The organism is Bradyrhizobium shewense (assembly GCF_900094605.1).
Taxonomy (GTDB): domain Bacteria; phylum Pseudomonadota; class Alphaproteobacteria; order Rhizobiales; family Xanthobacteraceae; genus Bradyrhizobium; species Bradyrhizobium shewense.
Genome location: NZ_FMAI01000023.1, coordinates 1 through 52,799 on the forward strand (window position 1 = coordinate 1; position 52,799 = coordinate 52,799).

Consider the following 52,799-nt stretch of genomic DNA (forward strand, 5'->3'; position numbering starts at 1 on the left):
CAAACTGCGAAGAACTCACGTTGAGCACAACGCGTCCGCTCGTACCCCTATTGCCGACAAGTGAGCGGACGTAGATTTCCGTCGCTACGGGCCACTAGCGGAACGCCACGGAAGGCGCGCAAGGTTTATTGGCAACCGCAATCTTTTGGTTTGCGGTGCGCTAGTAACCTAAGGCGGATGAAGGCGCGCCCAACGTCTCATATCGCGCCCGTATACTCGCCTCTGGCTGGATAGTCGTTCTTGATGACGAAATTTAACGCCTGGACCATTTCAGCGAAGTTGGGACGAACGAACGGCATGGACTGGACGGAGAGATAGTAAACAGTTTGATCCGGTCTGATCAGAAACACGCCGGGTTCAGAGAACAAGGAAGGTTCTTCGATTCCGATCGAGGTCCTTCCGCGAGAGGTCGAGATATAGAGACCCCAATTGCGGGCATCGCTCAATCCCAGCCCATGTCCCACACGCAAATTTTTGGCTTGGATCTTGTCCGCCATCTGGCGCGCTCGCTCCTCCCCATCTGAACTGATGGCAACGGTCGTAACGCCGCGGATGGCAAATTCCGGGGTCAGGCGGTCCAATTCCTTGAGGTAGTTGGCACAGATCGGGCAATGCAAGCCGCGATAGAAGCAGATGAGCGCCATGCGCTCGGGGCTTTCCGTTGCCAGATCGAAGCGACCATGGTCGAGCGTTCTTACGACAAGGGCCGGTGCCTTCTGACGGGGTGTAAGCATCAAGATTCCTTTCACGAATTTGGGCAGCAGTTGCTCCTGCATTCATCTCATGTCACACTCATGAGCATGAATAGTTCCAAAAACATGATTGAGAGTCCTGTCGTCGGCAAGCGCGACCGGCTTTCCGCCTTCTTTGATGCCTTTGAACTGTCAGTGACGGTCGTGGCGAAAGACGAGCGAGACGCGGTCGCAAACCTCGTCATTTTGGGAGAGGGCGGCTCCGCAAGGAGCGTCACCTTCTGCCCCCATCGTGATGCGATGCCTGATCACGGCGGCGGGATCCTGGCTGCGGCCGCGATCAGATTCGGGGGTGTCACAAACCCGCTCATGAATGCGATGCCCGAGCGGATCGTGATCCCCCTCAGCGAGGCTCCTACTTTGCAAGCTCTTACTGCAGCTTTTGTGACCGAGGCCTCGGACATGCGATGCGGCAGGCAAGTCGCTCTCAACTGCCTGTGCGAGGTGATCATTTTGCTTATCCTTCGGACGGCAATCGATATCGGCTCAACGCGACCGGGACTTCTTGCCGGCCTATCCCATCCAGCGATCCATAAGGCTCTGGTCGCTATGCACGATCAACCCTCTCGCCCGTGGCACATCGAGGAACTTGCCAGTATCAGCGGACTCTCGCGGAGCCGCTTTATGACGCTGTTTCCAAAAGTGACTGGCACTACACCCGCTGCCTATCTTAAATCGTGGCGGCTGACGCTTGGTCAGCGAGAGCTTCAGCGCGGCGAGCGCATCAAGTCGGTCGCCCGACGCGTGGGTTTTGGCAGCGCTGCAGCGTTCTCGCGCGCATACGCATTGGCATTCGGCCATTCACCGATCTCTTTGCGTAAACCAGGTTCTTCGTCTCAGGATGTTGCGGCTGCCACCTAGGGGCCACGGCCAGCAGAGCATTAAGATCGGGCTGCTCGATGGGCTGCACAAGCTAAGCAGCTCGAAGGATTCACCGCGGTGTCCATCTGCGCCTCCGACAGAACTTCTATTAGATAGGCCCATTTGTCCGCTTAGGGCACAGGCGGCAGTCAACGGGCGTCGCCAAAGGTCCGCTACGGGCCAAATCCGGAGAGCGCCCCGATCACAACAGCGAAACAGTTGGCAATCAGTGTTACAAGGCCGATCAATCGTCTACGCCAAAGTCCGTCAATTTCCAGCCGGATTCATCCTTAGCGAAAGAGTAGATGATCGAGTCGCAAAAGGCAGAGTAAGTAACTACCCCCTTGGGGGATGTGTCCTTGACAGGCTTCTGCTTGGCAAGACACGCCCGATGCGCAGGTCTGAAAGCACCCGTCCAGATCACAGGAAACTCCGCCGCTCGCCGCAGATCCTGGTAGAGGACAGGATATTTAATCATGTCCGATACGGCCTTCTGGTCGCTCTTGCCGACTGCAGCTTTGAACTGCGTCCAGAACGTTGTGAAACCGTCATCGCTCCCTGCCGCCAGCCCCGGTCCCGCTGATGTTAGCAAACCAGCTACAAACAGCGCCCCGCCGATGACCGGTCCGATCCAATTCATTATAATCTCTCCAGCGTCCACTATCGGACTTGAGACCAGCCGGGCACCAACCTCGCGACATCTGTCGCAGGAGAGAACTTGTAGGTTCACAAGGAAAGGTCGCCTGATCTACAACTATTAACTCGGATATTGCTGCTCGAGTGGCCTCGGAAGCTGAAAGCATCAGGTCCCGCTTCGGGTCAAACTGCGAAGAACTCACGTTGAGCACAACGCGTCCGCTCGTACCCCTATTGCCGACAAGTGAGCGGACGTAGATTTCCGTCGCTACGGGCCACAAGCTAACCTCTTTTTTGCCGCCCCACGTGCCCAAAGGGGAAACATTGCGAGGTGTGCCGTTGCGGACTAGACTTGCCGCAGTCCAACAGTCCCGCGGAGACCAATCTCACCTCTCCCATGCCACAGCTGCAGTACCCCTTGAGCGGCGGCTTCCATTACCGTTAGGGTGCCCTGCTCCTACATTGACTGCGGGATCCCGATGAAAGGAAAATCTTTCATTGACAAATGGCTCACGGCTATGGGCTTGACCGAGTACTGTGCGGCCTTTGCCGCAAATCATATTGATCTCGACATCCTTCGTGAACTCACAGCAGAGGACCTCGAAAGCATCGGGGTGAGTTCGGTCGGACACAGACGCAAATTGATGTCGGCAATTTCCGCGCTCGCAATCAGCTCCGAGCAGAGCTGGACTGGGCCCGCGATCGCGCAACCGTTCGATCCCATCGCATTGATCGATCGCCTCGTGCGAGACGCCGTCGCGCAAAGGCTTCCGGGGTTTCCCGTACTGCATGTGGGCTCGATCTGGCCCATCGTCGAGCCTGAGGTATCTGCTCTCACCGAGAAGGTCGCCGAGCGCAATTGCTGCCGGATGTCCGATGTGCTGGCCGAGTTTCTCAAGCCGCTCGATCGCAAACGCAAGCACACCGCAAAAGGCCGTGGCGAAGCGGCGCCGGTTGTCCAGTTTGCGGTCGAACTGCTGGGCAATCCTCGAATGGACGAGATTACTGAAGCCAGGTGGAATCTGCTCGACGAGGCGCTCCCGGACATTCCCAACCGAGACAACATTCCGCGCAACTTCTCGCAGACGCTGTTCCAGCGCTACAAATATGCCGAAACAGCCAACTGGTCGAAGCTTAAGCGCGTGACGACCACGACCATTAAGAGCAGGTATTGGGCCGGGCTCTATAAGTTTATAGACTTTGCCATCGCCGGAAAGCATTACCGCGGGCCGCGTCCCAAGTTCGTGTGCATCGATCCAGAAACCTGGCGCCGCTGCCGCGCGATGCTTTCGACGACAATGAGCTGTTAAAGCTGATGGGCCTGCCGCTTTTCACCGGGTGCAAAAACCGGGTGCACGTCTGGCAGACTGGTGGATATTTCCTGCAATCGCACATCTATTGGGGATTCCTGATCTGCATTCTCACTGGAATGCGCCCCGGCGAGGTCGGACAGCTCAAATGTGCCGACATACGCACAGACGGTGAGTTCTATTATTTCGACCTGCGTCCGTTCGATGCCCGCAACGGACGCATTGCAGTCAAAGACCTTCGCAATCTTAAAACAAACGCAGCGGGCCGCGTCATCCCGATCAATCCGCTCCTCATCGAACTGGGGCTGCTTGACCGCATGCAAGACCTAATGGACCAGCAAGAGGAGCGGCTCTTCCCCGAATGGAACGCGTACACCCGCAAAGACGGCAGAATCTGCTGGTCGCAGCCGCTCAGCAAATCGTGGCAGTATGTCAAGGCGAAGCTCAAGCTCAATCGCGCAGACCTTACGCTCTACTCTACGCGACACCTTATGGCGGACTGGCTGGACAATGGAGCGATTGCACAACGCACTCGCGATCGCATTCTCGGACACGTCAGCGACGTGCGCGGACGCTATGGCCGCAAGGGCATCCTCGATCCGCAGATCGCTGCAAAAATCGAGACGCTCGAACCGCGAGTAATTAAGCAGATGAAGGAAATTTTGCTCGCCGGAAAGAGCCGCGCAGATGCAGGCGAGCTCACAATGTTGAAGACATACCGACCTTCGCGCTGAATTGCGGCAGTTTACCCCGGACGTAAGGATCATCGCTGCGCCTCTATCGCACAGGGCCTTGCATGGCCGGCCGCGCTTCCGCTACTTCAGCCAGCTTAGCAGCGTGGTCCGCACAACGGTTTCCCGACTCGGGGGATGACGCAGGGGCTCGCCCCAGGGTCTGCTTGAAAGGCCCAGAAGCCGCGTTCCGATCAGATTGTTGGAGCTGGAACAACAAGGCAGGTCAAGACTAACCCCGCATGGTCTGCTTTGGGTCAGAAGCAGTAATGCTCTGGCCGACTAGAAGATTTCCGCTTGGCCCTCATCAACAGACATTCTTTTATGAATACACGGCCTAACGGCGCGGACGTCTCATCAAAAAGAAAGCCCGCGGCACCCCGCGGGCTGTCAAGGCTCAGCCGTTCGACACGCGACTTAATACCCGAATGTTGCGTCGCTCGTCGCTTTCCGGTGAGACCAATTTGGCCGGCGAGTCTACCACCTTCGTAAGGTTCTCCGGCTTATACGCAAGCGCGTCCGCGATCCACTTCGGCCATTTGGCTTCAGAACTCGGCTCAGCACGCGCTTGAAGCAGCTTCAGAAGTATTTCGCTCATGGCTGCTCCTGCAAATGCAGCCAACGCTCTTCATAAATCGCCTCGGAATCACATATCGCCCCGAGGCTTCCGAGAACGCTGATCGGTACTCGCTGCACGCTCTCCTCGATCTGCGCTTCCATCGTCACGTTATCGCCGGGATGAACGATGACCCGCTCGATGCGATGGACAAACTCCAACGGCTTGCCGTCTTCACTCGTGATTGTTTGCAGCGGCCTGCCCCAGCCCCGATCCAGAATTGCGGTGGCGGCTGCGACGCGAGCATGAGCGGGAGCATCCTTGTTACCCGCGATCTGCACGAGAGCCTTCATAGCGACGCTGGTATGTGTCCGTGCCAAGGATTTGATTTCGGTCAACGTCCGTTGCTTCACCGCTCGGCGAGCGGCCGCCCTCGCGAGGGCGTTTTGGGAAAGCAGGTTGGCATTCACTACGTCAGTCATTTGGAAAATTCCTTCAAATTACTCATGTCAATTCAGGATCGAGACGCAAAAAACCCGCGGCGGCAATATCCGTCGCGGGCGCAAAACAAATTCATCTCGATGATGCTATTCTGCCAGTGTTTTGCCCGACGTGTCAAAGCATCGTGGTTACGCCGCTCGTTCCAGCACTACTTCGAATTATTTTCTGATGGATACTGTCCTCAGGGCTGGCGCGTTGCCCCCGGTGCACCGGGTATTTGACCGCCGAACTTCGATGAGCCGGTGCCACTCACGCTGGTCGGACCGGCGGCTGTCCCGTTCGGGTCGCTCCGGGCTGCTGAACGTCCGGGTCCGTGCATCATATTCATCGACTTGGACCAGCCATGATGATGATGATGATGATGATGATGATGATGATGACGCTTCGTCGTATGGGCCGAGGCGTATCCCGTCGAACCGGCTAATAGAATTGCCAAACCAAATGCGAATGCTTTCATGAACGTGTCCTCCTGCGAGAAGAACTCTACCTTCCCGTCCCTGTTCCTTTTCGCCCCAGCTTGCGCTCGACCTTCTTCCGGCTGCTGCCCACTTTCTTGACGGCCTTCTTCACCGCGGAAGCCGAGCGGCCCGTCTTCTTTGCCTCGTAGCTGACTTCGTATTTCTGTCCGCCCGCTACGCGCGCGCGGTCCTGCTTGCGACCGCGAGCGGTCCGCTTCTTCGCCTTAGCCATGTTGCACCTCCATGCGCATGCTGAAACGCATGGAGATTCAGTTAGTTCCTGATCGCCTCTCGACGGCCGGGCAGGACAGGAACGAATCCGCACGCAAAGATTCGAATCAAAGTGTGTTGCGTGGAGTGTTTCTGTGGCGTGGCAGCGGAAGTCGGTGGCGATCGGCGTGAAGGCGCCCTTTCCCGGCTTTATCGAACCGGCCCTGGCATCCTCCGTCGAGAGAGTGCCATCCGGGGAGCGGTGGATTCACGAGATCAAATTCGACGGCTATCGTGTTCAGGTGCACCTGGCCAATGAAGCCGTGACCATCTACACCCGCCGCGGCCACGACTGGACCAAGCGCTTCAAGAAAGTCGCGGATGGCGATACTTGATGGCGAGATTGTCGTTCTTGCTTCCGATGGCACCACCGATTTCTCGGTGCTTCAGAACGAATTGAAAGGGACGTCCTCCAAGATCGTGCTCGTCGCCTTTGACCTGCTCTATCTGAATGGACGAGACCTCCGGAGACTCCCGCTCGTACAGCGCAAGGCTGAGCTGAAGAAGATCATTTCCGGCACCGACGTGCAGTTCAGCGAGAGCTTCGAGATGGAAGGGCGCGAGATGTTCGCGCATGCCTGCAAGGTTGGGCTTGAGGGTGTAGTCTCCAAGATTCGCGACAGCGTTTACAACAGTGGCCGGGGCCACAACTGGGTCAAGACGACCTGCGCGCAACGAGAGACGCTAACCATCGCCGGCTTCGCCCTCGATGAAGGTAAATGGGACGGCGTGTATCTTGGCCGTCGCAAGGGCGATGATCTCATCTATGCCGGCAAGGTCGACCACGGCTTCGACAACACATCAGCCGCCGAACTTCGGAAGCGCCTGGAGCCGCTGCGCCGCAAGACACAGCCTCATGCCAAGCGGATCGCGCACAAGGGCATCTGGGTTGAACCAAAGCTGCTTGCGGAGATCGAGTACCGCGCCAAGTCGGCTGAGGGAGGGGCTAAGGGAGGATCTTTAAGCTCAATACTGAGGACGCTTCAGCAATTCCGGCAATCGAGAGATTGCCCTTGCGATCCGCCTTGCCTCGTCACGAGACAAAGACTCATGCGCATATTGGTAGCCCCATGAGTGCAAGTCTTCTCGATGGAGAACGCGGCAGATCAAGAAGCCGTTCGCGTCGTTGACGCGGAAGCAGGACTCTTCCTCTTCCATGATCCACGGCGCCGGAAATCGCCTGAGATTGTCCATGACACTTCACGGACGTGCATGGCCTCGTTGCTGTTCAATGCCGTGCGGCACCAAGCGGCGCTTAGTGATACGAGGGGGCGCCATCTGCGGCCGGCGAGGAATGAACAGGCTGTGCACCGTAATGGGGTCATTGTCGCCGAGCCGGACGCGCTCCCGAGCAAGCCCACTCATGACCACACGCATTTTGATGAGTTGTTCTGCAGTAGAGGTGCAGTCCTCGTCGCGCTTGATCTGCTCACGCACGACAGTCTCGGCTTCACGCATTCTGCCACGTAAGCCACTGATAAGACTTCTAATTTCACCTACGCGATTGTCCATACCCATTTCCCTCCGAAGACGGCAGAATAAGAACAGACAAAGAACATTGAGTCACGAAGCGAAAGCATAAGATCGGGTCGGACTTAGCCCGGCAGATCGCCAGCAGGAGCCAGCGTGTTCATGTGCAATCTCTATTCGATCACCACCAATCAGGCCGCCATCGCTGAACTCTTTCGGGTCGTTCGCCGCTACGAAGGCAACCTACCGCCGATGCCCGGCGTGTTCCCGGATTACCCTGCACCGGTCATTCGCGACGCGGGCGAAGGGCAACGTGAGATGGTGTTGATGCGCTGGGGTATGCCGCCGCCTCCGCGGACCGGCGGCCCGCCCGTGACGAATATCCGCAATACCTCCTCGCCACACTGGCGCGCATGGCTCAAGACGGAGCATCGCTGCCTCGTGCCGGTCAACAGCTTCGCGGAATACGCGCCGGAGCCGAACCCAGAGACGAAGAAAAAAGACATCGTGTGGTTCGCGCTCGCGGAGTCGCGGCCGCTTTTCGCGTTCGCTGGCATCTGGACGACGTTCAATGGCGATCGCGGCACGAAGTCGAAGCCTATTCCGGGGCCGCATCAGGTTTATGGGTTTCTCACGACGACGCCAAATGCGGTCGTCGAGCCGATTCATCCTAAAGCCATGCCAGTGATCCTGACATCGGCCGAAGAGCGGGACGTATGGTTGCAGGCGCCTTGGGACGAAGCTAAGGCGCTTCAGCGACCGCTACCAGATGAGCAGCTCAGGATTGCTGCTCGAGGGATTGAGAAAGAAGATGTCGCCTCGATACCAGCGTGACTTGCACTAGCCCCGCCGCCGACTCTCTCGCTATCTTGAACCTCATAAGTGCAGGCACCGAAAAGAATCCCCCATGTTCTCAATCCACCCCGACGATCTCACCTCTGAACCGACCCGCCGCCTGCTCGCGCTTCATCTCGCCGGCATGCATGCGAGCTCGCCGCCGGGCCACGTGTTCGCGCTCGACCTGTCGGGGCTGCAGGTGCCCGGGGTCACCGTGTGGTCGGTGCGCGAGGGTGACGACGTGGTCGGCATCGGCGCGCTGAAGGAGCTGGAGGGCGGCGGCGCCGAGGTGAAGTCGATGCGGACCCACCCCGATCATCTGCGCCGCGGCGTTGCGGCGCTGCTGCTGGACCACATCGTGCGCGAGGCGAAGGCGCGCGGGCTGACCCGGCTGAGCCTGGAGACCGGAAGCGGCCCGGCGTTCGAGCCGGCGCTGGCGCTGTACCGCAAGCGCGGCTTCGTCAACGGCGAGGCGTTCGGCGATTACCAGGCGAGCGCCTTCAACCAATTCCTGCACCTTGCGCTTCGCGCCTGAGCCGGCGCGCGGACGCCACGCCGGGGAGCGGCCGGCGAAGTTTGCTTGGGAAGTTTCCTTGGGAAGTTTTCTTGGGAAGTTTCCTTGGGAAGTTTCCTTGGCCCGAAGACGTTCAGGGTTGCATCCGCGAGAGGAGACGTTGTCGATCCTGATCGCGACGTCGCTGATCTTGGCGCATCCGTTCAAGTTCGGCTTCGGCTTTGGCTGTGTCCTGGCCCTGGCGCTTCAAATCAACAATCAGAGCCTCTTGCTCGGCAAGCCGCCGTTCACCCTCGACCACGTCGCTCTCGATCCGCCTCAGCTCGTCAAATAATGCAGTCTGGTCCATCACGACTTCGGCGCGAGTGTGTTGCGATTGCATGTCTGCAGGAGCAGAAGCACGCGGCAAAGACTTTTAACTCAGCCAACTTCTCGGATGTTCCGACCGATGCCACATTTTCCCGAACGTCTGACAACCCGCATGGTCAGCTCCCTTCGCGGCAACAACGACCTGCCCCTGATGTGCTGAAAACTGAAGGGAGTGACGGCAGCCCCTAGAGAGGCGACCCGGTATTGGCGGGTCGGCTCCGCCCTCATTAGCGGACCTGTGGCGACTACCGCGGCATGGGCGCCTTGTAACCCGTAGCGGACTTGAGGATGCTATGTTTTCCAAGGGAGGATCATCCCTCCGGTCCGGGAATGAAGCAGCGCCACAAAGGAGTCATTCTTCCATCGGCGTAGGATGGCCACCACCAAACCATCGCCCTGCCGCTGAGGTTCTGCCCGTTGAGCACGACAGAGTTTGGCACGTCAAACCATTGCCCGCGTTCGCTTGGCCGCTGCGGATTTTTCAGAAGGACTCTATAGCCATTCTTTGCCGTATCCCACTCGGCCTCCGCATATTGGCCGTCCCCTCCATCACAGCACGGCTCACCTGCCTTGTTCTTGAGACTTTTGAACCAAGCGTTCAGTTCTGGTCGCATCAGGTCATGTGAATGGGCTGTGTTGATGCCGAAAGATGTGACCGCAAACAATCCCACCGTGCGCGCTACCATCAACCGATAAAGATGCACCTGGCGTCCATTGGAACTGGTCATGGAAACCTCCGTTTCCCTGCCCACGTGCGTGGGTCATCGGAACCGCGCAAAGGTTCAAGGTGCCATCACTTCATCGCCAGGGCTTTGCTTTTTCGCGTGACCCGAGGTCAATTTCGCCTCTTGGCTCTTGGCTGACTTTACGAGTGCACCCGCGTCAGGTCCTCGCGACGGAAATCCGACCTTCCGTACAAGTCCTGAAAGCGACGCCGCGGTGCCCCTGCAGGGGGTAAACCACCTGCCTGGCCGACGACTGGCAAGATCGGGGAAAACATGCAATCTCCGGGCAGAAAAACAAAAAACAGGGCCCATCATGAAGGACTTTAAAGCGCGGGCGGAAAAGCTACGGACCGACGCCGCCGAATGCGCGCTCATTCGGGATCTTGCCACCGAGCCGCACAAGCGAGAGCTGTTCAATCGATTGGCAGAGCACCTCGACACTCTCGCGGCGGAGGTCGAAAAGGCCATGGAGGACCAAGCCAAGAGGCTCGCCCGCCGTGCTTGAGATGATCCTATTGTTGCTTGCCTCCGGCGGCGCGCTGCTGGTGGCGATTGTCGTCCTCTTCGAGCTCAAAGCCGCGCGCGAACGAAGGCGGATGGCACTGAAGCGCCGTTACCGCGGGAACGTCCAAGCTGACCGCGGGGGTCCGGGATAGGAACGAGGCGACGCTCGACAGGTTAGTCCAGCCCGTGGAGGGCGCGATGAAGCTTCTGGTCGAATATCTGGAGCGAGCTGTTCAGCTTGAACGTTTGGCAGAGACCGAACGCGATGCGGGCTTCAAAGATCAACTGCTTGCACAGGCGCTGGCGTATCGGAAGCTGGCCGCCAAACGGGCAGAGGACTATGGGCTGCCGGCCCCGAGCCCGTCCGAACTGGCGCGCTAACCGACATCGCGCTTGGACGAGGCGCGGCGCGTCGTCAGGGAGTACGCCGCAGACCTCCGCGACATCATCATGAAGCTGCGGCAGAAGTTGTGACGCTCCTGAGGGAGCGGACAGAGAGGTTCTTTCTGTGTCCGCTGCGAGTCACGCCAGGCCAGCGACAGGAACAGTCGACCGTCCAGCGGTGTTGGCCTAAAGGGCGCCTGCGCTTTTGGAGCCGCTACAGTGCGATCTTCCCTCGAATCGCTCGTGTCCATTTACGTGCGCTTGAAGAATCGTCGAGCGCTCGAGGAGATGAGAGAATTCCGGCGCAAGCTGCTTGATGACCTCCATAACTCGCCGAACCACGACGCCCGCCATGCTCTTCACGACGATCTGCGAACGATTGAAGATGGACTTAAGCAACTCCTCGCCTGACTGGAGTGGGAGGTCAGCGCCCTGAATAGAGCCAGCGAAGTTCTTAACGCTGCCGATTGCCGCAAGCTTGCTGAAGAGTACCGCTCACAAGACGCGATGCCGCCCAGGCGCCGCGACGTGGATCAGCAATTCGCACCTTTATCGTTTCGCTGGTATGGCTAGCGATACTGGTTGCCGCACTTCTGCTATTCCGAGGGCAATCCTGAACGCACCCATAAGCTGGTTTGGCCATCGTCGGGGTGCTCGCCGTCCTGTGGCTAAATCAGGCGCCCGCGCCGGCGCGTTTCGAACCCCAGGGGCTGGTTCGAACCCAGTGGTCAGGTTTGGGTCGAGGCGCGAAAAAAGGCCCCAGCTCCTTTGGCAACGGGGCGGTGGAACTGGGGCCAAGCGGGGTAAGCCCTTGGGGAAGGGCATCGGGAAAACCTGGCAATTGGCAAAGCGTTCCACGCTGGCGCTGTACCGCGAGCAGCTTCGTCGACGGCAAGGCGTTCGCCGATGACCAGGCGCGCCTTCAACCAATGCCTGCACGTCGCGCTTCGCGCCTGATCCGGCGCGCGGACGCCACGCTTCGGCGACCATTGAGGTAAATCAAAACTACTTCGGCGGCTGCAAGCCGGGCGACCGTAGCCATTCGCTCATGTGCGAGCCGGTCTCGGCCTGTCGGGCCTTTCGTAGCAGCTCCTCGCGAGTCGCCCCAGGTGGAAGCAATGCGGCTTTAGCACGTAGGCGAGTCGCTTCTTCGGCAAGACGGACCTCCAGGGTGGTTGTCTGTTTGAACCGACGCCGTTCACTCATCGCTCAACCTCCGAATACGGGTTCCTAATCCGTCAACGGGACTGCCCATCTAATACGCTAATATGCAGATACACTGCCGTCGGTTCCAAAGTTGGATTCAGATAAGCCACGGCGGCCAACTAGGGCGGACTTACGCCAAGCTCTTTAATGGCCAGAGCCGACAACTGCTTCGCCTCGCGAACGCCGCGCTGCTCCAGTTCTATGATCTTTTTGGCGATCAGGTCCGTGATTGGGTCGTTGCGGTCAACCAGACAAAGCGCGCGCAAAGTGCGCTCGTAGGCGTCCGTCAATATCGCGATTTCCTCCGGCCCCAACGGAGAGTTCTGTAACAGGCGGTAGATGGCCATTTTGGATTTTAGCTCCGGACCCATTATGGCGCCCGAAAATCCAATTAGGACACACCTAAATTCAGCTTAGAATCCGCGGGGGAGATCCCGCAGTGCAAACAGGACGTTTAGACCTCGCAGCAAATGGGGCGGTCATCGCGCGGGACCAACGCAATGTCCGCCATGGGTCATTCGCGACGGGACCAGACCGGCAGCAAGTCCACGATGTCCATTGTGCGGCCGAAGCGGAAGTAAATTCAGAGCGGGCATCAGTGGCCGGATTCGGCCAGCACCCACGCATCAGCCGGTATCCGCGTCCGACTCCTGCTGTTTCGGAGGCGCCCCTGTTGTCTTGCGTCCCAGAAACGTATCGGGCGGCGGCTGGTTCAGCAGCTCGCGGGCCTCGCGCATAAGCTGTCGCATGTGTTCTGCCTGCTCATGATCGGCAGGCAACGGCCGATACACCGACATCGGTGTGCTCCCTTCGCATTGCAGGCGGGAGCACGCTGGGTCTCTCAGCCACCGACGCCCGTGGACAAAGCCTTGGCCAGTGATGTTTGGCCGGTGATGTCCTGCAAACGACCAGAGGTGGCTTTGGTTCAAAAGTGAACTTTGCTCTCGTGTCGCACTCAAGATGAGTAAGTGGCTCAAAGGGCTGAATTTGCACCCGAAAATTTAATTTGCGGACATACCAAATGATACAGACTCGGCGCCGCCGGCGGCGTACGGTTAACTCATCACCGCAGGGCTCTTGGCATTTATCGGTGATGAGAACGCCAGTTTGCGCTCCCGCCCCCTCGAACAGGGAGATGCGCCATGCGGACGCGGCGTCGTTTCAAACAGATCAAGACTCTCACCGAAAGACTCGCCGACGAAGCTACGCGCTGTCGCGAGGAAGCACGCGCGCTCTCGCCGGGACGCCGCCGCGAGATGCTGCTGCGCCGGGCGCGGCAGGACGAAACGGCCATGCAGATCGAGGCCTGGCTGCGCTCCCCCGGCCTGAGGGCACCGACATGATGCAGCAATATCGCGCTTACCTTGTCGGCGAGAACGGCGTCTTCCGCTCCGCCGAAGCGTTCGAGGCCCCGTCGGATTCCTCCGCTCTCAGCTTCGCACGACAGTACACCCGCCATGGCAAGGTCGAGGTGTGGCAGCTCGGCCGGAAGATCGCCGTGCTGGATCCGGAGCAGTCGCCGCCGAGACCGTTGACGCGTCAATGATCGTGTGATTGCGGTCGCGACGCCGGAGTCTCGATCTCGAACCAGAATGTCAGCTGCATGACGGGACCGCTGGCGTCGCGAACGTCGATCGCCATCGTCTGCCTGCCGCCCGTGGGCGGCGCGGAGAGGACGGCATCGCGTGCCATGTCGGCAAGCGACTTGGCGGCCTCGGCCCGAACGGCGCGCGGGCTGGCCAATTCCAGCCCTTCCTCGTCGAGCGCAATTCCCTGGTGGTCACGAAGGTCGAAGTAGTAACGCGGCATTGTCACATCCCTTTGTCCTACTAGGTCCGGGACGGGCAAAGGTTTCCAAATGCGACGAAAAATTCGCTTGGGATCAAAGGGTTCCGGGAACACCGCCGAAGTGGATCCCGCAGGACCGGGACCGTGCCTGCTTGCGCAGTCCCCTACTCCTCCGCGAGCTTGTGCTCGATATAGGCATCCACCGTCTCGGCGAACGAGCGCTGCACGCCGACCGCCACATCGTGCTGGTCGAGTGCGTCGCGCTGGAGCACACGCAGGCCGCGCCCGCGGGCGCTGAGCGGCGCCGTGTTCAGATACTGATCGATGGCGCCTTTGGCGAGCGGGATGGCCTTGGGATCGCCCCTGGCGATCAGGAGCCTGAGCAGGCTCTGGCATTCGGCCAAACCTGGCATGGGGTCAGCCTCTTTACCTTTGCTGCGATTTCGGCTTCGGCCGCTGCACCGGCTGGGTGTGGGTGCCGAACAGCGCCAGCAGGAACGCGACTTCTTCCTTCGAACCGATCTGGATCATGATTGTCTCTCCTCTTCGCTCGGTTGGTCGGAACGAGCGGGCGCGGAGTTCAGGACGATCTGGTTTCAGCAATGTTTCAGCCGTGTTTCGTCGGACCGGCGGCTCGGGGTGCCGCCTGCTTGTGTACACAATTGAACATGGTCACCGCGAACTCATCTGCGCGGCAAGCGGACGAGGCGTCACATGCAATAAGCCCGCGCGGATCGCTCCACGCGGGCTTCTGCTTGACGCTTGCGCAACCTCAGCAAGCGGGGCCGTGGGCGCGCCAGGCACCCTCGGCATCTATTCTCAGTGCATGTGGCCAATCAGATAAACGCCGCCACCGATCACGATCACGGCCGGGACGGCCCAAAGCAAAAGTACAGGCATCTGTCCTTCTCCTCAGTTCGACGTGCAGACCTTGACGGTCTTCATGCCGGCCTCGGCTTCAGTCCTGGTCTTGTACACGGTGTCGCCGCTGACGACGGTCGTTTCCGTGGTCGTCGGCTTCGCCTCTGTGATCGTGCACTTCTTGGTCTTGACGTCCTGCACCACGTAGAACGACTGCGCGAAAGCGGGAGCCGCGAATGACGTCAACACGGCAGCGGCAATGATGGTCTTGATGTTCATCGTGTCCTCCTCCAGCAGTCCGGTCATCCGGACCTGTCTTCTTCAAACATACAAAATTACCACTTGTTCCCGGTCTCGCCTGAACCAAGTCCCGCTGCCTGCGTTGACGCGGAAACTGGAGGCTTCGATGCTGGATGTGAGACTTGTGACGACCTCGCTGGCCATGCTGATCGCACTCTCGTCCGTGGCTCTGGCCGAACCTGCCGGGGAGCAAGCCCGGCCCGCTGGTCAAGGCTCCGCTGAGGCTCGTCCGATCCGCGTCATCCTTCCCGCACCTTGGGAGCCGGCCAGGACGCAAGCCGACGCACAATCGTCGAAGTGACGCGGCCGCTTTCCGCCTCGCTCACATGCGGGCCTTCGTACTAGCCGTTTTCAGCGGCTTGCGCCTCTGAATGACAAGCCGCAAGGCGATGCCGTGGTGCCAGGCACGCACTCTCACCGCCGCTTCGCTTCGATTGAGCTCACTTGCAATCTCGTCCGGCCGCCGGCGCCCGCTTCGGCCAATGCCTTCAATCGCTCGTGGTCTTGCGCAGTCCATTTCTTCAACAGCGGGTAGCCAGATTGCATGATGGGAGCCGTCTCGGTTCCCGGCGACAATGGACCGGTCCAGTTGAAGTTCCGAAGGCGAAAAACCAGCTGGGCCGCATCGAAGCGACCCCAGGCACCTCCGGGGCTGGACGTGGGGAGCGAAAATGCCGGGGCCCGTGCCAACTCAACGCTCGCGCTTCGGCCATCATCCGCCCTCTCACGCCTTCGTGCCGTATCAATTGATGGGTCGGCCGAAATAAATCTGCCAACGTCATCCGCAGGGCGCGCATAAACGGGACAAACCGGCAGACGTTCCTAAACTGGTTCGATGCACACGCGCGTTTCGGGCGAGACAAACTGCGGCACTCGGCATCTTCAAACGTGAGCAACCAATTCGAATCTCACTTGTTGTCGCCAGCACATTCACCTGCCGGAGGACAAAAAAATGCGACGACTTACTCTACTTGCCACGACCATGCTGCTGCTCGGAGCAGTGCCCGCTAGCGCGCAATCGCAGCCTGCCCAGAGCGGGCCGGGCAACAACGCCGTCAACAGCTCGGACCAGAACAACTCGAACAAGCCGGTCGCCGGCCGCAACAGCTTCACCGAGGGGCAGGCCAAATCGCGGATCGAGGATGCCGGTTATTCCAACGTCTCCGGGCTGCACAAGGACAACGAGGGCGTCTGGCGCGGCAAGGCCGACAAGGCCGGCAGCAAGAGCGACGTCAGCGTCGACTTCCAGGGCAACGTGAACCCCACCAAGTAACAAGCAAATCGCGAGGAGATCTCACAATGACCGTCACCATCTCACGTCTTTACGACAATTACTCCGATGCCGAACGTGCCGTGACCCGGCTCGAAGGCGCCGGCGTGCCGCATTCCGATATCAGCATCGTCGCCAACAATTCGGACAATTGGTACGGCTCGCGGTCCGGCAAGGTGGACCGCGATCGCGACGACGTCGACGATCGCGCTGAAGGCGCCGGGACCGGAGCCGGCATCGGCGCCGGCCTCGGCGGCGCAGCCGGCCTGCTCGCCGGGCTCGGCCTGCTGGCGATCCCCGGCCTGGGGCCGGTCGTCGCGGCAGGCTGGCTCGCCTCGACCGCCGTCGGCGCGGCTGCCGGCGCGGCCACGGGCGGCATCGTCGGCGCCCTGACGCAGGCCGGCGTCTCCAGGGAAGATGCCTCGCGCTATGCCGAGGGCATTCGCCGCGGCGGCACGCTGGTGTCCGCGAGGGTGCCCGACCAGGACCGCTCACGCCTCGATGCGCTTCTCCACGAGAAGTCCGTGAACCTGCAGGATCGCAGCGCGGCCTGGCAGAAATCCGGCTGGACCGACTTCGATGCCGCAAGCCCGCCATTGTCTCCCGAGGACATCGGCCGCGAGCGCGAGCTCTACGGCGTGGGCACGCGGCGATAGGTCAGCCCACACCGCCACGACAAAGGCCCCGCGACGCGGGGCCTTTTTTGATGGGAGATACGACCATCAGCGCGGCGCCATACGTCCCGATGCTCTCATCCTGCGGATGCTTTGCCCGACAGATCAAACTTTAACTCAAATGCAGCAAAGCGGATTTGGCGAAATGCAATCTCTTCGCGCCATGCTGGGACATGTGCTTGCGCGAATGCAATCGGGAAAGCGTCGGAGAGATTGCCATGTACTACGTCGCCGCTGCATTGCTGGTACTGTCGGGACTGTTCTACTCCGCGAGCCATCACGAGATCGGCTCGTTCGGCGTCACCATGTGCAGCTATGGCGGCGCATTCTGCGATAACCCCCTGATCGTCTTTTCCGGCGCGGCGCTGGCCGCCGCCTGGGGCATGTTCGTCAGCGTCAAGTAGCGCGGCCGACTTCCTTCATCCCCAACGTTCAAAATCCCGCCGACCGAGCAGCCTCGCGGACTGACTTGAGCTTGCGAGCATTTGAGCTGCGGGAATTTTTGCGATGATGGCAATCTACACCTGTTTTGCCCGACAGTCAAGCTGACTTAGTATTATCAGAAATCGATAAGACGCCGGCGCGGCGAGGAACTTTCGTTCCCTGATTAGCATTTGCTGTGAAAGCATCTGCCCCGACGAGGTCCCCTTCATGAGCGACAGCGCTGTCACGCCGACGAAATCCGCGCCGACGCTGCTGCAAAGGCTGGGGCCGGGCCTCATCACCGGAGCTGCCGACGACGATCCCTCGGGCATCGCCACTTATTCGCAAGCCGGCGCGCAATTCGGCTACGGGCTGCTGTGGACGGTGTTTCTGACCACGCCGTTCATGATCGCGATCCAGCTCGTCAGCGCGCAGATCGGCCGGGTTACCGGCAAGGGGCTTGCCGCCAACGTCATGCAGATCGCGCCGCGCTGGGCGGTGCTGAGCCTCGTCGCCATGCTCGTTGCCGCCAACACGTTCAACATCGCCGCCGACATCGCCGCGATGGCCGAGGCGCTCTCGCTCGTCATCGGCGGACTCAACCACGAGCACGCGCTGATCTTCGCAGCGGGCTCGACCCTGCTCCAGGTGTTCCTGCCCTATCGCCGCTATTCGCCGGTGCTGAAATTCCTCACCTTGACGCTGTTCGCCTATGTCGCGACCGCCTTCACCGTCAAGATCCCGTGGAGCACGGCGCTGCTCGCCGCGGTGTGGCCCGAGGCGAACGTCACCGCCGACTATTTTCTGATGGTCGTCGCCGTGCTCGGCACCACCATCAGCCCCTATCTGTTTTTCTGGCAGGCCTCGCAGGAGGTCGAGGAGATGAATCAGGGCGAACGCGACAAGCCGCTTCGCGAGCTCAAGCGCGGGGGCACCCACGAGCTCGATCGCATCAAGACGGACACCATCTCCGGCATGCTGCTGTCCAACGGCATCGCCTTCTTCATCATTCTCACCACCGCATCGGTCCTGCACGCCAACGGCGTCACCAAGATCAACTCCGCGACGGAGGCGGCCGAAGCGCTGCGGCCGCTGGCCGGCGATTTCACCTTCGCGCTGTTCGCGATCGGCATCATCGGCACGGGCCTGCTCGCGATCCCGGTGCTGGCGGGCTCGGCCGCCTACGGCGTCGCGGAGATCTTCGGGTGGCGTGCCACGCTGGAGGCCAAGCCCGGCGAAGCCGCCGGCTTCTACACCATCATCGCCGCGGCAACCATCATCGGCTTCGGCCTCGGCTTCACGGGCATCGACTCCATCCACATGCTGGTGTGGAGCGCGGTGCTGAACGGCATCGTCGCCGTGCCCATCATGGCGATGATGATGCTGATCGTCTCGAGCCGCGCGATCATGGGCCGCTTTAGGGCCCGGTCATGGCTGATCGCGCTGGGTTGGCTCGGCACCGCGCTGATGGCGCTGGCCGTGCTCGCTCTGCTCGGCTCGTCGGTGATCAGCTGAGGTTAGAGCGGCGACAACGCCGCCGAGATCTGCGAGGCGGCTCCACTCTTCGTGAGCAGCGAAGCTACGGCGTCACGGGGTTGACGGTCGGCGACGTCTTGGGTCCCGGCCGTGACGGCTCGATCGGCGATTTCGGGTTGGTCGGGAGTACCGCAGCACCAGCCGCCCGTGCCGCTTCTCCCGTGTTCGCATACATCGCAATATGGGCCGGCTGGGTCTTGGCACGGCTCCAGGGGCCGTGATCGACAATCAGCATTGCCGCAATCGTCACGCCAGCCACGATCAGCGCGATCACACCGGGATGGCGGAGGGCGGCAGAGATGGAGCTCGCGAAACGAGTGTTTGTCATCGAAAGATCCGCTGTTGTCCTCATGCAGGTTAATTCACTGGCGCCCCTTCCGGTTCCCCACATCCTTCGGAGCGGACGGTTCCAGCCTGCAGAGGCCACGATCCTGCGGTCGGGAAATCGACCCGGCCCGGCACCGCATTGCCGAACCGAGTGAATAGCTTCAATACACGTGGCTGAGTGTGAAGCGCCGCTGCAAGCGACTCGGGTGTGGTCCACATGAAAAGGGCCTCCAGATGGAGGCCCCTGATCTCGAGAACGTTTCGTCCTGTCAGTTGTAGTCCGAATATTTGAACTGCGGGAGCGCCTTCAGCTGCTCCTTGTTTCCGCTCATGACGGCGTGATCGGGGACCCAATCATTGGTGTTGCGGGTCGTGGCGTTGGTCGAAGCCGCACCGGTGGTCGTCTCGCGCGGCGTCGTCGAAGTGCTGGTGGAGCTGGTCCGGACCGGCTCTTCCACGAACTTCAGCTTGTCCATCGAAACGGCGATATCGTGCTCGCCCATTCCCAGGAAGCCGCCGATGCCAATCACCACCGCGTTGATCTTGCCGCTCTTGTCGACGAGCAGTTCGTTGATGTCGCCGAGCTTCTCGTTGGCTTCGTTATAGACGTTCAGGCCCATGAGCTTCGAGGCGCGCCAATTGTCCTTCAGCATCATCTTATCGGCCGGCTGTGCGGTAGCCGCCGGAGCCGCTCGATCAGCAGGCGGGGTGGATTGCGCGAACGCAGCGCCGCTGATCAGAGTGGTGGTGATCAGAGCTGCGGCAAAAATGGTCTTCATCGATCGTCTCCTCCAGTGAGTCGCATCCAGATGGATGCCTGGCCGCCAACGCCTGGATATTCCACTTGTTCCCGGTTGGACACTCAGGGAGCCGAGCCGCAAGCCCGGCGGTCCGATCTAGCTCCCGAACATGATACGCAAGGCGATCACGATGACCGCCGAGACGAGAAAGGAAATCGCCAGCAGCGTCAAACTCGGCCTTGTGCTTCCGCGGGCCACGCGGGCAACGAGCATCTTCATGTCCGTCAACATTCGTCGCTGGGAAGCCGGTGCAGGTAGGCTATCCCGAAGCTGGCGAGTTCTTCGGCATCGCTCTCGCGCTCTTCCCGTCTCCTGAGCAAATGGCGTTCCAGCAGGCATCGCCGACTGTCATGAGCATCAACGTCGGGGTGCTGCGCCCGGTACACCGTCCAGGCTGTCTCTGTGGCGTTCTTCAGAACGTCTTCGTCCACCATGGCACTCTCCGGAAACCAACCAGTCGGTTGCCAACTCAAGTCACTCGGAAAGTTTCCACTTTTTCCCGGTTTGTGAGAGCCATAGTGGGCTCACGTTCTCCGAGATGGACCGAACTCGCCTTAGAGCCAAGCGTTGTCGTCCAAGCTCAAAGCTTCGAGCAGCGCTGCCCCCGGCGCCGAGCACCCATTGCCCTTCGCCGCCCGGGACCAGCAGCAACCATTGCTTATTCTTCCCGTTACGGGTGGGGCAGAAGCAATGTGATGTGAGAGGTATCCTCGATGAAGAAGATTGCAATGTCGGCACTGATGATCGGCGCCCTGGGTCTGAGCTCGATCGCAACAACGTCTCCCGCCGAAGCCCATTGGCGAGGTTGGGGACCGGGCATCGCAGGCGGCCTGGTCGCAGGCGCCGTCATCGGCGGGCTTGCCTCCTCCGCGTACGGCTGGGGACCGGGCTATGGTTACTATGGCGGCCCCGGCTACTACCGTGCCGGCTATTATGGCGGCCCCTACGCCTACGACTACGGGTACGACGAGCCGTATCGCTGGGGCGGCGGCTACACCACCACGTACTACACAGCGCCGGTCTCCTACGGCTATCGCTATCGCCGCGTCGTGCGCCCCGCCTACGCCTATTATGGCGGGTCCTATCCGGTCGTCCGGCGCCACTGGCATCGGCACCACCGCCATTGGTGAGACAAGCCGATCTGACCGCAAAAGAAGGCCGCGCTTCAGATAGGCGCGGCCTTTTCCTTCAGATCACTTGCGAAGTTTTCCGCTCACCACCATCCGCCGGACAACGGGTCGTGCCGCTCGAAGGCAAGCCGTCGCTCGGGTGCCCTTTTCGATGATTTGGCCGAACGCTTCGGATGCGTACGGGCCTCTGCGGAGACGCGGGGGGCCGGTTCTTTCTTGATCTGGCCGGACGGTGCGGCAGGCATGGCGGCCATGGCTTCACGCATTTGCAGCCGCGGTTCTTCAGGAATCGGATCGGCCTGCGCGATCTCAGGCATATCGGCGCGCGGCCGCGTATCGAATACGATCTTCTCCGGTAGCTTCCTTGCCGATGCGATCCGGATGATGGTTCTGTCAGGATCTGCCGTCGCTGCAGGCTCGCCCGGAGCCGGCAAGTACCGGTCGGCAGCGAACAGCAAGGCCAGCAGGACCCCGCCGACGAAGACGAAGTATCGAATGATCGGCATGACAGCCGCTCGCAAACAAGAATAAGGGGAAGGTATTGGGCGGGGCCGTGGTTGCGGGAGGCGGGCCGCCTGCTCAGCGACCCGCCTCCCGGGACTTAGTCGATCTCTTGGACGACCGTGCGCGTCGACGGATCGACCAGCATCACGCGTTCGCCCGAGTAGACGTAACGATACCTGGTGAGCGAGGGGCCCCAATCGGCGGGCACGGCCTCGAGCTCGACCTCGCGCGGCACCGGCTGGCCGACCACGATTTTCTCTCGGGTCTGCACCGGGCGCACCTTGTGTTCGGTCACGTAGGTACGGATCTTCGTGCGGTATTCGGGCTCGATCTGCACGGCGGCGGCATGGCCGGTGCCGGTGGTGGTGACGACGGTCGACTGCGCCAGCGCGCCGCTCGAGATCAGCGCAGCAGCCGCGCACGTCAGCATCAGCTTCTTCATGGGTATCTCCTCACCGCAGGATGCGGCGCTGCGAGAACCCGCGAATTGGTGACAAGGTTCCAAGATATTGCCACTTTTTCCCGACTCGATGCGACCTCGCACGCCCGAATTTGGCCGAAGGCAATCAGGCGGCGTTCGCTAAGGTCGCGGTGTCGGCTGCGACGGCGCAGCGGGTTGCTGCGAAGGTGCGGCGGGCGGCTTGGGCTGCTCCGCCGGCGCAACAGAATCTCCTCCGCCGTGCGGCACACAGGTGCCTACGTTGCTCAGCAGTCTTTTCGCCTCGAGATCGCGGGCCTTCCTGTAGTCGCTACGCCGGTCGATTCTTGCTGCGGCCACACGGTCCCAGGCGTCGAACGCATCGGAGTAGTGCTGTCGCATTTGCGCTTCGGCAGACAGGCAATCACTGAACTTGTCGAATACGAGATCGGTATTGACGGGGGCGACGCCACCCACGAGGACCACAAGCATCCATTTCATGGTGTCCGCCTACATTCGCGCCCGCGCATCGGGAACGGTGTTATGTCGGCAAAGTTCCGGGCCGCGTCGCCACCCGGTCGCGATGGAAAAAGGGCCCCAGCTCGGGGGGCGATTGGGAGCCGGGGCCATGTGTCACCCTTTTGGGAGGGCGCCGGGAAAGTTGGCAAGCGCGGGAATGTTCCGGCCCGATCTAACCGATATCAGCTTGTGCCCTAGTCTTTAGGCCAACATCTTCCACGACCAATAGATGCCTATCGCCATCTGGACTGCGAAAGCGGTGAAGCGCAGACTGACCGCGATAGGACTGCTCGAAAGGAGATGGATAATCGACTGCACGATTCGTGCGGCAAGAAACCAAGGCGCCAAGGGATCCGTAATCGCTGTTCTTGATGTCATGATCGCAATCGCCAATAGACCGCCAAAGATCGGCAGACCTTCGACGCAGTTGGCATGAGCACGGGCGAGGCGCTGCATAAACGGCGACAGTCCGGAATTGTCCGGCGTGAAGCCATTGGCTGCAACATCACCCGTCACCACAAGATAAGTTCGGATGCTTTCCATTAACACCAGCAGCAAGAGCGCCCACGAGATGAAACCTGTCAGCGCGTAGCCGGTATTGGACACTTTTTCCCTCCCAGGTCATTCTTTCCTCTCTTTTACATTAGCTGAAAGCAGTGATCTCCGCTCTGGGTCAAAGGCCGCTCTTGGCAACTTGTCCGATGCGGTTCGGGTCACCTTTGGAAAGCAGACTCCGCGGCGGGTTCGACCATGGCCCGCTACGGGCCAGCCGCGGACCAGTTAAAGTCCGCTCCCTTCAGGGCAATGGCTCAATTCAGCTTCTACCCCTGATGATCGACGAAGGTCGGCTGCATACTGTTCGATAATGCGCAGACCGCTCTGCCGCGCCTCGTCGTCGGTGCGCAGCGACTGCTCCGGGCATACCTTTCTTGGGGGCCGCCATGTGGCACAGGTGATCGCCTGAGGCCCGCAGACTTTGATCTAGTTCAATGGCTCTGGCCAAAGTCGCCACTGCCGTTAGCTCTGTGCATTTCGTTCAGGGGTGCCCACGCAAAAGCGCCGCCCACCACGCAAGTTACAATCGCGTGCATTCGCCGCTGGAGTCCGTTTAGGGACGATTATCGGAGCTCAGCTTGAGACGGGCAGGATGTCAGCTGAGGGCCAAAAAAAGACATCAGCTAAGTAGGCATTCAAGCAGGTCTGTCGTATAAATCGGCTACGAGGACCACTGCCATGGTTCATGACCGCCCAGCCCGGATCGAGCGCAGGTTGTCGGCGATATTGGCCGCCGATGTCGCTGGCTATTCACGGCTTATGCACCAAAATGAAGAGGCCACGCATACCAAACTGACAGCGCTCCTGGCACACGGGACGCCTGCCATCTCTGAGCACGGTGGTCGCATTGTCAAAAGCACCGGCGACGGGTTCTTGGCAGAATTTCCAAGCGCGGTGGAGGCGGTTCGGGCTGCAATACAATTCCAGAACCGCGTCAAGCAGCTTACGAACGCTGAGGCGGAAGACAGGCGTCTCGCCTTTCGTATTGGCATCAATGTTGGCGACGTGATTGTCGAGCCGCATGACGTTTTCGGTGATGGCGTAAACATTGCGGCACGGCTCGAGAATATCGCAGAGCCCGGCGGCATCTGCATCTCGTCTTCCGCATACGATCATGTCAAGGGCAGGGTCAGCGTCGAGTTCATCGATTTAGGCGAGCAAATTCTTAGGAACATCCATAGCCCGGTACGGGTCTATGCAGTTGTCCGTGCAAGACCTCGTTCGACGGCACAAGGCGAGAGCGCGAAGCCCGGCCCGCTGTCGCCACCTCGTCTTTCCATTGTCGTGCTGCCGTTTATCAATCTAAGCGGCGATCGCGAGCAGGACTATTTCGTCGATGGTGTAACCGAGAGTTTGACCACGGACTTGTCGCGTATCAGTGGTTCATGTGTGACAGCGCGGAACGTCTCCGTCTCAGACAAAAGGGGAGCAGTCGATGTACGGCAAGTCGGCCGCGAATTGAACGTTCGCTACGTGCTCGAAGGCTCAGTTCAACGCGGCGGCAATCGGCTTCGGATGAACGTGCAGCTGATCGATGCCATGAGCGGTCAGCATCTTTGGGCCGAGCGCTTTGAGAAGCCTATCGCCGACCTGTTCGATATGCAGGACGAGATCGTATCAAGGCTCGCGAATACATTGGGCGCCCAGCTTATCGTGGCTGAGGCACGACGAGCCGAGCGTACGCTGCATCCCGATGCGATGGATCTGTACTTCCAAGGCCGGGCGTGTGTGATGAAGGGACTTAGCCTTGAATGCTTGACGCAAGCGCGGAACTTCTTCGAACGCGCTCTAGAGTGCGACCCTGGCAGCGTCGAAGCAATGATTGGCTTGGCAAATGTTGACACGACAGTTGGAGGCAGCTTTACGACGGATGATGGGCCCGCGCGGCTTTCAGCGGCCGAGGCGATGGTGAATAAGGCACTGTCCATCAGGCCAAATTATACTTCGGCTCACTTGGCTCGGGGTTGGGTCCAGATCCTTACGAACCGGGCCGCCCAAGGCATTCGTGAATTTGAGCATGCGTTGGTGCTGAATCCGAATGAGGCCAACGCTCATGCCGCCCTTGGTTGCGCCAAATTCTATATGGGTCGTGCTACCGAGACCGAAGGCCATATACTAGAGGCTTTACGTCTCTCCCCACGCGACTTTCAAGCCTACCATTGGACGTGTTTTGTGGGCGTGGCCAAACTACTGCTTGGATCTGACGTCGACGCCGTCAGTTGGCTACGACGAAGCACTGAGGCGAATCGCAACTATCATCTCGCTCATTTGGCGCTGGCCGCTGCGTTGGGCCTGACTGGCGCCCTCGATGAGGCGCAAACTGCTGCAAGAACGGGACTCGCGCTCAACCCAGGTTTCACCATCCGCCGCTTCCTCGCCGCTCAACAGAGCAATAACCCAATTTACCTCGCTGGCCTCAAACGCTCGTGTGAAGGCTTGCGCCTCGCTGGCGTGCCCGAAGGGTAATGAGCGCTTCCGGTCGGAAGCCGACATCAGCGCCTTCCTGCCCTGAATCAACTTTGGATCAAAGCGCGCAGACGTCGCTATGAGAACGCGTTAACTGGAACGCAACTTCGGCTTAGAATCGACAAGCAGCTTGGTGTCATGCAAATCGCCGGGGTGGCGCTGCCTCAGTGATCTGCATGCAGCAATCGGCTCGCGACGTCCGTTCAGGGTCACAAGCGGCCCTCAGCGGACGTCACGAATGCGCGCGGGAAACATGTTGGATGTCAGCCGTGTCGGTGACGTACACCACTGTCCGAAAATTTCGCCGCGACGCATCTCCGGACCGCGTAGCGGCCAACTCGCAAGCTCGTGATCCACTGGGTCAATTGCATTCACTCGCCCGGAGCGATCGCGTTGCTCGGCGTCGGTCGGTCGGTGATCTGCTGGCCGAACAGGCTGCCGATCAGTTCGACCGCCGTGCGCGCGGTCCGGCCACGCTCGTCCAGGAAGGGATTGAGCTCGACGATGTCGACCGATCCCACCACGCCGGAATCGTGCAACAGCTCCATGATCAGGTGTGCCTCGCGATAGGTCGCTCCGCCCGGCACCGTGGTGCCGACGCCCGGCGCCACGCAGGGATCGAGAAAGTCGACGTCGAAGCTGACATGCAGCACGCCGTTGCTCGCCTTGACCCGCTCGATGACGCGTCGGATCAACACGGCGACGCCGAACTCATCGATCTCACGCATGTCGACCACCCTGATCCTGCGCGCGCGCATCAGCTCCTTTTCGAGCTTGTCGACTGAACGCGCACCGAACAAATCGAGCCTGTCCGGGGTGATCGAAGCGCGCGGATCGTCGCCGAGCAGGCCCTCGAGGCCGGGCTCGCCGCACAGGAACGCGGCCGACATGCCGTGCATGTTCGCAGTGATCGTCGTCTCCGGCGTGTTGTAGTCGGCATGGGCATCGAGCCAGAGCACGAACAGCTCGCGTCCACGCTCCTGCCAATGACGCGCCATGGCATTGACCGAACCCATGGACAGTGTGTGATCGCCGCCGAGAAAGATCGGCAGCGCGCCGGTTTTCGCAATCTCATAGCCTTTGCGGCTCAGAACGCGCGTCCAGCGCTGGATCTCGCGGTAGTGATTGGCCCTATCCGGCGGCCTGTCGGTGAGGTCCCCGACTTCGGCCACGGAAAGATCGCCGTAGTCGACAACCTCGAAATCCAGGCTTTCGAGCACTGTCGCAAGGCCTGCGGTGCGCAGCGCCGCGGGGCCCATCAAGGTGCCGCGCTGCGAAGCCCCCATGTCGATGGGAGCGCCGAGCAAGGCGATGCGCCGGCCTTGATCCGCCACGGTCCGATCGGTCACGGCTGTCTCCTGACATCAACGAGCCACCGCCAGCCTAACAGAGATTCGCACCCGTCGTTTCCCGGGGAAGGTCCGCCACGATCGTCCTATCGTCCGGAACAAAATCCCGCGCGCTGAATTGCCCATCCAAGGCCGGCACCCGCCGTAAACCACGGCGCCTGTCGCGGATAGCCAAAGGTCATCAAGACCCGCTGTTCAGAACGAGCGCTCGCGCGGATAGCCAAAGGTGCCGGCCCATCGTCAGGTCTGGAGGTCGCGCACTTGAGCACGGAGATACCGCAATCCACCTCGCAACCCGGCATGGCCGAACGTGCTATCGATACCGCGGCGGACGTCTCCCGCACGGTGGGTGAAGTCGCCGGAGGCCTGCACGCAGCGGTCGATCGTCTCACCTCTGCAATCGAGCAAGCACGAAAGCCCGGCGGAGCGCTCGCGACGGTCGCAGCGATCACGCGCGAGGCGCCGCTTTCGAGCCTCTTCGTCGCTTTCCTCTTCGGCGTCGCGGTCGCGCGGCGGCGATAGAACGAAGCCGCCCTGCTCAGGCAGCGCTGGCCGCGTCGAGCTCGGCCGCCAGGAATTGCTTTTCGAACGCCTCGGCCGGCATCGGACGGCCGAAGAAATAACCCTGTCCTTCCGCGCATCCCATGCTGACCAGGAAGTCGGCAGTTGCGCGGTTCTCGATGCCTTCCGCCACGACCGTGAGGCCGAGCTGCTTGCTGAGGCCGATGGTCGAGCCGACGATCGCAGCATCGTCGGAATCGGCCAGCAGATCGAGCACGAACGAGCGGTCGATCTTGAGCCCGTCGAGCGGAAACTTCTTCAGATAGCTGAGGCTCGCATAACCAGTGCCGAAATCGTCGAACAGGACGCGCACCCCGAGCTCCTGAATTCGCTTGAACATGTCGAGCACGCGGCGTTCGTCATGGATCAGGATGTCTTCGGTCACCTCGATTTCGAGCAGTGACGGGGTAAGCCCGGTCGCCTCGAGCAATGCCGCAACCGAATGCGCGAGATCGCCGGAATGAAGCTGCGAGGGCGACAGGTTGATGGCGACGCGCACGCCGTTGCCGGACAATTCCCAGTTGCGCGCCTGACGGCAGGCGGTCTCCATTACCCAGTTCGCGATCCGCTCTGACAGCGCCGAGGTGTTGACCACCGGCATGAACTCTCCGGGCGAGACGTAGCCGCGCACCGGATGCCGCCAACGGATGAGCGCTTCGGCCCCGATAAGGCTGCCGTCGATCAGACGAACCTGGGGCTGGTAGAACAGTTCGAACTCGCCGCGATCCGCCGCAAGCGCCAACTCGCTCTCCAGCGTCAGCCGGTTCTCCAGCTCCTGCCTGATCGCAGCCTTGAAGATCACATGGCTGCCGCGCCGCGTCGTCTTTGCCTTGCTCAACGCCAGATGAGCATTGCTGAGAAGTTCGTCGGCGCCCTGTCCGCCGTCGCCATGGACCGCGACGCCGATGCTGATCCTGACGCGATGCTGGCGCGTGCCCGTCGCAAGCGGCGTTTCGAATGCACGCGCGATCCGCTCGGCGAACTTCGCGATCGGCTCACCGCCATCTGCGGCTTCGCGCGCAATGGCGAATTCATCTCCGCCGAGCCGGGCGACGATCGCCCGATCTCCGGCCTGCCCCTCCAGGCGAATGGCGACCGCCTGCAGCACCAGATCTCCCGCCGAATGCCCCAGCATGTCGTTGATGCCCTGGAAGCCGTCGAGCCCGATGACGAGCAACGCGACCTCGCGGGGCCGTCGCTCTGCATTCGCGATCATGCCGGCCAGTCCGGCATGCAGCGTGTTGCGATTGGCAAGACCGGTCAGCGCGTCATGTTCAGCGAGATATTTGACGCGTTCGGCTTCCCGCTTGCGGACCGAGATGTCGCGCAGGATCGCGCCGTACTGAAAGCCGTCCGTTCCCTGCCAGCCCGAGAAGCTCGCCTCGACGGCGAAGGTTTCGCCATTCTTGCGCCGGCCCTCGAACTCGACGACGACCGCCCCGCCCGGAACCAGCAGCGCCTGGCGCGCGGCGTCATGCATGGACGGTCTTGCATCACCGTCCGCCGCCACCGCGCATAGCGTTTCGAACGGACGGCCGATCATCTCCGCCGGCGCGTAGCCGAAGATCGCGCTCGCGCCGGGATTCCAGACCGTGATCCGGTGATCCTCGTCGGTGCAGACGAGACCGTCGCCAAGCGACATCGCGATGCGGTGAAAGCGGCTCTCGGCGATGCGTCCCAGGAGACTACGGAAATCGATTTCGTCCAGCGCAATCGCGGCCAGATAGGCGACGATCGCGATGTGGAATAGCGATGTGTCGATGACGAGGGGCCATCTTGCCTGCACGAGGGCCGCGACCAGCTCGATAGCCAACCCGGAGGCGATCAGGACCGCGACGCGAATTCCTGGCGCGAGGCGGCGCCACGAATACATCATCAGCAGGCAGATCACGCCCAGACCCAGGATCATGCCGATATCGGATGTCCAGTGCAGCATCCGGCCCTGGAGGATCGATTCTGCCGCAAGCGCCTGGAGGACCGGCCCCGAGACGAGCTTGCCGTTGGGAACGCTGAACCGGTCACCGAGCTCGAGCGCGGTGGCGCCGACAATGATCTTCTTGCCTCTCACCTTGTCGAGAGCAGCGGCATCGCCGCGCAACGCGTCGACATAAGAGACGCTCGGAATGGAGGTTGCACGAAGGCTGAAGTCGATCAGGAAGGGCGGCCGCCGGTTGGCGTCCTGCCCGGCCAGCACCACGGCCATCGACGGCATCAAGGCATCGCCGAGCTTCTCGCCGAACGGATAGCGGCGAACAAGTCCGTCGGATTCGACCGCGACGTTGACGACGGCCGGCCACGACTGGTTGCTGAAACCCTTCAGGGGGCGATTGATGTGCGCCGTGCCGCCATTCGGCGTCGGCTGCTTGAAGGACGGCAGGATCGTCGAGCCGCCGACATCGCGGAGCGCCTTGACGAAGGCCTCGTCGGACGCCGGATCGGAAGGCGTGCTGAAATCGACGTCGAAGGCGATGTCCCCCGCGCCCGCCGCCTCGAGCCTGCGCAACAGCTCCGCGTGAAGCCGGCGCGGCCACGGCCACACCCCGATCTGATCGATGGACGGTGCGTCGATGGCCACTACGACGACATTGCCGCTGGCCGCACGCGATTGCCAGCTGAATCGCAGGTCGGTAAGCGCGTTGCGAAGCGCACCATGCCATCCCGTGGACAGCACGATCGCAAGCGCGATCACGACGAGAATATGCGGCCGATAACGTTTCACTCCACCCTCCTGCGCACCCGCTTCTGCAGGTGCGCCCCTCATCCCCTAGGAAATCGCTTTAATGTCTGTTGTGGCCACGGCCATTGCTGCCGTTACCGCCGCCATTCCCATTGCCGTTACCATTGTTGCCCCAGCCATTGCCGGTGGCGCCGCTGTTGCCGTTGCCGGCGCCATTGCCGTTGTTGCCATTGCCGGAATTGCCGTTGCTGCCGGCGTTTCCGTTGTTGGCGGTAGCTTCCGCTATCGCGGCGCCTGGGTTCGATGAGCTGCTGCCAGCCGTTGCAGCACCGCTTGTCGTCGCCGCAGTCTGGACGGCGTTGTTGGACGCTGCCGTGCTGGTCTTGTTTTCGCTCCAGACCGTCTCGGCACCCGTGCTGGCGTTGGCGTTGCGCACCTGTCCGGGTGCCACTGCGCCGTGGGCGAGCCCATTCGTGACCTTGTGGACATTCAGCTTGACCTCGCCGAGCGAGCTCGAGATGCGCACGACGCCGGCCTTGGAGACATGACCTCCAGCCGCCTGATGCGACGGCTTCGGCACGCCAGCCGCCTTGGCCCCCTTGTCGATCGGACCGAGCGCATGGATCGCATGGCCGCTCGCGGCATTGCGCGGCGCCGACAGGCCCGATTTCGGGACGGGGACACGCTCGATCGTCGAGGCGCGCGGCTTGCCATGCTCGATCGGATTGAACGTCCCCGCGCCGCTCAAGCTGAGACCAGGCTTGCCGTGCTCAAGCACGGTGGCCGCTTGTCCCGGCATGACCTGGGCAATCTGTCCCGTCTTGAAGTCGGAGACTTCGACCTGGCCGCGGAGCACGCCGACCTTGGTGCTGCCAGCTCCCACCGTGACGCTGAACTGCGTTCCCTTGACCACGGCGGCGAGATAGGGCGTCTCGACCTCGAAATGCTTGACGTTGCGCTTCTCGACCTCGAGCAGGATCGATCCCGCCTGCTGGATGATGGTGGTCGAAAGCCCCTCCTTCTTCTCCGAGGGCAAGCCGACCACGGAGTTGGGAGAGATCAGAATGGTTTCCTCGCCGCGGACGAGCAGCACCCGGCCGTTGCGTCCGGTGCGGATGGTATTGCCAGGCTTGAGCGACTCTTCCCGGTTCAGCGACACCGGTTGCGCGCCCTCGGTCGCGATCCACACCTCACCGGTGGCCTTGCTGACCGACCAGACGCCATCCTCCGCGGCGAACGCAGCGGAAGCCGTTCCAAGGGTCAGCGCCGCCACGAAGGCACACCGCATTCCAATTCTGCGAAGCATGACGATCCTCAGTCCGCGTTACAGCCGGGGCTGAGGGGTATCCGAAAATCACTCAAGAGAGGATTAGCGGCAAGCGGCCAGTGCAGTGGCAGCATTAACCAATCATTGACCATAAAAAACTATGAAAAATCATGCGGATAACGAACCCTTACCGCCCCATCGCAAAGTCTCCGTCAAACTACGGAGGAAGATTCGGGACGTGCGTCGAGCAGCGGCATCTCATTACCGCGTTGGCAGTGCTGATACCGATCTTTGCGGGAATTTCCCAGGGGTTCGCACAACAGGCGAACCAGCCGGGTTTTGATCCGCGCCAGCCCGAGAAATATTTCGATAACCAAACCGAGCGGGAATCGCTGAGCCGGCCTTCGGTCCAGCTTCCGAGCGTCAGGCAGCCCAACACCGGCGGCGATACCAAACTGCAATTCGTGCTGCGGGGCATCGACGTCAGTGGCGCACACACCGTGTCCCAAGATCGGATCGCCACGATCTATCTGCCCTATCTCGGCAAGCAGGTCTCGCAGGCGGATCTCGCCGCGATCGCCGGCGCGATCAGCGATCTCTACCGCGCCGAGGGATTCCATTTGAGCCGGGCCATCGTGCCGCCGCAGGACATTGCCGACGGCCGGGTGCGGATCCAGGTGATCGAAGGCGCCATCGTGCAGGTCGAGCTAAAAGGCGACGGCGCCGAGCAGTTCGGCGTAAGGCCGATGCTCGGGCCGGTTCTGGCCGAGCAGCCGTCGCGCCTTGCAACGCTCGAACGCCAGCTCTTCCTGATCAACGGCAGGCCGGGCGTCCGGATCACCGATACCGCGCTGGAGGAGATCGGTGGCGCGACCGGCCGCTTCCGTCTCACAGTTGTTTTGAAGACCTGGCACGTCTTCTCCTCGTTCGGTCTGGACAATCTCGGATCATCTTCCGTTGGCCCGTGGCAGAGCTACGCCACCGGCGCGTTCAACTCCTACCTCACGCCCGGCGACACGCTGGCAGTCAACCTGTCGACAGTTGCCAACGATCCTCGCGAGCTCGGCTTTGCGCGGCTGTCCTACGACACGCCCGTCGGCGTCGACGGCGTACGCCTCGGCGCTTCCGTCCTGTACAGCGCGGTCCGGCCGGGCGATGCCCGCCGCCTCGACAGCGACATCACCACGACAGAGGCGTTCGAGCTGCGCGCCAGCATCGTCCCGCTGCAATCGCAATCCTCCACGCTCACGCTGACTGCGGCGACGACCTTCAGCAATGTGTCCGAGCACGACCGTTACGGTCCCTGGTACAATGACCATATCAGGACCGCGAGCCTGACCGCCGACTACCGGCTGCAGGATCGCTTCGGCGGCACCAATCTTGCGACACTGACCTATCGCCAGGGCCTCGACATCTTCGGCGCCTCGCATTTCGAGGACGACCTATTGTCGCGCGACGGCGCATCCTCGAACTTCTCGGTGCTGAACCTCTGGTTCACGCGCTACCAGACGCTCAATGATACCTGGTCGCTCAAGCTCTCCGCGGCGAGCCAGACGGCATCGCGGCCACTGTTCACCTCGCAGCAATTCTATCTCGGCGGCGCGGCCTTCGGCCGGGGCTATGGCGCAGCCGAGATCAGCGGCGACAACGGCCTTGCCGGCTCGCTCGAACTGCGCTTCGACCAGAAGCTCAGTTTCCGCTACTGGACCGGCTATCAGCTCTACGCCTTTGGCGACGCCGGCGCCGTCTGGAACGACGGTTACCGCCTGAGTGACGGCCTGTCGCTCACATCGGCCGGAGCCGGTGTGCGCTTCTTCCTGCCAGAGGATATCCAGGCCGATCTCGGCGTGGCGGTGCCCTTGAGCTACCGGGCACCGGACAACGAGCGCCGCAGCCCCCGCTTCCTGTTCACCCTGTCGAGCGCGTTCCGGCTCTGCCCCGAACGCGGCAAGTCCGGCTGTCTGTAGCCACCCCGTCGTTCGCGCGGTGAGCTTGGCATGCGGTCCTTTTTGCGGGCTTGCTCACAGACTTGCCTAAATTTAATCCCGTAAGCTGCTCACGATCGCTCGATCCGGGAGTTCCCAATGACCATGTTCAGTCAAATGTGATTTGAGATGAAACCATGAAGAGGGTGTTTGCAATCCTGGCGTTTCTCTGCGTCCTTGGCGTCGGGGAATATTTCGTCGTTAGTCGGTTCGCGATCCGCCATGAGACTTTGGCGCTGTTCGACGCCTCGCGGCAGCGGCCTATCTCGGTCGACGTGGCGGTGCGGCGCGACTACGAGACAAAGGCCAATCTCGGCCTCTGGAAGCTCCCGCTCGCCATCATCAGCAACGGCAACACCGTCAAGGCCACCGAATACTCCTTCCTCGCCAACGTGCTCGCCGCGCGCGGCTATCTGGTTGCCAGCATTCAGCAGGATCTGCCGAGCGATCCGCCGCTGATGACCCATGTCGGTCAGCAATATGTCGGCCGGCGCGAGGTCTATATCCGCTGCGAAGCCAACATTCTTTTCGTGCTGGACAAGCTGAAAAAGCAACAGGAGAACGTCGATTACGACCACGTCACCCTCGTCGGCCACTCCAATGGCGGCGATGTCTCCATGTATGTTGCCCATCAGCACCCGGAGCTGGTGTCGAAGGTGATCACGCTGGACAATCTGCGGGTGCCCTTCGTGGTCAGCGACGGCATGAAGATCCTGTCGTTCCGGTCGAAGGACCCGCATTTCGTGACCGATCCCGGCGTGCTGCCGACGCCGGAAGAAGCCAAGGCGCGCAGTATCGACATCGTTCACACCGGCGCGCAGCACACGGAAATGAGCGATCGCGGTCCCAACGCGGTCAAGGAGAAGATCCAGGAAACGCTCGACCGCTTCCTGCGCGACAGCGCCAGCAGCGCGCTCGCGCCGGCTGATACGAAAACCCCGATGATCATGAATCCGGGCGACTATTAGCCGGGAACGCTTGCGGCAGATCAAGGCGGCTCCGAGGCGCCGGGATAAAAGGGCGATATAGCCTCGGAGAGACACGTGTCGCACTACATTGAAAGTCTGGATACGAGAAATCTCGATACGAGAAGTCTCGACACGAGAAGTCTTGGCCTGCCCGCGGCGAGGATGCCGGCTTTCCTACGGCATCTCTATCGTTCGGTCCGCAAGCTGCTGCGGTCGATCATCGCCCGGATTGATCTCTCGAAATTTCCGGGATCGTGCTGCGGATGAGCATGGCGGCCGCTAATCGATGCATGAAAGTTACCCTATGCACCCGCATTTGAGACGAATTTGCCTGCTGCTTGCCATAACCTCGAGCTTCGGCACATCGTCGGCTCTCGCGGCCGATGCCGGTCACGGTGCGGACCTCGCCAAACGCTGGTGCGCAAGCTGCCATGTCGTCGCGAACGGCCAGACCCAGGCGAGCGCCGACGTCCCCTCCTTTATCTCCGTTGCGCGTAGACCGGATTTCAGTCCGGAGAGGCTCGCCTTCTTCCTGCTTGATCCGCACCCGAAGATGCCGAATTTTCCCCTGAGCCGAACCGAAGCCGGCGATATCGCGGCCTACATCGCATCGCTGCGCTAGAGCATGATCCGGAAAAGTGCGCAGCGGCTTTCCGAAAGGATCATGGCTTAAACAACACCCTAAAGCGCGATGACGATTCATCCTGATTGCATCGCGCTTTAGTCGCGCGCCGAGCACGACGCTGCCACACATGCAAATCCCTGCCGGTGGGCCGACAGGGATCAGCAGAAGGGATGACGGACGACGAATGTGGTCGTTCGGTGGCCTGTCATCGACCTGCAGCGCACACGCAGAGAATCAGGACTTCCCTTTGCCCGATTGCATGAGACTGCCGGTCATCTGGCGCATGTGATCTCCGGCGCTGGTGAACTGGCTGCGCAGAAAATCGGACTGGATTCGCATCGCTTCCTGAAGGTCGGTGGCATGAACCAGCTTGCGCGCATGCTCGAAGGCCGACTTCATGTTCTGCTCAGTGAAAACCAGCGCCTGCTTCGACACCTCCGTCCCTGGTCCTGGAACGGACGACATCGATTTGGTGGCGGCGTCGAAAAACATGCCGAATGCTTTCTCCGCCTGATCAATTGTCTTCTCGGCCAGGTCGCGCAGTTCGGCCGGAACTTCGAGCTTCGGTTCGATCATGGTCGCACTCCTCCCATTTTCCCAATTGAATACCACACTTGCCGGATCGCCTTCCAGCGGCCAGCCGCGTGGAAACGTCGCCGGCGGTCCGGCTCCGGCGGGAAAACGAACGGGAAAATGAACGAGACGGCGTAAGGCCGGCGCGCGGCCCGGGCTCAGGACAAGGGGTGCTCGGGAAGAATTTCTTCGGTGGCGAGGTCTTCGACCAGCTTGATGACCTCGAAACGCTGTCGTGGCGCGAGCTTCAGAAACGCGCGGAGCAGGCGCAGGCTTTCGACCGTGCCGCTTGCGGGCGCGCCGAGCTTGAGGTGCAGTTCAGCCGCGAAATTGAGGTTTTTCATCTCGCACCTATGACAAGCATCGGCTTCGTGACCCGCTCAAGAACCAAACGCCATAACAAGACGCCATAACAGGACCTATGGCGACGAACTCTCGGCCGGGTGGCCCCGGCAGGTTGCACGCCGAACGACATGTCCAAACGACCGGCCCAACCAATTGGTTGCAATTATGTCAAGGAACAACCCGTCCGGCAAGCCCAACAGTGGTCATAGCGATGCTTCGTCTGCATCGCACCACGGCAATTCCGGATAACAGGTATATCGACCGCCGTCACCCACCTGCGTCAAGAAGCGTCATCAATCACACACAGCCCTGATCGCCGTTGATCGGCACAACGTTTCCGCTTGTTTCCGACATGAACGGACATTCGGCTGCGAATGAGCGCTTCTCAGCGCCTACACGTAATTGTTGAGTGCGGCCTCGGCGGTTGTATTAACGGCGAATAACGATCGATCTCGCAAGCCGGATATGTTTCCGCCCGTGAACCGTTGTCCATGAACGAACGACCAAGCCGTTGCGACACGGCCACGCGGACAACGGGCGCCATGGCTGAAAACTCTTCGATTCGGGCGCGCCTCAGCACCAAAGGACGACGGCATGCTTTCTCGCTGCGATCTCATCAAGGGCGCCGCGGTCGCGCTTTTCACCCTCTCGATACAAGGCGCATGGGCGCAGGAGACCAAGATGAACCTGTTCAAGATCGTCACCATCAAGGACGAGATCGTCGTCGGGTTGTCGGCGGAGGAGCTTCAGGCGCTCGGCGGCAATGATGCGAGCGCGGTTGCGCACGCGCTGGCGCAGAAGGGCGATCTCACGGTCTGGCAATATAACGTGCATCGCGGCCCGAACGGCGAATTGCAGCAGGCACCGACCGCCAGGATCGGGCTTTTGGCTAACGCCTCGCTCCGCGTCGAACCCTATTCGACGCCCTACCAGATCGTCCCGCATCCGTGAGCGGCAGACTGGCACGCCCGCGGCCCAAACCGCAGGCGTGCCGTTGTCATCTGCGCCGCCCTGCCTGCCGTGTCCCCGTTTCCGTCGCAAAGCCGTAGATCAGCGCCAGCCGGTCGAGGCACTCGCGAAAGCGTCGCGCAAAATAGTCGTTCCAGCGCTGCGTACGGACGGCACGACGCTGCCCGATCTGATCCATGGTCAGGCCCAGCACCAGCACGTCGTGCACCAGCGCAGCGCCGTCGGTCCCGAGTTCGCGCTCGACCTGGTTCAGCCGCAGCACCGCCTGGCGCTGGCTCTCGGTGACCGGCTCGCGCGTGCGCGCGCCATCGACATATTCGCGGGTCGGGTCCATCGCCTGAGGGCCCCGCTCCGCTCTCTCCCAATCGTTTTGGAAGGCGCGCCCGCCGAGATATTGCGCCTCATCGATCTGGTGGTGGGCGTGCAGCCGTCCCAGCGGATCGCCGCGGATCGACCGGATCGCCACGATCTTCTCGCCAACATCGAGCGCCAGCGGATTGTCGACCTCGACCTCCGCCACTTCGGCATTGAACGGCACGTCGCGGGACCGCCGGTCGTAGATCTGTGCCAATTTGTAGGACTTGTTGCGTCGGACACGAGCCACTTGGATACTCCTTGCGAAATCGACGATGGAACGGGTGAGAGTTCAGGCCGCGAACACGAGCTTCAGCACGACGGGACCGGGGGCACGGGCAGACGCAGCCCCGGAGCGACGCGTCAGGCCCGCATGCGGCGCGCAATAGCTGGAGGCCGGCTGGCGCGGATGGCCGCAGAAGGCGATCTCCTCCCCGTCCTTGTCGCCGCCATAGGGATAGCGGCAGTCAGCCGGCTCGAGGTCGACCAGCTGGATCAGGCGCGGCTGAACGCCGACGCAGCGCAGCTTCAACCGCACCGCAGGCTTCATTGCGGACTTCGGCGGCACGTTCAGGTTCGGTAGCACCGCGCGGCGCGGCGAAACCGGAGCCTCACCCGGCAAATATGGCGCGACCGACGGGCTCACGATCCATTCCGGTATGACGAGCCCGAGCCGCTTCGCGCGGCCGATCACTGCATTGCGCGTGTAAGCCGTTCCAAACCTTGCGTTAATCTGCCTTCCGATCTCCGCATAAGACATGCCTTTGAGAAAATAGTCGCGAAGCGCGTCGGAGTGCTCCGACGGCCAATGGCCCGGTTCCATGCTGCTGTCCTGTGATGCGCCTCCTCCGATCGCACGACCGGCGGCGAAACAGACATTCCGGTATTCCGAAGCTTAAGTCAAGCAATAATTCTGATATTCATAATTGCAATAATTCCGAATTTCGGATTACAAGAGCGAGACGTTGGGTAATCGAGGGAATCACCATGTTGGACGTTGCAATGATCGAGCGGGGCCTGGAAAAGACGGGCAAGAGCAAGGGCGGCCTGGCGGCGGCCATGGGCGTGCGGCCCGGCGCGGTCTCGGAGATCCTCGGCGGCGAACGCCTGGTGAAGGCCTCGGAGATCATTCCGATCATGGAGTATCTCGAGCTCAATCTCGCGCCGATCATGGGCCGCGTCGGCGCCGGCGCCGTGATCGAGCCGGATTACGAGCAGGTCCCCCCGGAGGGTCTCGGCGACATCGCGCTGCCCTTCCCGATCATGGAAGAGACTGTCGCCTTCGAGATCGTGGGCGATTCGATGCTGCCCAAATACGAGAGCGGCGACGTGATCGTGGTCTACAAGGACCAGCGCCATCCGCTGTCGAGCTTCTACGGCGAAGAGGCTGTGGTTCGCCTCAAGACCGGCGAGCGCTATTTGAAGACGATCGAGCGGGGAAAAAGCCCCTCGGTCGTCAACCTCACGAGCTTCAACGCCAAGCCGATCGTCGGCGTGAAGCTCGAGTGGGTGGGTGAGATCTGCCTGTCCATGCCCAAGGGCCAGCTCGAGCGGCTGCGCGCCAAGTCGGCGCGCCCACGCAAGAAGGGCAAGTAGGGGCCTCGCACGGCCAGCGGTTTCGCTTTTTTAGAAATCGCTCTTGACTTGATTCCGTTTATAATCTGCCGCACACCCCGCAATGGGGGCGCGGCAGAGTCGTTTTGATGCAATATTTCGTCGTGATGATCGACTATGGACGGCGGGGCCGCGAGGCGGTCGTCGACCCCGAAATCACAAGGCGTGAGGTCATCTCCCGCATCGCCTCGGGCGAATACCGGAATGTCTCGTTCGTCCACGAGATCGCCGGGAGTTCGGTCGAGGACGTCATCGAGGCGATCCTGACCGAGGCCGCCCTGCCCCGGATCCCGCCCGAGGATATCGACCTCCAGGCCCTCCGGCTCGATCACGCCCGCGATCTGCGCAAGCACGAACGGACGTGACGCAGGCCCGTAAGGAGCCTCCGTCACCGTCGGCCCGGACGTTACACCAGAAGGACGGTCGACCCCGTGGTTTTGCGTGCGGCGAGATCGGCATGCGCCTTGGCGGCGTCCTTCAACGGATAGGTCTGGTGCACCTCGATCTTGACCGCGCCGGACTTGACGACGTCGAACAGCTCGTTCGCCATCGCGACCAGATTTTCGCGCTTGGCGGCATAGGTGAACAGCGTCGGACGGGTGACGTAGAGCGAGCCCTTTTGCGCGAGCAGGCCGAGATTGAGCGGCTCGACCGCGCCGGAGGACTGACCGAACAGCGCGGCGACGCCGAGCGGAGCGAGGCAATCCAGCGATTTCAGGAACGTGTCCTTGCCGACGGAGTCGTAAACCACGGGGACCTTCTTGCCGCCCGTGATCTCGTCGACCCGCTTCACGAAATCCTCGCGGGTGTAGATGATGACGTGGTCGCAACCATGCGCCTTGGCGAGCTTGGCCTTCTCGTCGTTGCTGACGGTGCCGATCACGGTCGCGCCGAGATGCTTGGCCCACTGGCTCAGGATCAGACCGACGCCGCCGGCCGCGGCATGCAGCAGGATGGTATCGCCGGCCTTCACCCGATAGGTCTGCCGGATCAGATATTGCGTGGTGAGACCCTTCAGCATCATCGCCGCTGCGGTCCTGTCGTCGACCCCCTCAGGCAGCTTCAGCAAGCGGTCCGCGGGGATCAGCCGCGCCTCGGAATAGGCGCCGAGCGGCGAGGCGCCATAAGCGACACGATCGCCCGGCTTCAGATCGGTGACACCGGGCCCGACCTCCTCGACGACGCCTGCTGCCTCGCTGCCGAGCCCGCTCGGCAGTTGCGCCGGATACAGGCCGGAGCGGTTGTAGATGTCGACGAAATTGAGGCCGACGGCGGTGTGGCGGATGCGCGCTTCGCCCGTCCCGGGCTTGCCGACGCTGACCTCCTCCCAGACCAGGACTTCCGGACCGCCGGTCTTATGAAAACGAATGGCATGCGTCATGGGCGTTGCTCCCTTATCGTTGGTTGAGGATCCAAAAAACCGGATTGGCCGCAGAAATAGGCATTCGGTCTGCCCGTTACAGTACAGACACGTAACAAGAATGTCACAGCGCGCGACAAACGTCCGCCGTTCCATCTCCGTTCGATAGAGTTGATGACGCGCCTGGAGCGACCGGCAGTAGCTTCTGCGCGGGGTTTGGTTGTCACCTGCGAAGGAGAGCCGAGATGCCAGCTTATGTACAGCATCATCAGGACATCGAGATCGCGCCTGTGAATTGCCCGACGTGCATGGGGTTCCTGCCGATGTATGTGCGCGAGGTCGAACCGCATTGGAGCCTTGCCAAGATCGACTTTGTCTATGAATGCGCCGATTGCGGCGCCGAGGTCAGACAGACGATCCGCAAGCCGGAGCAGCTGCGGCACTGATCGCGCGAACGGCGAGCCGCGCAAATATCCGCGCCGACACGTATTGCGTCGAGCGGAAAAAAGCGCCGTCCGTGCGGGTCTGATGCCTCCCAAACGAGGCTTGTTCTTTGCCGGGAACGCAGGCAGAACAAGCCTCAAGCAAGACCTTTGGGAGCGCCCTTTCGTGGCTGATCAGAAGGCCTCGACTTCGATCGAGGCAGTGGAGAGCGGCCTCGCCGCGCAGGGCTATATCGCGAGCCGGCAGATCGCGACCGCCGTCTATTTGTCGCAGCAGATCGAGAAGCCGATCCTCGTCGAGGGCCCCGCGGGCGTCGGCAAGACCGAGCTTGCCAAGGCGATCGCGGCCTGGCGCGGCATGAAGATGATCCGCCTGCAGTGTTACGAGGGTCTCGACGAGGCCAAGGCGCTCTACGAGTGGAAATACGCCAAGCAGCTTCTCTATACGCAGATCCTCAAGGACAAGCTCGGCGAAGTCCTCGGCGGCGCGCAGACGCTGCATGCTGCGCTTAACCAGCTGCACGATTTCGGCGACGTGTTCTTCTCCAAGGAATTCGTCGAGCCACGCCCCCTGCTCCAGGCGCTTGAGCAGCCGGGCGGCTGCGTGCTCCTGATCGACGAGATCGACAAGTCGGACGCCGAATTCGAATCCCTGCTGCTGGAGATCCTGTCCGATTTCCAGGTCACGATCCCCGAGCTCGGCACCGTCTCGGCCATCACGCCGCCGACGGTGATCCTCACCTCCAACAGCGAGCGTGACCTCGGCGACGCCCTGAAGCGGCGCTGCCTGCATCTGCATATCGGCTTCCCCGAGCAGCGGCTCGAGGAGCGCATCGTCGAAAGCCGGGTGCCCGGCATCTCGCAGGCGCTGCGCCGGCAGATGGTCGGCTTTATCCACGAGATCCGCTCGCTGGATCTGAAGAAGCTGCCGTCGGTCAGCGAGACCATCGACTGGGCGCGCGTGCTGGTGCTGCTCCAGGCCACGGAGCTCGACACCGAGATCGTCAAGGACACGCTCAACGTGCTTCTGAAATACGAAGCCGACATCGAGGCAGCAGCGCCGCAGGTGACGACCTTCATTGCCAAGGCGGCACGGTCCAACGTCTTCGGTTGACGCCGATGCGCGAGAATCTCCATCGTTTCTTTCGGGCGGCACGCGGTGTCGGCGTTCACGTCTCGCCTGCCGAGAGCATCGATGCGATGCGCGCTGTGTCGCAGGTCGGCTTTTCCGATCGCACCGTCCTGCGCGACGCGCTGCTTCTGACGCTCGCCAAATCGCAGGACGAGAAGCTCGCGCTCGGCGACTGCTTTGATCTGTTCTTCAGCCAGCCGGAACCGCGACAGGATCAGACCGAAGCCAACAGCGAGGAGAACGCCTCGCAGGATCCGGATCAGTCGCCCTCCTCCGGCTCGGCCAGCGAAGCGGACGAGGGACAGCCTCCCGAGGGCTTGGGCCCGCTCGCGCAGATGCTGCTGTCGCAGGACCGCAACACGATCGCAGCGGCGATTGCCAACGCTTCCGGCGCGGCCTCCCTGTCAGATATCCGCTATTCCACCCAGCGCGGGATCTTTTCCAGCCGCATCCTCGACGCCATGGGGCTCCAGCGCCTGCGCGACGATCTCGACGCGTTGACCGCGACCAACCCGGCACTGGCCGAACGTCTGCGCGCCGCGCTCGACGCCTTGCGCGAAGCCGTGCGCGACACCGTCTCGCAGGGGCTTGCGCTCTACGCCCGCGAGGAGGCCGAAAATCTCCGCAACGAGATCCTTCGCAACGCGCCGCTCGCCCGCATCGAGCGGCGCCAGGTCGCGGAGATGCGCGCCCTCATCCGCCAGATCGCGCGGCGCCTGCGCGAGCGCTATTCGAAGCCGCGCAAGCGCCAGCGCCGCGGTCATCTCGACGTCCGCCGCACACTCCGCCGCAATGCGGCCTGGGGCGGCGTGCCCTTCCTCACCGCATGGAAGCGCAAGCATCGTGACCGGCCGAAGATCGTGGCGCTCTGCGACGTCTCCGGATCGGTCGCGCAAGTCTCCGATTTCTTCCTGCTCCTGATCCACTCGCTGCATGAGGTGGTCGACGACGTCCGCTCCTTTGCCTTCTCCTCGCACATGATCGAGGTCAGCGAGATCCTGGAAAAGAAATCGCCGGAAGAGGCGATGGCCGAGATCATGTCCAAGGTCGGATTCGGCTCGTCCGATTTCGGCTCTTCGCTGGTCGATTTCGAGAAGGACTTCATGAGCACGCTGACGCCGCAGACCACGGTGATCGTGCTCGGCGATGCCCGCAGCAACAACCTCGACCCGCGTGCCGACATCCTGCGCCGCATCTCCGAGCGCTCGAAGCGGCTGGTCTGGCTCAATCCCGAAGGACGGCTCGCCTGGGGCTTTGGCGATTCCGAGATGCCGCGCTACGCGACCTTCTGTACGGTCGTGCGCCAATGCGCCACCGCGCAGCAGCTCGAGCGCGCGGTGTCAGATATCGTGGCGACTTATCAGTAGGTCTTGCTCGCGGCCAGCGTCAGTTCCGCGCAAGCTCCGTCTGGCCGATATTGCACTCCCGGAAGTGATAGGCAATTTCGTCGAGCGCGCGCTGCTCCCATTCCTCGGCTTGCGCGAGCCAGAAAACCCGGCGATCGAAATCGAGCGCGGCGCGCTCCCGGCACAGGGACTCCTGACTGCGAATTTTGACCAGCCTGTTCATGCACTCCACTCCTGCAGCGTGAAGTCATTCCCCGGGAGTCACCGTAACAGAGTCCTCAACCTTTCGCTTCACGATTTCTGTGCATATTGCGACGCAGAATGGGACAGCAGCGCTTCCCGTGCATCGCGACAACTTGCAGTGCAGCATCAAACCGAATTCATCAATATGTGATCGACGCTCGGGACGATATTCGCAGTCGAACGATCTTTACTCTTGTGGTGCAATGAAGTGCGGCAATTCGTGAAGAGAGGTTCTAAACAGCGCACCGAATTCCCGACTCATTGTCGTCGCATGGTCTTCATGCAGCGTCGCTAACAGAGGCGCGCGAATGGTACTATCGCTTGAGGCAACATGAGCAACGACGTCGACTTCGATCTTTCGCCGGACCAGTGGGAAGCCCTGCGCACACTTCGTAACCCGGTATCGAGCGGTCGCCTCTCGAAGGCCTATCTTATCGAAAGTCTGGTCAAGTTCGGCCTCGTTGTCGTCAATGACGGCGTACCCGTGATGACGCCCATCGGACGCAAGGCGCTCGTGCGCGGATCATGCCGGCTGCTGGATCTTGCGGCGTGACACGATGCCTTTCGTTTCGGCGAAGGCATAACGACTGACGGCGGGTCCCGCGGCTTCCTCCCCACGCGACTGTTCGGCGAGATAGCGTCGCGCCCTTGACACAGAGCGACGTCCTGTGCCGCTTTCCGGAAACACCGCGACAATCTGGCACGGTTGTTGCTCCTTTTTGACGTCCAAGTCGCGTCAAACCGGGAGAATCCACCATGTCGACCATCACCGCGGCGCCCGCCGCCGAGCCGAAGCCGCTCTACACCTCGCTGTTCGTCCAGGTTCTGGCCGCGCTGGTGCTTGGCGTCATCCTGGGCATGGCCGTCCCGGATTTCGCGATCGGGCTCAAGATCCTCAGTGACGCCTTCCTGAAGCTGATCTCGATGATCGTGGCGCCGATCGTGTTCTGCGTCGTCGTGCACGGGATTGCCGGCGCCGGCGACCTCAAGAAGGTCGGCCGGGTCGGCGTCAAGGCGCTGGTCTATTTCGAGATCATGACGACCGTCGCACTCGTCGTCGGCCTGTTGCTTGCTTACCTCTTCGGCCCCGGCCACGGCATGAACATCGATCCCTCGACGCTGGATGCCAAAGCGCTCAACACCTACGCCGACAACGCCCACAAGCTGTCAGGCGGCGGCATCGGCGCCTTTCTGATGAACGTGATCCCGACCACCTCCTTCGATGCGCTGTCACGCAACGACGTGCTCCAGGTGCTGTTCTTCGCGGTCCTGTTCGGCGTCGGGCTCGCGCTCGTCGGCGGCGAGAAGGGCAAGCTCGTCACCAGCATGATCGATGCGGCCTCCACCGTGCTGTTCCGCGTCATGGGCCTGATTGTCCGCGTTGCCCCGCTCGGCGTGCTCGGCGCGGTCGCCTACACCGTCGGCAAATACGGTGTCGGCTCGCTGAAGCAGCTCGTGTCGCTGGTGATGCTGTTCTACGTCTCGGTCGGCATCTTCGTGCTGGGCGTGCTCGGCGGCGTGATGGCGCTCGCCGGACTCAACATCCTCAAATTCCTCGCCTATCTGCGCGAAGAGCTGACCATCGTGCTCGCGACCGCCTCCTCCGATGCCGTGCTGCCGCAGATCATGAAGAAGTTGGAGCGGATGGGGGTGAAGGATTCCGTGGTCGGTCTCGTGATTCCGACCGGCTATTCCTTCAACCTCGACGCCTTCTCGATCTATCTGACGCTCGCCGTCGTCTTCATCGCCCAGGCGACCAACACGCCGCTGTCCTTCGGTGACCTCCTGCTGGTTCTCGGCGTCTCCCTGATCACCTCGAAGGGCGCGCATGGCGTGCCGGGTTCGGCGATCGTGATCCTGGCAGCGACGCTCAATGCGGTACCGAGCATTCCCGCGATCGGCCTCGTGCTGGTGCTGTCGGTCGACTGGTTCATCGGCATGGCCCGCGCGCTCGGCAACCTCGTCGGCAATTGCGTCGCGACCGTCGTGGTCGCCGCCTGGGAAGGCGATCTCGACCGCGCCAAGGCGGCCCAGGTGCTGGAGGGCGGCGAGCTGGTGGACGTGACGGCGGGATAGCGTCCCCGCGGATCAGTCATTCCATTGCAGGAGCGGCGTTCCATACGCCCTCCTCCAGACCGACAGGAAGCGCGGAAACCAGGAATGGGCCACGGCGCCCTTGTAGGCCCAGGTGCGGTACTTCAGCCCCTGTTCCGAGATCAGCTCCTGATATCCGCCGTGAACTTCGGTTGCGGTGCGAATGTCCTTCAATATCCCTTGCGCGCAGGCCCGGTAGCGATCGCCGCCGGAGACCTCGTCGTAATCGAGCATCCGGTCCGCGAACTCGACGTTGAACGTCGGCCAGGATGAGCGCCCCTGATAGGCGGGCGCCGCAATCTTGTGGATCATCTTGTTCAGCGGATTATCCGCTGACACCAGGAAGTGGAACGTAGCGGGTATGCGGAAGCGCGGCTCCGCAATGATCAAATCCGCCGTGGCCGCGAACAGCGCGCGCTCGACGGCATCGGTCATGTCCCAAAAGCCGCGATGCACGCTGACGAAGTCCAGCGCAACCGAGGACACCGGCGGGCCCTTCGGACCATCCAGGGAATGCCTGATGTAGCCGTCCCTGCCGAACAGACGGAGCAGGTCCTTCTTGTACTGCGCGAGATCGCGTCCGAGCAGCCGCTTCAGCTCGCTATCGTCGACGATGCCGAGCTGCACGCTCCACAGGAAGGTTGTGTAGATGCAGGCATTGGTGACAAAGCGCCTGCGTTCCGCACGGGTATCCGTTGCAGCCGAGCGAGGGCCACGGGCATCACACAGCAAATACCTGGTGCCGTCATCGTCGAACGGCTCGAGCTCGCTTGCGAGCTGCAGGACCGCACGCTTCAGGTCACCGCCATATTCAGCCAGCAGCAGCCGGCCGGCATGCGCGCATTGCGCCATCGCCAGATAGGACGACGCCCTCTGATCGGCCGAGATCATCTGCTGCAGGCCGGCCAGAATGCCAAGCAGCGTATCCGACGGGCGCGAGAAATAGTTCACGCCGAGGTACCGGCCGCGCCCCGCCGGGACGATGGTGGTTGTGACGACATCGGCGCGAACCGCATCGAGCAACAGACGGATGCTCTTGTCGAGCAGCCGGGCCCGCCGCACCGCGTCCTGCGCATCCATAATAGTCTCGGGGTCGAGGACATCAGGATAGAACCAGGCGAAGTCACGGGGATAATAGGCGGATGCGTGCGGCGCGCCCGTGACGAGGAAGGCCTCGGTCACCGAAAAGGCGCTGTCCATCGAGTGCCGGTAAAGGTCCTCGATGGCCGACAACGAATGGTGCGACTTTCTCAGGAATCGATCACCGAGAAAATTGACCGCCTGGAGGGCGTTGGCGAAAAAGGTCGCAGCCACGCCTTGGTAAAATCGGTTTCCGCGATCTGAGGGCAACGAGATATCGCTATTCATATGTGGCTAGGATCACTCCGATGGGGCGGCCACCATCCGAAGCATGGCTGATTCGTATTTCCTCCAGATGACGCGCCGGCTTCCCGGGGGCTTCTTCAGCCTGCCCGGCCTACCCTTCCCGCGGCCTGAAATTCTCGATCACCTGCAGTAATACCCGCGCACCGGCGTCGGCATCGGCGAGTTCCACATGCTCGTCCGGGTGGTGACTGATGCCGCCGCGGCAGCGGACGAAGATCATGCCGACATCGGCGATGTCGATCATGGCCATGCCGTCATGGCCTGCTCCGCTCGGCAACTCGAACACGGAGAACCCCTCCGCTCCGATCGCCTGCGCGATCTGCTCCTTCAGCCATGGTGCGCAAGGCGCGGTGCGGTTCTCGTGGGTGACGTCGAGCTGGAGGGCCAGGTGCCGGCGCTTGGCGATCGCCTCGATCTGGCGGACGATATCCGCGACCGCGCGCTTGCGGTGCATGTCGGTCGGCGCGCGCATGTCGATGGTGAAGGACACCTCGCCCGGAATGACATTGGTCGCGCCGGGCCTCGCCTGGATGTAGCCGACGGTGCCGACCAGACCGCCTGCGTCGGTCTGGCAAAATTGCTCGATCGCCCCGATGCATTCGGCGGCGCCCGTGAGCGCATCACGCCGAAGCGCCATCGGCACGGTACCGGCATGCCCGGCCATGCCGGTCAGCCGCGCGGCAAGCCGCGTGGCACCGGCAATCGCGGTGACGACACCGACAGGCAGGTCCTGCGCTTCCAGCACCGGCCCCTGCTCGATGTGCAATTCGAAATAGGCAAGCAGCTCGCGCCGCGCCCGCGCGGCCGCACCGATATGATCGGGATCGAGGCCGAACTGCACGAGCGCATCGCGCATCGACACACCGTCGCGGTCGCGCACATTCAAGACACTCTCGTCAAAAGTGCCGGCCACCGCACGGCTGCCGAGCAAGGTCGAAGCGAAGCGCACCCCCTCCTCATCGGCAAAGCCGACGATCTCGATCGCGAACGGCAGGCGCTTGCCACGGCGATTGAGATCGGCAACGCAGGCAATGGCCGTGATCACCCCCAACGGCCCGTCCCATTTCCCGGCATCGCGTACGGTGTCGTAGTGCGAGCCGAGCATCAGGCAGGGCGCGCCCGGCCGCTCACCTTCGTAGCGGCCGCAGACATTGCCGATCGCGTCAAGACGCGCGCTCATGCCGGCGTCGCGCATCCAGCTCAGGAGGAGGTCCGCCGCCTTGCGCAACTCCTTGGTGAGATAGATGCGGGTGAGGTTGTCGCCGCCTTCCGAGATCGCAGCCAGATCGTTGATCCGACGCACGATCTCTTCGCCGAGCGATGCATTCTGAACGGCGTTGACGGCACCCATCTCGACGAGCTTTCTCTTCTCTGGACCGCGGCAGCGGCTGTCTGGCGACAATCGGTACACGTTCGGCGGCAAATCACGCACCGCGCCCGTCCCAATCAGCGCGTGGTTAGCATGAATGCGCGTACGCGGCAGGCTGCGCCGCACCGGTCTGCACAGGCGCACCAACCGTTTCACCCAATATCAGACCCGAACGGCCCGCATAATCAATATTTTCAATCGGTTATCCGGAAGATACCGTCAATAACCCAGGGCCGGCTGGAGGAGATGTTCCACGGCGAATTCGTGTATGAAGGATGGGCCAGCGAAGCCGGTCTCGCCGCGATCGGCCGCGCATGGCCGGGCACTGACCGCGGAGGATTGATGGCCGGCGCATCCGAGCGTGACGAGCAGTTTCTGCGTTTGTCCTTCGCGGTGGCCCGCCGCTCCCTCACCCATGGCAACCACCCGTTCGGCTGCATCGTCGTCGATGCGGACGGCAAGGTGTTGATCGAGACCGAGAACGGCTACATGCCGGATCATGACGGCACCGCGCATGCCGAACGCCTCGCGGCCACCCAGGCCTGCCGCACACTCGGCCGCGAGGTGCTGGCGACAGCGACGCTCTATTCCTCGGCAGAGCCCTGCGCGATGTGCGCCGGCGCGATCTACTGGGCCGGCATCGGTCGCGTCGTCTACGGCCTCAGCGAGCATCGCCTGCGCGGCGTCACCGGCAACCATCCTGACAACCCGACCCTCGACCTGCCGTGCCGGGAAGTCTTTGCCAGCGGCCAGCGGCCGACCGAGGTCGTTGGTCCGCTGCTCGAGGACGAAGCCGAAGCGCTGCACGATGGCGTGTGGACGAAGTAGGCGCAAACTCCGATCCGTAGGGTGGGTTAGCTGGCGGCTGCGCGAAGCGCAGGCCGCCGGCGTAACCCACCACGCTTCCGCGCTCGCCGGCCGAAGTTGGTGGATTAAGCCTGCGGCTAATCCACCCTACGTTTTCTCCACAAACCTCAACCGGTCAGAACTTCACGGTGATACCGGAGTAGAGCGAGGATTCGGTGCACGCCCCCGTGCTCACCGTCCGGCCACCGACCGCCGTGGTACAGCCGACGGCAAGGTTGTGATCGAGACCGAACTTGTTCTGCCAGTAGCGGTAGGCGACCCAGACGTCCACGAAGTGGGAATACTTGTCACCCCAGGCGGCCTTCGAGGCATCGAAGGTCAGGCGGATGGGCTCCGAGTTCAACTCGACGGCGGTGTTGTAGACGCCGTTCGCCGGGCTGTAGGGAAGCGGTTCGGTGTCGGTGCCCTTCTTGCCATACCAGCCGGCGCGGCCGCTGATCGAGAAATATTGCATGTTCGGCGGCAGGAAGCCGAGATCCATGTAGTAATTGACCTCGACGGCCCAGGTTGGCTTGAACGAGGTGTTGCCGTCTGCAAGACAGGTCACGCCGGGAACGCCCGCACCGAACAGTCCGCACTGGCTGAATGAGTTGTGATTGGCGAACTCCCAGTACACCAGCGGCGCGACGTTGATGTAACCCTTGTAGGGCAGATCGAACGCAAACTGCAGACCTCCGACGACGTCGCGCTTGGCGGCACCGAAATATCTGTTTTCGGTATTGGCATCCATCCCGACCTCGAACGAGATGTTGTGAAGCGGCCCTGCGGTGAAGGCCTTGGTGTCGAAGAGCTCATTCCAGCCGAACGTCGAACGGAATAGCCCGTAGATCTCAGTTGCACCGGCGCACGTTGCCGGCGCGCCGAAGATCGTGCCCGCGTTGGTGCAGGGCCCGGCCGGGTCATTGTGATCGGACTTGAACATGGAGATGGTGAAGAAGTTCGTGCCGTATGCCCAGAGATCGAAATGCGTAAACGAGTAGACCTGCTTGGTGGTCTTGCTGTCGATCGACCCATCCGGCCGGAACGACCATGCGCCGGGCTGCGAGGCGTTGAAGATGTAGGAGAAGGTGACGCGGTTATCGATCACCAGGAAGAACGGGAGATCCGCCGCCTTCTTGGCAGCCTTGACCGGCAGATCCGCCGCGAAAGCCAGGCCACCGGTGGTCAGCGTGGCAAGTGACAGCGCCGTTGCTGCAATTGCCTTGAAACGAAACGACATCCTGAATACCCCCAAGTTTGGACACGTCAATGAACGCCCTTGGGTGCGAGACTTGCGCCGATCTCCCGGAGGGAGAAGCCTCAACTTTTTTCAAGGCATGCCGCTTGTTTTGGCAAGGCGCAGCGTTTCTTCGTGGGATCTAGCAGGTTTTTCGCAGCCGGCATGCGGCCGGCGAGGCCGGCTGTTGCCGGACATTCCCGTTTGATTTCGCTCTTCTTTCATGCCGAGCGGATTTTGCGGGCGCGATGGTCGGGAGCCAATGTTGCGTCGATCCGCAGTGCATAAGCGCGCTGGCGCAACTTTGCTCACTGCGACGTCAGGTCTGCATAGCGGGTTCCGATTTGGCTTGGACCGTCACAAATCTGCAACAGGCGTCCGCGGAAGCCGCACGGGCGTGTGCGGGCTTTAGAGCAGGAGGCTGCATCCCGGCGGGCGCAGGCGCACGGACACAAGGCCCCTGCCGAAGCGTTGAGCAAGGGATGACGCATTTTCACACCTTACGCCGCGGTTCAAACTGGCCCACTATTGGGCATTTCACCATGCAAGCGCATCAGCGAATGTTGGATTCGACACCTGACGGCCTGAATTCCGGCGAACCTCCGCTGCTGCGGACGATCGGACTCACCAAAAGCTATGGCGATTTCCTCGCGAACGATTCCATCGACATCGATATTTGGCCCGGCGAAATCCACGCGCTGCTCGGCGAGAACGGCGCAGGCAAGTCGACGCTGGTCAAGGCGATCTACGGGTTGATCCAGCCCAGCGCCGGCGAGATTCGCTGGCAGGGCCAACGAATCGTACTGTCCGGTCCCTCGGAAGCCCGCAGCCTTGGCATCGGCATGGTGTTCCAGCACTTCTCGCTGTTTGACAATCTTACCGTCGCCGAGAACGTCGCGCTCGGTCTCGACGGACGGGAATCCTTCAAGGACATGTCGGCGCGATTGGAGCAGGTGTCGAAGACTTACGGCCTTCCGCTCGATCCCAAACGCGAGGTCTGGCAATTGTCGGTCGGCGAGCGCCAGCGCATCGAGATCGTCCGCGCGCTGATGCAGGATCCGAAATTCCTGATCCTGGACGAGCCCACCGCCGTCCTGACGCCGCAGGAAGCCGATCAGCTGTTCGTCGTGCTTGAACGGCTCAAGGCCGAAGGGCGCGCCATCCTCTACATCAGCCACAAGCTCGAGGAGGTGAAGCGGCTCTGCGACACCGCCACGATCTTGCGCGGCGGCAGGAAGGTCGAGACCTGCGATCCCCGGCGCGAGACTGCCGCTTCGCTGGCGCGCATGATGGTCGGCAGCGAGATCAAGGAAGTGAAGGCGGCATCCGGCCGGAAGACCACCGTGCCCCGGCTCGTCGTCAACGATCTTTCGCTCGCACCGGGCGAGCCGCATGGCGTCCGGCTCGAGCACATCTCGTTCGAGCTGAAGGGCGGCGAGATCCTGGGCATCGCCGGCGTCGCCGGCAACGGCCAGGACGAGTTGTTCGCTGCGCTGTCCGGCGAGCGGTTGTCGAAGGACCCGGGCACCGTGGTGATCGAAGGCATTGCCGCCGGCCATCTCTCCATCACGCATCGACGCAGGCTGGGAGCAGCTTTCGTTCCCGAAGAGCGGCTCGGCCATGGCACCGCGCCGCGCATGAAGCTCTCGGAGAACGCGCTGCTCACCGGACACGCCGCGAGCGGCATGGTCCATCGCGGCTTCATCGACACCGCGGCCACGCTGAAGACCGTCGACCGCGCGACCGAAACATTCGACGTCCGCAAGGCCAAGCGCGATCCGGAAGCCGCATCCCTCTCCGGCGGCAATTTGCAGAAGTTCATCGTGGGACGCGAGATCCTGCGCAACCCCGCCGTGCTGGTGGTAAGCCAGCCGACCTGGGGCGTCGATGCCGGCGCCGCCGCCGTCATTCGCCAGGCGCTGCTCGATCTGGCAATCGCTGGCGCCGCCGTGCTGGTGACCAGCCAGGATCTCGACGAACTCGCTGAGATCGCCGACCGCATCGCCGTGATGTTCCACGGCAAGCTGTCGGCACCGCTCGCTACCCGCGAGGCAACGCGCGAAAAGCTCGGCCTTCTCATGGGCGGCAGCAGCCTGGAGCTTGAGGAGGCCGCGCATGCAGCTGGTGCTTGAGAAGCGCGCCGAACGCTCGGGCACGATCGCGCTGGTCTCGCCGCTGATCGCGATCGGCCTCACGGTCGTGACCATGATCATCCTGTTCGCGATCCTCGGTAAGAATCCCCTGCTCGCCTTGCACGCCTACTTCATCGCGCCACTGACCGACGGCTATTCGCTGCAGGAGATCGCGGTGAAGGCAACGCCGCTGGTGATGATCGCGATCGGCCTGTCACTCTGCTATCTCGCCAATGCCTGGAACATCGGCGCTGAAGGGCAATTCCTGG

64 protein-coding genes and 1 pseudogene (1 of these 65 running past the window's edge) are annotated in these 52,799 nt (G+C 61.8%); 31 read left to right on the forward strand and 34 right to left on the reverse strand.

Annotated features, from left to right (window positions below; translation table 11 throughout):
- Positions 1-197: 197 nt before the first annotated feature.
- Positions 198-734 (reverse strand): peroxiredoxin-like family protein, encoded by a 537-nt coding sequence (locus tag GA0061098_RS32445; RefSeq protein WP_091965617.1) that lies wholly within the window; start codon positions 732-734, stop codon positions 198-200.
- Between the two features lie 60 nt (positions 735-794).
- Here GA0061098_RS32445 and GA0061098_RS32450 point away from each other — a divergent pair, with 60 nt between their 5' ends.
- Positions 795-1,613: a helix-turn-helix transcriptional regulator gene (locus tag GA0061098_RS32450; protein WP_245323728.1), complete on the forward strand. Its 819-nt coding sequence runs from the start codon at positions 795-797 to the stop codon at positions 1,611-1,613.
- Positions 1,614-1,857: 244 nt separating this feature from the next.
- On the opposite strand, the gene GA0061098_RS32455 is transcribed toward GA0061098_RS32450, so the two are convergent.
- Positions 1,858-2,253: a hypothetical protein gene (locus GA0061098_RS32455; RefSeq protein ID WP_091965525.1), complete on the reverse strand. Its 396-nt coding sequence runs from the start codon at positions 2,251-2,253 to the stop codon at positions 1,858-1,860.
- 475 nt (positions 2,254-2,728) lie between these two features.
- On the opposite strand from GA0061098_RS32455, the gene GA0061098_RS46370 reads away from it, so the two are divergent.
- A complete protein-coding gene (locus GA0061098_RS46370; RefSeq protein ID WP_245323731.1) occupies positions 2,729-3,559 on the forward strand; it encodes an SAM domain-containing protein in 831 nt (276 codons plus the stop codon).
- A 5-nt stretch (positions 3,560-3,564) separates the two neighbouring features.
- A complete protein-coding gene (locus GA0061098_RS46375) occupies positions 3,565-4,293 on the forward strand; it encodes a tyrosine-type recombinase/integrase (RefSeq protein WP_245323734.1) in 729 nt (242 codons plus the stop codon).
- 394 nt (positions 4,294-4,687) lie between these two features.
- Here the strand turns inward: GA0061098_RS46375 and GA0061098_RS32470 are convergent, their stop codons facing one another.
- The 4 genes from GA0061098_RS32470 to GA0061098_RS32480 all read right to left on the reverse strand — a co-directional run bounded on the left by GA0061098_RS32470 (position 4,688) and on the right by GA0061098_RS32480 (position 6,037).
- Positions 4,688-4,888 (reverse strand): hypothetical protein, encoded by a 201-nt coding sequence (locus GA0061098_RS32470; RefSeq protein ID WP_091965526.1) that lies wholly within the window; start codon positions 4,886-4,888, stop codon positions 4,688-4,690.
- Positions 4,885-5,328: a hypothetical protein gene (locus tag GA0061098_RS32475; RefSeq protein WP_208610706.1), complete on the reverse strand. Its 444-nt coding sequence runs from the start codon at positions 5,326-5,328 to the stop codon at positions 4,885-4,887. Before GA0061098_RS32475 ends, GA0061098_RS32470 begins: the two co-directional genes overlap by 4 nt.
- Positions 5,329-5,528: 200 nt before the next feature.
- Positions 5,529-5,804, reverse strand: a complete 276-nt coding sequence (locus GA0061098_RS44190; protein ID WP_129591002.1) for a hypothetical protein — start codon at positions 5,802-5,804, stop codon at positions 5,529-5,531.
- Positions 5,805-5,830: 26 nt separating this feature from the next.
- On the reverse strand, positions 5,831-6,037 hold the full coding sequence (locus GA0061098_RS32480; protein WP_091965527.1) for a DUF3606 domain-containing protein: 207 nt from the start codon (positions 6,035-6,037) through the stop codon (positions 5,831-5,833).
- Between the two features lie 133 nt (positions 6,038-6,170).
- Between GA0061098_RS32480 and ligD the strand changes: the two are divergent.
- Positions 6,171-7,017 (forward strand): annotated as a pseudogene (gene ligD, locus GA0061098_RS32485) (non-homologous end-joining DNA ligase); the annotation flags it as partial.
- 258 nt (positions 7,018-7,275) lie between these two features.
- Here the strand turns inward: ligD and GA0061098_RS32495 are convergent.
- Positions 7,276-7,587, reverse strand: coding sequence for a hypothetical protein (locus GA0061098_RS32495; RefSeq protein WP_091965619.1), 312 nt, complete (start codon positions 7,585-7,587; stop codon positions 7,276-7,278).
- Positions 7,588-7,707: 120 nt separating this feature from the next.
- Here GA0061098_RS32495 and GA0061098_RS32500 point away from each other — a divergent pair, with 120 nt between their 5' ends.
- Entirely contained in the window at positions 7,708-8,379 is a 672-nt protein-coding gene (locus GA0061098_RS32500) for an SOS response-associated peptidase (protein WP_091965529.1), read from the forward strand.
- A gap of 73 nt (positions 8,380-8,452) precedes the next feature.
- Positions 8,453-8,917, forward strand: coding sequence for a GNAT family N-acetyltransferase (locus tag GA0061098_RS32505; RefSeq protein WP_091965530.1), 465 nt, complete (start codon positions 8,453-8,455; stop codon positions 8,915-8,917).
- Between the two features lie 112 nt (positions 8,918-9,029).
- Here the strand turns inward: GA0061098_RS32505 and GA0061098_RS32510 are convergent, their stop codons facing one another.
- Both GA0061098_RS32510 and GA0061098_RS32515 read right to left on the reverse strand, forming a co-directional pair.
- On the reverse strand, positions 9,030-9,245 hold the full coding sequence (locus tag GA0061098_RS32510) for a hypothetical protein (protein WP_091965620.1): 216 nt from the start codon (positions 9,243-9,245) through the stop codon (positions 9,030-9,032).
- Between the two features lie 331 nt (positions 9,246-9,576).
- Entirely contained in the window at positions 9,577-9,993 is a 417-nt protein-coding gene (locus tag GA0061098_RS32515) for a hypothetical protein (RefSeq protein ID WP_245323736.1), read from the reverse strand.
- A gap of 310 nt (positions 9,994-10,303) precedes the next feature.
- Here GA0061098_RS32515 and GA0061098_RS32520 point away from each other — a divergent pair, with 310 nt between their 5' ends.
- Positions 10,304-10,495: a hypothetical protein gene (locus tag GA0061098_RS32520; protein ID WP_091965531.1), complete on the forward strand. Its 192-nt coding sequence runs from the start codon at positions 10,304-10,306 to the stop codon at positions 10,493-10,495.
- Positions 10,496-10,692: 197 nt separating this feature from the next.
- Positions 10,693-10,875, forward strand: a complete 183-nt coding sequence (locus GA0061098_RS32525; protein ID WP_091965622.1) for a hypothetical protein — start codon at positions 10,693-10,695, stop codon at positions 10,873-10,875.
- 1,008 nt (positions 10,876-11,883) lie between these two features.
- Here the strand turns inward: GA0061098_RS32525 and GA0061098_RS46380 are convergent.
- From GA0061098_RS46380 to GA0061098_RS45275, 3 genes are all read right to left on the reverse strand, one after another.
- Positions 11,884-12,084, reverse strand: coding sequence for a Rossmann-fold NAD(P)-binding domain-containing protein (locus GA0061098_RS46380; RefSeq protein WP_091965533.1), 201 nt, complete (start codon positions 12,082-12,084; stop codon positions 11,884-11,886).
- A gap of 119 nt (positions 12,085-12,203) precedes the next feature.
- Positions 12,204-12,431: a hypothetical protein gene (locus tag GA0061098_RS32540; protein WP_091965623.1), complete on the reverse strand. Its 228-nt coding sequence runs from the start codon at positions 12,429-12,431 to the stop codon at positions 12,204-12,206.
- Positions 12,432-12,710: 279 nt separating this feature from the next.
- Complete coding sequence (locus GA0061098_RS45275) at positions 12,711-12,881, reverse strand: hypothetical protein (RefSeq protein ID WP_165637743.1); 171 nt, start codon at positions 12,879-12,881, stop codon at positions 12,711-12,713.
- A gap of 345 nt (positions 12,882-13,226) precedes the next feature.
- On the opposite strand from GA0061098_RS45275, the gene GA0061098_RS32545 reads away from it, so the two are divergent.
- Together GA0061098_RS32545 and GA0061098_RS32550 are read left to right on the forward strand one after the other, a co-directional pair.
- Complete coding sequence (locus GA0061098_RS32545; protein ID WP_091965534.1) at positions 13,227-13,427, forward strand: hypothetical protein; 201 nt, start codon at positions 13,227-13,229, stop codon at positions 13,425-13,427.
- Positions 13,424-13,630, forward strand: a complete 207-nt coding sequence (locus GA0061098_RS32550) for a hypothetical protein (RefSeq protein WP_091965535.1) — start codon at positions 13,424-13,426, stop codon at positions 13,628-13,630. Before GA0061098_RS32545 ends, GA0061098_RS32550 begins: the two co-directional genes overlap by 4 nt.
- On the opposite strand, the gene GA0061098_RS32555 is transcribed toward GA0061098_RS32550, so the two are convergent.
- From GA0061098_RS32555 to GA0061098_RS32565, 3 genes are all read right to left on the reverse strand, one after another.
- On the reverse strand, positions 13,624-13,893 hold the full coding sequence (locus GA0061098_RS32555; protein WP_091965536.1) for a DUF6894 family protein: 270 nt from the start codon (positions 13,891-13,893) through the stop codon (positions 13,624-13,626). The two genes, GA0061098_RS32550 and GA0061098_RS32555, sit on opposite strands and share 7 nt — an antisense overlap.
- 143 nt (positions 13,894-14,036) lie before the next feature.
- Positions 14,037-14,285 (reverse strand): hypothetical protein, encoded by a 249-nt coding sequence (locus GA0061098_RS32560; protein ID WP_018319193.1) that lies wholly within the window; start codon positions 14,283-14,285, stop codon positions 14,037-14,039.
- A 499-nt stretch (positions 14,286-14,784) separates the two neighbouring features.
- The gene (locus tag GA0061098_RS32565) at positions 14,785-15,012 is read right to left on the reverse strand and encodes a hypothetical protein (protein ID WP_091965624.1); all 228 of its coding nucleotides are present in this window, start codon (positions 15,010-15,012) and stop codon (positions 14,785-14,787) included.
- A 973-nt stretch (positions 15,013-15,985) separates the two neighbouring features.
- Here GA0061098_RS32565 and GA0061098_RS32580 point away from each other — a divergent pair.
- The 4 genes from GA0061098_RS32580 (at position 15,986) to GA0061098_RS32595 (ending at position 18,915) form a co-directional block, all read left to right on the forward strand.
- Positions 15,986-16,306 carry a hypothetical protein gene (locus GA0061098_RS32580; RefSeq protein WP_018319188.1) on the forward strand — a complete coding sequence of 107 codons (321 nt, stop codon included), beginning with the start codon at positions 15,986-15,988 and terminating at the stop codon, positions 16,304-16,306.
- Positions 16,307-16,332: 26 nt separating this feature from the next.
- Positions 16,333-16,959, forward strand: coding sequence for a hypothetical protein (locus GA0061098_RS32585; protein ID WP_091965537.1), 627 nt, complete (start codon positions 16,333-16,335; stop codon positions 16,957-16,959).
- A gap of 236 nt (positions 16,960-17,195) precedes the next feature.
- Positions 17,196-17,381 carry a hypothetical protein gene (locus GA0061098_RS32590; protein WP_020508701.1) on the forward strand — a complete coding sequence of 62 codons (186 nt, stop codon included), beginning with the start codon at positions 17,196-17,198 and terminating at the stop codon, positions 17,379-17,381.
- Positions 17,382-17,628: 247 nt separating this feature from the next.
- Entirely contained in the window at positions 17,629-18,915 is a 1,287-nt protein-coding gene (locus tag GA0061098_RS32595; RefSeq protein ID WP_091965538.1) for an NRAMP family divalent metal transporter, read from the forward strand.
- Between the two features lie 64 nt (positions 18,916-18,979).
- Here the strand turns inward: GA0061098_RS32595 and GA0061098_RS32600 are convergent, their stop codons facing one another.
- From GA0061098_RS32600 to GA0061098_RS32610, 3 genes are all read right to left on the reverse strand, one after another.
- On the reverse strand, positions 18,980-19,264 hold the full coding sequence (locus GA0061098_RS32600; protein WP_091965539.1) for a hypothetical protein: 285 nt from the start codon (positions 19,262-19,264) through the stop codon (positions 18,980-18,982).
- Positions 19,265-19,532: 268 nt separating this feature from the next.
- The gene (locus GA0061098_RS32605) at positions 19,533-20,042 is read right to left on the reverse strand and encodes a PRC-barrel domain-containing protein (protein WP_091965540.1); all 510 of its coding nucleotides are present in this window, start codon (positions 20,040-20,042) and stop codon (positions 19,533-19,535) included.
- 245 nt (positions 20,043-20,287) lie between these two features.
- Positions 20,288-20,497, reverse strand: a complete 210-nt coding sequence (locus tag GA0061098_RS32610) for a hypothetical protein (RefSeq protein ID WP_091965541.1) — start codon at positions 20,495-20,497, stop codon at positions 20,288-20,290.
- Between the two features lie 279 nt (positions 20,498-20,776).
- On the opposite strand from GA0061098_RS32610, the gene GA0061098_RS32615 reads away from it, so the two are divergent.
- On the forward strand, positions 20,777-21,193 hold the full coding sequence (locus GA0061098_RS32615; RefSeq protein ID WP_091965542.1) for a hypothetical protein: 417 nt from the start codon (positions 20,777-20,779) through the stop codon (positions 21,191-21,193).
- A gap of 83 nt (positions 21,194-21,276) precedes the next feature.
- Here the strand turns inward: GA0061098_RS32615 and GA0061098_RS32620 are convergent, their stop codons facing one another.
- From GA0061098_RS32620 to GA0061098_RS32635, 4 genes are all read right to left on the reverse strand, one after another.
- Positions 21,277-21,699 carry a hypothetical protein gene (locus tag GA0061098_RS32620; RefSeq protein WP_091965543.1) on the reverse strand — a complete coding sequence of 141 codons (423 nt, stop codon included), beginning with the start codon at positions 21,697-21,699 and terminating at the stop codon, positions 21,277-21,279.
- A gap of 95 nt (positions 21,700-21,794) precedes the next feature.
- Positions 21,795-22,139, reverse strand: coding sequence for a DUF1236 domain-containing protein (locus tag GA0061098_RS32625; RefSeq protein WP_091965544.1), 345 nt, complete (start codon positions 22,137-22,139; stop codon positions 21,795-21,797).
- A gap of 138 nt (positions 22,140-22,277) precedes the next feature.
- Positions 22,278-22,616: a hypothetical protein gene (locus GA0061098_RS32630; RefSeq protein ID WP_091965545.1), complete on the reverse strand. Its 339-nt coding sequence runs from the start codon at positions 22,614-22,616 to the stop codon at positions 22,278-22,280.
- A 219-nt stretch (positions 22,617-22,835) separates the two neighbouring features.
- Complete coding sequence (locus GA0061098_RS32635) at positions 22,836-23,240, reverse strand: MAPEG family protein (protein ID WP_245323739.1); 405 nt, start codon at positions 23,238-23,240, stop codon at positions 22,836-22,838.
- Positions 23,241-23,867: 627 nt separating this feature from the next.
- Here GA0061098_RS32635 and GA0061098_RS32640 point away from each other — a divergent pair.
- Complete coding sequence (locus GA0061098_RS32640; RefSeq protein ID WP_091965546.1) at positions 23,868-25,655, forward strand: adenylate/guanylate cyclase domain-containing protein; 1,788 nt, start codon at positions 23,868-23,870, stop codon at positions 25,653-25,655.
- Positions 25,656-26,026: 371 nt separating this feature from the next.
- Here GA0061098_RS32640 and rocF read toward each other — a convergent pair whose 3' ends face one another.
- Positions 26,027-27,004, reverse strand: a complete 978-nt coding sequence (rocF, locus tag GA0061098_RS32645) for an arginase (protein ID WP_091965547.1) — start codon at positions 27,002-27,004, stop codon at positions 26,027-26,029.
- Positions 27,005-27,265: 261 nt separating this feature from the next.
- Here rocF and GA0061098_RS32650 point away from each other — a divergent pair, with 261 nt between their 5' ends.
- Complete coding sequence (locus tag GA0061098_RS32650) at positions 27,266-27,526, forward strand: hypothetical protein (RefSeq protein WP_091965548.1); 261 nt, start codon at positions 27,266-27,268, stop codon at positions 27,524-27,526.
- A 16-nt stretch (positions 27,527-27,542) separates the two neighbouring features.
- Here GA0061098_RS32650 and GA0061098_RS32655 read toward each other — a convergent pair whose 3' ends face one another.
- Positions 27,543-30,284 carry an EAL domain-containing protein gene (locus tag GA0061098_RS32655; RefSeq protein WP_165637744.1) on the reverse strand — a complete coding sequence of 914 codons (2,742 nt, stop codon included), beginning with the start codon at positions 30,282-30,284 and terminating at the stop codon, positions 27,543-27,545.
- 58 nt (positions 30,285-30,342) lie between these two features.
- Positions 30,343-31,548 (reverse strand): FecR family protein, encoded by a 1,206-nt coding sequence (locus GA0061098_RS32660; protein WP_091965550.1) that lies wholly within the window; start codon positions 31,546-31,548, stop codon positions 30,343-30,345.
- A 131-nt stretch (positions 31,549-31,679) separates the two neighbouring features.
- Here GA0061098_RS32660 and GA0061098_RS32665 point away from each other — a divergent pair, with 131 nt between their 5' ends.
- The 3 genes from GA0061098_RS32665 to GA0061098_RS32675 all read left to right on the forward strand — a co-directional run bounded on the left by GA0061098_RS32665 (position 31,680) and on the right by GA0061098_RS32675 (position 35,084).
- Positions 31,680-33,476, forward strand: a complete 1,797-nt coding sequence (locus GA0061098_RS32665; RefSeq protein WP_091965551.1) for a ShlB/FhaC/HecB family hemolysin secretion/activation protein — start codon at positions 31,680-31,682, stop codon at positions 33,474-33,476.
- 155 nt (positions 33,477-33,631) lie between these two features.
- Positions 33,632-34,462, forward strand: coding sequence for an alpha/beta fold hydrolase (locus GA0061098_RS32670; protein ID WP_091965552.1), 831 nt, complete (start codon positions 33,632-33,634; stop codon positions 34,460-34,462).
- A 304-nt stretch (positions 34,463-34,766) separates the two neighbouring features.
- Entirely contained in the window at positions 34,767-35,084 is a 318-nt protein-coding gene (locus tag GA0061098_RS32675) for a c-type cytochrome (RefSeq protein WP_091965553.1), read from the forward strand.
- Between the two features lie 237 nt (positions 35,085-35,321).
- Here the strand turns inward: GA0061098_RS32675 and GA0061098_RS32680 are convergent, their stop codons facing one another.
- A complete protein-coding gene (locus tag GA0061098_RS32680) occupies positions 35,322-35,663 on the reverse strand; it encodes a phasin (protein WP_018319170.1) in 342 nt (113 codons plus the stop codon).
- Between the two features lie 155 nt (positions 35,664-35,818).
- A complete protein-coding gene (locus GA0061098_RS46385; protein ID WP_028142638.1) occupies positions 35,819-36,004 on the reverse strand; it encodes a hypothetical protein in 186 nt (61 codons plus the stop codon).
- Positions 36,005-36,599: 595 nt separating this feature from the next.
- Between GA0061098_RS46385 and GA0061098_RS32690 the strand changes: the two genes are divergently transcribed.
- Positions 36,600-36,956: a hypothetical protein gene (locus GA0061098_RS32690; protein WP_028142639.1), complete on the forward strand. Its 357-nt coding sequence runs from the start codon at positions 36,600-36,602 to the stop codon at positions 36,954-36,956.
- Between the two features lie 46 nt (positions 36,957-37,002).
- Here GA0061098_RS32690 and GA0061098_RS32695 read toward each other — a convergent pair whose 3' ends face one another.
- Together GA0061098_RS32695 and GA0061098_RS32700 are read right to left on the reverse strand one after the other, a co-directional pair.
- On the reverse strand, positions 37,003-37,578 hold the full coding sequence (locus GA0061098_RS32695; RefSeq protein ID WP_091965555.1) for a hypothetical protein: 576 nt from the start codon (positions 37,576-37,578) through the stop codon (positions 37,003-37,005).
- 42 nt (positions 37,579-37,620) lie between these two features.
- On the reverse strand, positions 37,621-38,151 hold the full coding sequence (locus GA0061098_RS32700) for a GcrA family cell cycle regulator (protein ID WP_091965556.1): 531 nt from the start codon (positions 38,149-38,151) through the stop codon (positions 37,621-37,623).
- A gap of 164 nt (positions 38,152-38,315) precedes the next feature.
- Between GA0061098_RS32700 and GA0061098_RS32705 the strand changes: the two genes are divergently transcribed.
- Positions 38,316-38,924, forward strand: a complete 609-nt coding sequence (locus GA0061098_RS32705) for a S24 family peptidase (RefSeq protein ID WP_041748162.1) — start codon at positions 38,316-38,318, stop codon at positions 38,922-38,924.
- A 107-nt stretch (positions 38,925-39,031) separates the two neighbouring features.
- Positions 39,032-39,307 carry a hypothetical protein gene (locus GA0061098_RS32710; protein WP_091965557.1) on the forward strand — a complete coding sequence of 92 codons (276 nt, stop codon included), beginning with the start codon at positions 39,032-39,034 and terminating at the stop codon, positions 39,305-39,307.
- Between the two features lie 41 nt (positions 39,308-39,348).
- Here GA0061098_RS32710 and GA0061098_RS32715 read toward each other — a convergent pair whose 3' ends face one another.
- Positions 39,349-40,323 carry a quinone oxidoreductase family protein gene (locus tag GA0061098_RS32715; RefSeq protein WP_091965558.1) on the reverse strand — a complete coding sequence of 325 codons (975 nt, stop codon included), beginning with the start codon at positions 40,321-40,323 and terminating at the stop codon, positions 39,349-39,351.
- Positions 40,324-40,547: 224 nt separating this feature from the next.
- On the opposite strand from GA0061098_RS32715, the gene GA0061098_RS32720 reads away from it, so the two are divergent.
- The 3 genes from GA0061098_RS32720 to GA0061098_RS32730 all read left to right on the forward strand — a co-directional run bounded on the left by GA0061098_RS32720 (position 40,548) and on the right by GA0061098_RS32730 (position 43,244).
- Positions 40,548-40,748 carry a hypothetical protein gene (locus GA0061098_RS32720; RefSeq protein WP_091965559.1) on the forward strand — a complete coding sequence of 67 codons (201 nt, stop codon included), beginning with the start codon at positions 40,548-40,550 and terminating at the stop codon, positions 40,746-40,748.
- A gap of 163 nt (positions 40,749-40,911) precedes the next feature.
- Positions 40,912-41,859, forward strand: a complete 948-nt coding sequence (locus GA0061098_RS32725) for an AAA family ATPase (RefSeq protein WP_165637745.1) — start codon at positions 40,912-40,914, stop codon at positions 41,857-41,859.
- Positions 41,860-41,864: 5 nt separating this feature from the next.
- Positions 41,865-43,244, forward strand: a complete 1,380-nt coding sequence (locus GA0061098_RS32730; RefSeq protein ID WP_091965627.1) for a vWA domain-containing protein — start codon at positions 41,865-41,867, stop codon at positions 43,242-43,244.
- A gap of 19 nt (positions 43,245-43,263) precedes the next feature.
- On the opposite strand, the gene GA0061098_RS32735 is transcribed toward GA0061098_RS32730, so the two are convergent.
- Complete coding sequence (locus tag GA0061098_RS32735; protein WP_091965561.1) at positions 43,264-43,446, reverse strand: hypothetical protein; 183 nt, start codon at positions 43,444-43,446, stop codon at positions 43,264-43,266.
- A gap of 351 nt (positions 43,447-43,797) precedes the next feature.
- Between GA0061098_RS32735 and GA0061098_RS32740 the strand changes: the two genes are divergently transcribed.
- Both GA0061098_RS32740 and GA0061098_RS32745 read left to right on the forward strand, forming a co-directional pair.
- Complete coding sequence (locus tag GA0061098_RS32740; RefSeq protein WP_091965562.1) at positions 43,798-44,019, forward strand: hypothetical protein; 222 nt, start codon at positions 43,798-43,800, stop codon at positions 44,017-44,019.
- Positions 44,020-44,222: 203 nt separating this feature from the next.
- Complete coding sequence (locus tag GA0061098_RS32745; protein ID WP_091965563.1) at positions 44,223-45,542, forward strand: dicarboxylate/amino acid:cation symporter; 1,320 nt, start codon at positions 44,223-44,225, stop codon at positions 45,540-45,542.
- Positions 45,543-45,554: 12 nt separating this feature from the next.
- Here GA0061098_RS32745 and GA0061098_RS32750 read toward each other — a convergent pair whose 3' ends face one another.
- Complete coding sequence (locus GA0061098_RS32750) at positions 45,555-46,928, reverse strand: hypothetical protein (RefSeq protein WP_091965564.1); 1,374 nt, start codon at positions 46,926-46,928, stop codon at positions 45,555-45,557.
- 109 nt (positions 46,929-47,037) lie between these two features.
- Complete coding sequence (locus GA0061098_RS32755) at positions 47,038-48,297, reverse strand: allantoate amidohydrolase (protein ID WP_091965628.1); 1,260 nt, start codon at positions 48,295-48,297, stop codon at positions 47,038-47,040.
- Positions 48,298-48,657: 360 nt separating this feature from the next.
- Here GA0061098_RS32755 and GA0061098_RS32760 point away from each other — a divergent pair, with 360 nt between their 5' ends.
- Positions 48,658-49,143 (forward strand): nucleoside deaminase, encoded by a 486-nt coding sequence (locus GA0061098_RS32760; RefSeq protein ID WP_091965629.1) that lies wholly within the window; start codon positions 48,658-48,660, stop codon positions 49,141-49,143.
- Positions 49,144-49,297: 154 nt separating this feature from the next.
- Here GA0061098_RS32760 and GA0061098_RS32765 read toward each other — a convergent pair whose 3' ends face one another.
- Positions 49,298-50,401, reverse strand: a complete 1,104-nt coding sequence (locus GA0061098_RS32765) for a hypothetical protein (protein ID WP_091965565.1) — start codon at positions 50,399-50,401, stop codon at positions 49,298-49,300.
- Between the two features lie 539 nt (positions 50,402-50,940).
- On the opposite strand from GA0061098_RS32765, the gene GA0061098_RS32770 reads away from it, so the two are divergent.
- Positions 50,941-52,530 (forward strand): ABC transporter ATP-binding protein, encoded by a 1,590-nt coding sequence (locus GA0061098_RS32770; RefSeq protein WP_165637746.1) that lies wholly within the window; start codon positions 50,941-50,943, stop codon positions 52,528-52,530.
- Positions 52,514-52,799 carry the 5' end (the start) of an ABC transporter permease gene (locus GA0061098_RS32775; protein ID WP_091965567.1) on the forward strand. The gene runs 806 nt beyond the window's last position, so 286 of the gene's 1,092 nt are visible here — the first part of the coding sequence; it begins with the start codon at positions 52,514-52,516; the stop codon falls past the right edge of the window. Before GA0061098_RS32770 ends, GA0061098_RS32775 begins: the two co-directional genes overlap by 17 nt.

What these genes read in the sequence shown, in the direction of transcription:
- GA0061098_RS32525 (WP_091965622.1), top strand. Translation starts at nt 10,693, where the DNA reads ATGAAGCTTCTGGTCGAATATCTGGAGCGAGCTGTTCAGCTTGAACGT.
- GA0061098_RS32630 (WP_091965545.1), bottom strand. Translation starts at nt 22,616, where the DNA reads ATGAAATGGATGCTTGTGGTCCTCGTGGGTGGCGTCGCCCCCGTCAAT.
- GA0061098_RS32560 (WP_018319193.1), bottom strand. Translation starts at nt 14,285, where the DNA reads ATGCCAGGTTTGGCCGAATGCCAGAGCCTGCTCAGGCTCCTGATCGCC.
- GA0061098_RS32730 (WP_091965627.1), top strand. Translation starts at nt 41,865, where the DNA reads ATGCGCGAGAATCTCCATCGTTTCTTTCGGGCGGCACGCGGTGTCGGC.
- GA0061098_RS32565 (WP_091965624.1), bottom strand. Translation starts at nt 15,012, where the DNA reads ATGAACATCAAGACCATCATTGCCGCTGCCGTGTTGACGTCATTCGCG.
- GA0061098_RS44190 (WP_129591002.1), bottom strand. Translation starts at nt 5,804, where the DNA reads ATGAAAGCATTCGCATTTGGTTTGGCAATTCTATTAGCCGGTTCGACG.
- GA0061098_RS32640 (WP_091965546.1), top strand. Translation starts at nt 23,868, where the DNA reads ATGGTTCATGACCGCCCAGCCCGGATCGAGCGCAGGTTGTCGGCGATA.
- GA0061098_RS32745 (WP_091965563.1), top strand. Translation starts at nt 44,223, where the DNA reads ATGTCGACCATCACCGCGGCGCCCGCCGCCGAGCCGAAGCCGCTCTAC.
- GA0061098_RS32450 (WP_245323728.1), top strand. Translation starts at nt 795, where the DNA reads ATGAGCATGAATAGTTCCAAAAACATGATTGAGAGTCCTGTCGTCGGC.
- GA0061098_RS32760 (WP_091965629.1), top strand. Translation starts at nt 48,658, where the DNA reads ATGGCCGGCGCATCCGAGCGTGACGAGCAGTTTCTGCGTTTGTCCTTC.
- GA0061098_RS32550 (WP_091965535.1), top strand. Translation starts at nt 13,424, where the DNA reads ATGATGCAGCAATATCGCGCTTACCTTGTCGGCGAGAACGGCGTCTTC.
- GA0061098_RS32540 (WP_091965623.1), bottom strand. Translation starts at nt 12,431, where the DNA reads ATGGCCATCTACCGCCTGTTACAGAACTCTCCGTTGGGGCCGGAGGAA.
- GA0061098_RS32610 (WP_091965541.1), bottom strand. Translation starts at nt 20,497, where the DNA reads ATGGTGGACGAAGACGTTCTGAAGAACGCCACAGAGACAGCCTGGACG.
- GA0061098_RS32585 (WP_091965537.1), top strand. Translation starts at nt 16,333, where the DNA reads ATGACCGTCACCATCTCACGTCTTTACGACAATTACTCCGATGCCGAA.
- GA0061098_RS32690 (WP_028142639.1), top strand. Translation starts at nt 36,600, where the DNA reads ATGCTTTCTCGCTGCGATCTCATCAAGGGCGCCGCGGTCGCGCTTTTC.
- GA0061098_RS32475 (WP_208610706.1), bottom strand. Translation starts at nt 5,328, where the DNA reads ATGACTGACGTAGTGAATGCCAACCTGCTTTCCCAAAACGCCCTCGCG.
- GA0061098_RS32675 (WP_091965553.1), top strand. Translation starts at nt 34,767, where the DNA reads ATGCACCCGCATTTGAGACGAATTTGCCTGCTGCTTGCCATAACCTCG.
- GA0061098_RS32710 (WP_091965557.1), top strand. Translation starts at nt 39,032, where the DNA reads ATGCAATATTTCGTCGTGATGATCGACTATGGACGGCGGGGCCGCGAG.
- GA0061098_RS32720 (WP_091965559.1), top strand. Translation starts at nt 40,548, where the DNA reads ATGCCAGCTTATGTACAGCATCATCAGGACATCGAGATCGCGCCTGTG.
- GA0061098_RS32770 (WP_165637746.1), top strand. Translation starts at nt 50,941, where the DNA reads ATGCAAGCGCATCAGCGAATGTTGGATTCGACACCTGACGGCCTGAAT.
- GA0061098_RS32600 (WP_091965539.1), bottom strand. Translation starts at nt 19,264, where the DNA reads ATGACAAACACTCGTTTCGCGAGCTCCATCTCTGCCGCCCTCCGCCAT.
- GA0061098_RS32660 (WP_091965550.1), bottom strand. Translation starts at nt 31,548, where the DNA reads ATGCTTCGCAGAATTGGAATGCGGTGTGCCTTCGTGGCGGCGCTGACC.
- GA0061098_RS32605 (WP_091965540.1), bottom strand. Translation starts at nt 20,042, where the DNA reads ATGAAGACCATTTTTGCCGCAGCTCTGATCACCACCACTCTGATCAGC.
- GA0061098_RS32545 (WP_091965534.1), top strand. Translation starts at nt 13,227, where the DNA reads ATGCGGACGCGGCGTCGTTTCAAACAGATCAAGACTCTCACCGAAAGA.
- GA0061098_RS32505 (WP_091965530.1), top strand. Translation starts at nt 8,453, where the DNA reads ATGTTCTCAATCCACCCCGACGATCTCACCTCTGAACCGACCCGCCGC.
- GA0061098_RS32705 (WP_041748162.1), top strand. Translation starts at nt 38,316, where the DNA reads ATGTTGGACGTTGCAATGATCGAGCGGGGCCTGGAAAAGACGGGCAAG.
- GA0061098_RS32495 (WP_091965619.1), bottom strand. Translation starts at nt 7,587, where the DNA reads ATGGACAATCGCGTAGGTGAAATTAGAAGTCTTATCAGTGGCTTACGT.
- GA0061098_RS32510 (WP_091965620.1), bottom strand. Translation starts at nt 9,245, where the DNA reads ATGGACCAGACTGCATTATTTGACGAGCTGAGGCGGATCGAGAGCGAC.
- GA0061098_RS32765 (WP_091965565.1), bottom strand. Translation starts at nt 50,401, where the DNA reads ATGTCGTTTCGTTTCAAGGCAATTGCAGCAACGGCGCTGTCACTTGCC.
- GA0061098_RS32625 (WP_091965544.1), bottom strand. Translation starts at nt 22,139, where the DNA reads ATGAAGAAGCTGATGCTGACGTGCGCGGCTGCTGCGCTGATCTCGAGC.
- GA0061098_RS32750 (WP_091965564.1), bottom strand. Translation starts at nt 46,928, where the DNA reads ATGAATAGCGATATCTCGTTGCCCTCAGATCGCGGAAACCGATTTTAC.
- GA0061098_RS32735 (WP_091965561.1), bottom strand. Translation starts at nt 43,446, where the DNA reads ATGAACAGGCTGGTCAAAATTCGCAGTCAGGAGTCCCTGTGCCGGGAG.
- GA0061098_RS32555 (WP_091965536.1), bottom strand. Translation starts at nt 13,893, where the DNA reads ATGCCGCGTTACTACTTCGACCTTCGTGACCACCAGGGAATTGCGCTC.
- GA0061098_RS32590 (WP_020508701.1), top strand. Translation starts at nt 17,196, where the DNA reads ATGTACTACGTCGCCGCTGCATTGCTGGTACTGTCGGGACTGTTCTAC.
- GA0061098_RS32515 (WP_245323736.1), bottom strand. Translation starts at nt 9,993, where the DNA reads ATGACCAGTTCCAATGGACGCCAGGTGCATCTTTATCGGTTGATGGTA.
- GA0061098_RS32455 (WP_091965525.1), bottom strand. Translation starts at nt 2,253, where the DNA reads ATGAATTGGATCGGACCGGTCATCGGCGGGGCGCTGTTTGTAGCTGGT.
- GA0061098_RS32670 (WP_091965552.1), top strand. Translation starts at nt 33,632, where the DNA reads ATGAAGAGGGTGTTTGCAATCCTGGCGTTTCTCTGCGTCCTTGGCGTC.
- GA0061098_RS32520 (WP_091965531.1), top strand. Translation starts at nt 10,304, where the DNA reads ATGAAGGACTTTAAAGCGCGGGCGGAAAAGCTACGGACCGACGCCGCC.
- GA0061098_RS32680 (WP_018319170.1), bottom strand. Translation starts at nt 35,663, where the DNA reads ATGATCGAACCGAAGCTCGAAGTTCCGGCCGAACTGCGCGACCTGGCC.
- GA0061098_RS46385 (WP_028142638.1), bottom strand. Translation starts at nt 36,004, where the DNA reads ATGAAAAACCTCAATTTCGCGGCTGAACTGCACCTCAAGCTCGGCGCG.
- GA0061098_RS32740 (WP_091965562.1), top strand. Translation starts at nt 43,798, where the DNA reads ATGAGCAACGACGTCGACTTCGATCTTTCGCCGGACCAGTGGGAAGCC.
- GA0061098_RS32700 (WP_091965556.1), bottom strand. Translation starts at nt 38,151, where the DNA reads ATGGAACCGGGCCATTGGCCGTCGGAGCACTCCGACGCGCTTCGCGAC.
- GA0061098_RS46375 (WP_245323734.1), top strand. Translation starts at nt 3,565, where the DNA reads ATGGGCCTGCCGCTTTTCACCGGGTGCAAAAACCGGGTGCACGTCTGG.
- GA0061098_RS46380 (WP_091965533.1), bottom strand. Translation starts at nt 12,084, where the DNA reads ATGAGTGAACGGCGTCGGTTCAAACAGACAACCACCCTGGAGGTCCGT.
- GA0061098_RS32595 (WP_091965538.1), top strand. Translation starts at nt 17,629, where the DNA reads ATGAGCGACAGCGCTGTCACGCCGACGAAATCCGCGCCGACGCTGCTG.
- GA0061098_RS32620 (WP_091965543.1), bottom strand. Translation starts at nt 21,699, where the DNA reads ATGCCGATCATTCGATACTTCGTCTTCGTCGGCGGGGTCCTGCTGGCC.
- GA0061098_RS32580 (WP_018319188.1), top strand. Translation starts at nt 15,986, where the DNA reads ATGCGACGACTTACTCTACTTGCCACGACCATGCTGCTGCTCGGAGCA.
- GA0061098_RS32755 (WP_091965628.1), bottom strand. Translation starts at nt 48,297, where the DNA reads ATGGGTGCCGTCAACGCCGTTCAGAATGCATCGCTCGGCGAAGAGATC.
- GA0061098_RS32715 (WP_091965558.1), bottom strand. Translation starts at nt 40,323, where the DNA reads ATGACGCATGCCATTCGTTTTCATAAGACCGGCGGTCCGGAAGTCCTG.
- GA0061098_RS45275 (WP_165637743.1), bottom strand. Translation starts at nt 12,881, where the DNA reads ATGTCGGTGTATCGGCCGTTGCCTGCCGATCATGAGCAGGCAGAACAC.
- GA0061098_RS46370 (WP_245323731.1), top strand. Translation starts at nt 2,729, where the DNA reads ATGAAAGGAAAATCTTTCATTGACAAATGGCTCACGGCTATGGGCTTG.
- GA0061098_RS32470 (WP_091965526.1), bottom strand. Translation starts at nt 4,888, where the DNA reads ATGAGCGAAATACTTCTGAAGCTGCTTCAAGCGCGTGCTGAGCCGAGT.
- GA0061098_RS32445 (WP_091965617.1), bottom strand. Translation starts at nt 734, where the DNA reads ATGCTTACACCCCGTCAGAAGGCACCGGCCCTTGTCGTAAGAACGCTC.
- GA0061098_RS32480 (WP_091965527.1), bottom strand. Translation starts at nt 6,037, where the DNA reads ATGGCTAAGGCGAAGAAGCGGACCGCTCGCGGTCGCAAGCAGGACCGC.
- GA0061098_RS32500 (WP_091965529.1), top strand. Translation starts at nt 7,708, where the DNA reads ATGTGCAATCTCTATTCGATCACCACCAATCAGGCCGCCATCGCTGAA.
- GA0061098_RS32615 (WP_091965542.1), top strand. Translation starts at nt 20,777, where the DNA reads ATGAAGAAGATTGCAATGTCGGCACTGATGATCGGCGCCCTGGGTCTG.
- GA0061098_RS32665 (WP_091965551.1), top strand. Translation starts at nt 31,680, where the DNA reads ATGCGGATAACGAACCCTTACCGCCCCATCGCAAAGTCTCCGTCAAAC.